This is a genomic window from Pseudomaricurvus hydrocarbonicus (assembly GCF_011602365.1).
In the GTDB taxonomy this organism is placed as follows: Bacteria; Pseudomonadota; Gammaproteobacteria; order Pseudomonadales; family Cellvibrionaceae; genus Pseudomaricurvus; species Pseudomaricurvus hydrocarbonicus.
Window position 1 is genome coordinate 1 of record NZ_JAAONZ010000012.1, and the last position, 57,671, is coordinate 57,671.

Genomic DNA, 57,671 nt, shown 5'->3' on the forward strand with positions numbered 1-57,671 from the left:
CGGCAGCGGAGGTCGCCTTCTGATCGGGCAGTACCTCGGCATAACTCCAGCGACTGTAATCATCGACGCAAACGTGCACATATTCCCAGCCGGCGCGCTTAGACTGTTGCGAGCGATTTCCGGTTACCCTATGGCCCGGCTGGTCAAAGCGAGCCACGCGCTTGATGTCCAGGTGGATTAAACCGCCCACTGCATCGTACTCATAGCGTACCACTGGCTCACGCTTATATAACAAATGCCCACAAACCCGACGGCTAATAACCGATACCGTAGAACGAGGCAGATTTAAGGTTTCTGCGACACGCCGCTGTTCCCAGCCCCCTAAAACTAAGGCCTTGACCGCATTCTCTTGCCAGCGCGGAGTCTGCCTGGGTGAGGTCTTGGGGCGGCTATTTCCCATTTTTAAGGCCGCCTCGCCACCCGCTTTGTAACGTCGAAGCCATCTGTAAATCAGCGAAGCCGATACCTGGTGACATTCAGACAATTGGGCGACGGAAATGCCGCGTTCTAGGTGTCCTTTAACAATTACCGCTCGACTATGAGGGCAAGATTTAGCATTCTTGTGCAAGGTTGTTCACTCACTCTTGATGGAACTTGGATTCGACACCCAACAGCTTCCTATACAAGCGGTGTGTGAACAACCTCTCTGAACTCTACAACTAGAACCTAGAACGTTAAATATAAGACCCTTTAAATCGTCTCAGGATGTGTATCGATGCTGAACGCTATTATTATGGATTACACCGAAATTCCCGAGGATGCCAGCTGGTTGCGGCAACAACCTTATCCGGTGATTGCCTATGGCAAGCAGGCCATCACAGCCAATGCGGATGTCATTGTGCCGGACCTGGCGGCGGCACAGAAACTGGAGAAGAACATACAGTCAGCGCCTGTTGCCGCCATGACTTTGGTGCAGGTACTGCGCAGTACCGAATTGCTGCCGCCGGAACTGGGGCTGGATGTGGAGTCTCTGGCCTATTCAACCTTGCAGTCGGGCGAGGAGTTTGCGGCCTGGCTGAAAACGCGCGGTGATGAGATATTGTTGCCGGAACCAGAGGGACCCGCGCTGTTGCTCAGTCGCACAGGCGGCAAAGTCGACGCGGTGATGAACCGTCCGCAATTGCGCAATTCGGTGACGGTTGAAATGCGGGATGCCTGGGTGGAAGCGCTGGAATTGCTCGATGCGGATGACAGCATTACGGAATTTACCCTGCGTGGGCTGGGTCCTTGTTTTAGCACTGGGGGTGAGCTGGCTGAATTTGGCACGGCTCCCGACCCTGCGACGGCTCACTGGGTGCGCTCAGTGCGAAGCCCGGCAAGGTTAATGGCAAAATTGAGTGCCAGGATCACTTGCCATGTTCACGGTGCCTGCATTGGTTCGGGCATCGAGCTGCCCGCCTTTGCGTCACAAGTTGTGGCCCACCATAAAACCTATTTTCAGTTGCCGGAATTAAAGCTGGGCCTCATTCCGGGGGCGGGCGGAACGGTCAGTATTGCCCGGCGCATTGGTCGGCAGAGAACCGCCTTGCTGGTGTTGAGTGGCCGACGTATTAATGCCAGGACGGCTTTGGAGTGGGGGTTGATTGATGCCCTTGAGGACTGATGGCGAGACCGCTGAGTCATTGTGTGGGCTTTACCCGCCGCAGGCTATGGCAAAGTTTTGACTCTATTCAACAGTGGTGTACAATAGATGCTCATTCAGTGAGTGGTATAGGGAGCCTTGGGCAATGTCCACCAAAGATTTAGAAAAAGCCTATCTAAGCATTATTGCCAAAGTTGATGAACCCGATCGCCCCGGCTTGTTGGATACCCCCAAGCGGGCGGCCAAGGCGTTTGAGTTTTTAACCAATGGATACCAGAAGACCCCCGAAGAAGTGGTAAACGGGGCGTTATTCCCTTCCGACAACAGTGAAATGGTGGTGGTTCGCGATGTTGAACTGTATTCCATGTGTGAACATCATTTGCTGCCTTTTATTGGTAAATGCCATGTCGCCTATCTGCCCTCAGGCAAGGTGATTGGCCTGTCCAAGATTGCCAGAATTGTGGATGTTTTTGCGCGTCGGCTGCAAATTCAGGAAAACCTGACCACCCAGATTGCCAATGCCATTCAGGAATTGACTGACGCCGATGGCGTGGCGGTGATCATTGAGGCAAAACACCTTTGCATGATGATGCGAGGCGTTGAGAAGCAGAATTCGATGATGCAAACCTCGGCGATGCTGGGGGCCTTTCGCAACAACATTGCCACGCGCAATGAATTCTTGTCGCTGTTGTCGGTACGGTCCAGTTAATTACGTCTATGCCTGTAAGGACCGATTCGATCCAGGAAAACACGTTTAGTCGTTGGGCTTGTACCAAAACCAGTTGGGTAACAGCTCTGACACCTGACGGTCGCTGATCATGGACGGTCGGCCCGCCCCCGATCGTGTTTGCCGGCCCATAACTTCCGCAGGCAGGGACACGGAAGGGGGTTTTGAGGAGGGGATGTCTGGGAAAAAAATGGGGTTTTTGGCATAGCAGACTCCTCGTGCAGAGCCCCCGTCGGCATCCAGATAACGGTACTGGCATTTAAGGTGAGTAATGGGTTTGCTGGGTCGATAGGCGACCGGGGTGTCCAGGGGCACGGAGGCCAGGTTATGGCGGACCCGTTCAATGTCGGGGATGCGATACTCGGGTAATTTATCCGCCAGCTTTTCCAGCGCGACCAGGGCATCTCCCAGTTTTTTTCGGCGGCTGTTGGCGGTGGTGTTGTAATGCCAGCTCAGGCGGGTAGGTGGGCCGGAGAGCCAGATATTGGCGCGCTCCGCCATTTGCAGGTTGAGCAGAGGTTCTTTGGCTCTTTTCAGGACAGCGCGGTTTAATTGAGCCGCAGCATAAGCATTTGACTGTTTTCTGGCCAGGGCTTCATGCCATTGCTGGAGCGCCTTTTTGGCACGGTTGACGGATTCCAGCAGGGGGAGCACTTCCATCGGTATGGCCAGAAACATAAACCGTGGACGTGGGTCTTTGCCGATATCTTCCAGGCCTCGATAACGCATCTCACCAATATGCTGACTGATTGCTTGTCTGGCCTGATCTCCGGTTAATGCCGTATCGTTGCCCTCCTGGTAAAAAACATCGCCTGTGGTGTGTTCTACGGAGGTCCTGAGCTGGTCGGTAAGAGGCAACAGTTGATTGAGTAATTGAAGACATTCTGCAGAGAGGTGATCGATCATGGCGGCAGCTTTGGATTAACGGGTCTATTTGGAATTTACTATGCCTTTCTGCTTGGAGCAATCAGATTGATAGAATATTTAAAAATACTTGACCCGTTAATCGTCGATCTTTACACAATATTTGTCTGGGAATGAAGTCAAAATGTGCGCACAGGGCTTGTCTTAATCAACACTGTTGTTTATATTTGATAGCAGAGAGATAAAAAGCCAAGAGTTGCTTGGACACATTTAATAAGAACGTATTGTGGGAGTGTAGAAGTGCAAAGCACAGCAGTCACATTAGATACAGAAAATGTAAAGCAGAAGCATGCTATCCAAAGCCAGGATATTGAAACCAGTTTTCTTGGGGAGTGCTCTATTGCCGATGGCACAAGAGGTGATGTCACAGTTGATGCTAAGGCTATCGGCCCTTGTTCAATAATACGCGTCAAATCCAAAAAGCTACTGTCTTTTAATCGATCCTGGCACCATATCCGCAATGATGCAACCGATGTGGTGGTTTTATGGTTCATCAAGAGGGGCAGTTTGCGGATTTATCATGGCGGTAAAGTCAGCACGCCCAGGGCTGGGGAATTTGCCATCACGAAATCCATGACCCCATACTCAATTGAGCGACGGGTGGATAGTCAATCGGTCCATGAAGCATTGAATGTGATGATCCCATCGCATATTTTCAGACAATTTATACCCGCAGATGTGTCAACAGGTTTTACGGCTTCGACCGACAGCAGGGCGTTCTCAATTATCGAAAATATACTTTCCGGCCTTTTTGCGGACAGTGACGGGTTTTCAGAGAAGACAGAGAGTCTGTTGTTGGAAAGCGCCTTGTCGGCGTTGTCTGATACCATTCAGGAACAAAAAGGGTTGTCACCGGAAAAAGAAAGTGTGTCAGAAAAAAGAATCAAGACCGCGTTGCACTTCATCGATTTACACCTGTCTGATCCAAAATTAAGCAATGTGCGTGTCGCAGAAGCGTGTGGGATTTCTCCCCGGTATTTGTCCTTTCTATTAAACAAGCAAGGTTTATCGTTCGCGGATTATGTGAAAGCGAAAAGGCTGGAAGTGGCCAGTAAGTGGCTGGCGACCAGTCACCCCAATGAAATCACGATTGCTGAAATTGCGTTCCGGGTAGGGTTTAAAAGTCCCGCACATTTTAGTCGTATCTTTAAGCAAACCTTTGAAAAAGGGCCGCGTGAATTTCGATCAGAATCGCAGGCAATTAAACTGTATTCATCCAGCAAAGAGTATGCGGCGTCTTCCCCAGCAATGGGTGTGTAAAAAAAATTAAGACTGCTGTCAGGATAAATACATAACAGCAGTTAAGGTATGACATCAGATAAGTACCAAACAAAAAAACCGGTCATCAGCATGACCGGTTTTTTTGAGTGGATGTTTTGTTAGTTAAAAATGGTAACGCACGTTGAGCCCAAACTCGCGGGGCGCAGTCATGCTGATTCGGCGGTATGACGAAACCCCGGTCCCACCGACTGTGGCAAACGTCGAAAAGTCGACAATTGACTGGTAGCCAATGGTGGTGGGGGTGGCTTCTCTGAGCAGTACGCGTTCAGTGTCAGCGATGTTCTTGCCGTACAGCATTACTTCCCATTTGCCTTCCGGATCGCGTAAGCCGGTGTAGAAATTGATGGTGCTGTAGTTGCCGACGTCATCCAGCGGGTTTGATGGATCATTTCTCGAATCGCCGTACATGGTCACCAGGCCGCGAACATAAGCTTCGACATCGCCGATGGCAAAGCTGTATTCCGACTGCAAAGTACCCGTAAACAGCGGTGCGTAATTAGCCCGGTAATTGGTTTGGCAGGCCGCCAGGTTGTCACCGCCGGTGGCGGTCCTGATGTCGGCAATGCTGGGGATGCTACCTCCGGTGTCCGGTGTACCATCGGCGGGGTCATAGTCATTGCAGGGGATAGTGCCATCGTCAATTTTACCCTCTGACCAGCTTAATAGTGCATTGACGTTCCAATGGGACGTGATCTGATAGGTGGTTTCCAGTTCAACGCCTTGCACTTCCACCGGTACGGCCGCAACAAAATTGAATTGGTCCACGTTCTCAGCCATGGTGCGGCCATCGGTGGTCACGTAATAGACCCCATCCCCACCGGCCCGATAGGGGTAGTTATCAAACTCCTGGTAATAAGCGGTGGCATTGACGCGCAGACGGTTGTCCAGCCAGGACGATTTAATGCCAAATTCAATAGAATCGGAGGTCTCCGGCTCCAGCTCTAGAAAACTTCTCTCGCGTGCGGACGGTGCCACATTGAAGTCACCGACGGTATTGATACCAGGCCGCCAGGAACTGCCGTAGCTGACGTAGCCCATGATATCTTCACTGAAATTATGTTTGAGCGATATGGCATAGATCGTATCATCCCAATCGCTGTCCACATCCGATATCGTGTTGCCGCTCACGACAACTGAAGAGGTATTTTCAAATTCGATATAGCGTGCGCCAGCTGAGAGTTCGGTGGCTTCACCCAGCTGGAAAGTCAGGTTACCAAAGATGGACTTTTCGGTAGACTCCCCGTCTGAGACGATGTCCGTATCAGCAATAGTGGCAAAAGTCGCCGGGTTGGCAAAAAATGCAAAGACAGGCGTTTGGTTGATGAGATCAGTAATCGATTCATTCTCTTGGTAGAACGCGCCTACGATGTAGTCCATGGTGCCAAACAGAGACTCGGTGGAAGACAGACGAATTTCGTGACTGCTGCCTTTGGTGTTGGTCTCAATCTCTTGACCCAGTGTGTCCAGATCATCCGGGTAGCTGCTGTCGAAAAAATTACCGGTATCATCGGGCTGTTTGCGGTTGATTTTCTGATCCGTCCAGGAGCCGGCATAATTGAACTGTTGATTGGCGAATTCCCACTGAAATTCAAGCCCCGCCCGTTCCAGCTCCTGACGGGAGAATTCGGCAATGTCCGTTACCGCTTTGCGATCACTGGAGTCCAGTGGCGTAGGACTGGCCGGCAGGGCGGGGTTTTCAAGGTTGGCAGATTCCATCTGCAATAAGGTTGTGCGTTCCGGTACGATTTTCTGGTACATGGCATTGATCGAGATTGAATCTGTGGGCTCGAAACGCAGTGACCCGCGCCAGCCATCACCCTGGTTTTCGGAAGAGTCATTGCTGTTGATGCTTTCCAGGTCGGCACCGTCGTTTTTCTCGTAAAAACCGGCAAAGCGTATGGCCAGCATGTCTTTAATAATAGGGATGTTGACCGCTCCGCGTGCATTTTGACCATCGATGTCAGTAGCGGTTAAATCAATGTAACCACCAAATTCATTCAGGTCAGGCCGCTGAGCCGTGATGGTGATGGAGCCGGAAGGGGAAGCTCGTCCGCGCAACGTTCCCTGTGGGCCTCGCAAAACTTCAATCTGGCCCACATCAAATAGCGCCTGCATGGCCGATAGCGAAACTATCGGTGCATCGTTTAAATAAAACTCCACCGTCGGATTAAAACCACTGGCAAACGTATCAAAACGTACCCCGCGCACGGATGCGTTAGGGGCAATGGAGTCTTCCTGCAGGGTCAATCCCGCGACGACGGAAGAGAGATCTTCAAATTTTCGTATATTTAATTCATCCAGGGCTTCAGCGGTGACCACGTTGACGGTTAATGGGACATCCTGAATGCTCTCATCGCGACGCCGGGCCGTTACCACAATTTCTTCCAGTACCAGCGACTCTTCTTGCGAAGTGGATGACTGGGCGTTGACATCGATAGCACCTAATAACACAGCGGGTGTGATGGCGACCACGCCAACCCAGTTTAAGCGAGCCTTATTTGCCAGAGCGATAGCCTGGCTGATGAAGGTTTTTTGTGTCTTATACTGCATCTGCTAATCCTCATTATAATATTTATTTTTGGTTAGAATGCATGGCTCAATGCCACGGTTGAACGGCTGGTAAGGCCTCCTTAGTATTAAGAAATGTTATTTATCGAGTTCAGTTTAGACAGAATACGGGAACTCAACAAGACATAACCACAGATTTTACTTGCCATTTTTGCTCAACAATGCTGTTTAATTTTATGTGTGCAATAAGTCGGTCCAGATGCCTTTTTTAAGAGCTTGCTCGATACCTTGGGGAATCCTTTAATGTCGTCAGGCCACGGCAATATCCCCTGATTTAATAGGTTAATGGGTATGTAAGTGCATGCTATTCGAAGGCGGTGGTCTTTCTGCTCCTGGCTCAGTGGGCGAGGCCACGTTGAAGGCGGGAGGTGGCAGTCATTGATGACTCTTAAAGTACACCGTGGCTACGCAGACATGGCTAGTCCGGGTCAGGGGCTGGCAGACACTAAGCCGAGTTCTTCCATAATCTGGGGCAACACACCAACTGCGGGAGCTTAACAGACCTCGCCCCATGCCAGCCCCATGATGTTCACGCCAGATTTTTTATGACGTATTGAACCGGTTGCCCCAGAAGAGTAATCCGCTTTTGTGGATTCAGCCCTATGGACTGGATATTTTCAACGGGTGAGGCAGTGCCGGTATCCTTTAACCCGCTCCACCCAGGATTCCGAATGAATGGGTGCGCAGCAAGTGAATTGAGTTCAGTCAACAACGACTTGGAATGCAGGTAAATTGCCTGATTCAATCCGCGTTGTTCGGGCAAGGCCTGTGGGCATTTTGAACGCAGGTGTTGCAGTTCAATTTGTTGGGGAGGACCAAAGTTGCTGTGATGTATCCGGCCTTCCATGACAGAGTTCATGCTCTACCATAAAGTTGCTCAAGTACATGCGAAGGCTAGGCGCAATTTCTCCCAATCCACATAGCTTCTATATACCGCTCGAGCGTCTATGCTAATAAGACGCTCATCGTTTAGGTGTGACTTTCCTGTTGGGGCTTCAGCGGTTCCGATATTTCCTAAGCGAACATAATTCCCATCGTCAGAGGTGAATTAATGTCGATATCAGGCCATCGCCGTAAATGTTTGTTAAAGGGTTTGAAACAACACATTTGTTCAAGCAATGTAGTTGGTTTACATTGCGCACGGAATAATAACAAAATGAGAAAGCCATCATGAAAAATCAATACCGCTACCTTGGGCGGACACAACTGAAGACATGGAGCGTGATGCTAATGTTGCTATTGGGGCTTCAGCAGTCTGTGTTCGCGGCCCCATCGCAAGAGACTGTGAAATCTGATCAGGAGGACCCTTTGTTTCAGCACCCCTACATTGATTTGGATGAGTGGCGGGACTCTCCTGTTCGCCATCGTTATGTACATGGTGGTTTTAAAGGGACGGACACCCGTTTCTCTTTTTACCTGCCCCCGAAAGAGCAATACGAAGGTCGTTTTTTCCATTACATCACGCCGGTACCCGACAGTGAAACCTTGTCACAAGGCGCGACTGGCGAAGAGGATAAAATCGGTTTTTCCATAGACAGCGGGGCGTACTTTGTTGAGACCAACGGTGGCGGCGCGGCGGCCACTGCAGGACCCGGCCGGCAGGCGGATCCTACTATCGGTGCCTACCGGGCCAACGCCGCAGCCGCGCAGTTTTCGCGCGAAGTAGCATTAAAAATGTACGGTGGTAAAAGGCCGTACGGGTATGCTTTTGGGGGCAGTGGTGGCGCCTACCGTACCATCGGTGGTATGGAGAATACCGAGGGTGTTTGGGATGGTGCCGTACCTTTTGTACTCGGTTCACCCATGGCTTTGCCGAATGTGTTTACAGCCCGTGCATACGCGATGCGTGTTCTCGGGGACAAGTTGGCTGACGTCGCCGATGCGGTCGATGCTGGTGGTAGCCAAAACCCTTATGCGACCCTAAATGAAGAACAGAAAGCGGCGCTGGAAGAAACCACCCGAATGGGATTCCCACTGCAAGCCTGGTACGGCTATGACACGCTGGGGCTACATGCCTTTGCCGTCATCTTTCCGGCAGTGGTGGCGATGGACCCGGGCTATTTTACAGATTTCTGGACCAAGCCGGGTTACGAAGGTTATGAGCCTACAGAGTCACTTAAGAGTGCCCGTATTCAGTACCCGACCAGCATCAAAAAGCTCATTATGGCGGACCAGGCACAAGCGATGGGCTTGGAAATTTCCCGTTTTGCAGGGCAGCCCAAGGGCCGTGCCGATGATGCCTGGAAAGCCATGCAAGGCAACACCGAGGGACAGTTGCCGGTGGCCATTCAGTTGACCAGTTTTCCTAAGCAAAATACGTTGGCCGCTGATCTGCTGATTCAATCCGGCGCGGCCAAGGGTGGCAAACTGCCCATGACCCGACGTCAGGGAGACGTAATCATCCTTGGACCGGAAAGTGCTGCTGTTGTGGCCAAGCTGGCGGAAGGCGACAAAGTACAAGTGGATAATTCCAATTTCCTGGCGGTACAAACTTACCACCGTCATCAGGTGCCGGGAACAGAGTATCAGGTTTGGGATCAGTTCCGTGGCGAAGATGGCAAGCCCTTGTACCCCCAGCGTCCTTTTTTACTGGGGCCCATATTTGCTAAAGGCGCGTCCGGTACTGTCCAAACCGGGGCGTTCAACGGCAAAATGATTTTGCTGGAGAACCTGTACGATACTGAAGCTTTTCCCTGGCAGGGTGCCTGGTATTACGATCGGGTAAAAGAGCATCTGGGTGAGCAAACGGATGAGAATTTCCGTCTCTGGTTTACCGATCACACTAATCATGGGGATTTTACTCGTCAAACTCACCCAACACATACCGTCAGTTATCTGGGCGCATTACAGCAAGCCTTACGGGATGTGAGCGCCTGGGTAGAAAAGGGAATCGCACCAGCACCTACCAGCTCTTACAGCATTATCGATGGTCAGGTGGTTTTGCCGGAGACGGCAGTTGATCGTAATGGTATTCAGCCGGTTGTCCATGTAAGGGCCAACGACCAGACCCGGGCAGAGGTGTCCGTGAACGAAGTCGTAACCCTGAGTGGCACGATAGAGGTTTCCCCGACTACTGGTCGCATTGTGACTGCCGAATGGGATTTTGACGGTGCGGGAACCTACCCGTTGAAAATGGATCTGTCCGATGCGAAACACGGCAACAATCAGGTGATTGTGACCACCACCTATCGTTTCGATAAGCAAGGCACCTATTTTCCGGTACTGCGAATAGCGTCTCAGCGTCAGGGGGATGCCGCAACGCCGTTTGCTCGGGTTCAAAATTTAGGCAGGGTGCGAGTGGTGGTGAAGTGAAACCTTGCTGTGGTGGTGAAGTGAAACCTTGCTGGGGGTTATCGTCAACCTGGCAGTCGCAGTCGCCAATTTTGGCGGCTGTCAATGCAAGGCTAATTTTTAAAAAAGTCTATAAATATTAATAGGTTAACGATTTTTTAGACCGCCGGCACTGGGTTGACAGAAGGCTCACAATGGACTTGCGAAAACATTGTAGCAATATGCTACAATGTGATCAGGTTCAACACGATGAGGTCATTCACATGGCTAAAGCCGCTTCTCCCGTCAGACTCGAAAGTACCCTCATGGATGCCGCCAAGGTAGCGGGTAAGGCACTCCATCGCAGCGCTTCAGAACAAGTTGAGTATTGGGCCGATCTTGGCCGAAAAGTCTCAAAAGTCATTGATCCCGAAACCCTGTTGGAAATCAACGCCGGCCTGGTGAAGATTTCTCTGGAAAAAGTTGTGCCGATTGGCCTGGACCCCGATGCGGTGTTTTCCTCATTAGATCAGGCCCGGGCATCCGGAGCCTTGGGGGCTGCCATTGCCAGCAACTCGATCCAGTATCAGGCGTCTGCCACCCATCCGGGATTGTTAGAGCAAGTACACCCGGATGGCCATATCCTGCTAGGACAATTTCAGCAGGGGCGGTTTGTGCCGCAGGATATCGTTTGAAACACTGTGAGGCAGGTGCCCTGAGAGAGTCGCGGTCCTGTGACGTTCGGTGTTAAATGAAACAACTGTGGATGCTCGTCGGCGGTAACGGCGCAGGCAAAAGTACTTTCTACCAACAAGTGCTAAAGCCTCTCGGTATGCCGTTTATCAATGCAGACCTGATCGCCAAAGAGCTGTATCCGGACAATCCGGAAGCGAACAGTTACCAGGCGGCCAAACTGGCAGAGCAACTGCGCTATGCACAGCTGGAAGAGGGTAACAGCTTTTGTTTTGAAACTGTCTTCTCTCACCCATCCAAAATTGATTTCGTGGCTCACGCCAAGGCGCTCGCTTACCAGATCATCCTGGTGGTTATTCATGTCCAAACGGTTAACCTGAACCAGGCACGGGTGGCGCAACGGGTCGTTGAGGGCGGGCACCACGTACCGGACGACAAGGTGGCGTCTCGAATACCCCGAATGCTGGAGAATGTGAAGGCGGCCATCCCTTTGTGTGACCAGGTCCGGGTGCTCGATAACTCGCGTATTGACTCGCCTTTCCAGCCCGTGTTGACCATTAAAATGGGGTTAAGAACCGAACACCTGACCCCCTTGCCGGACTGGGCTCAAGCTCTTTGATCCTGATTTGCAGTCATCGGCTGCGCTTGTGTGTGCAGAAACCTTCTTTGCCAAGAGCCCTTATTACCCGGGACTGAAGCCCCCCCGAAACGCCTCTCCAGAGCGAAAGCCCCGCTGCGTATTGTGTGACTATTGACTATGCTTATACTCGACATCCTATCACGTGGTGTCGTCCTCACTGCTTTGAGGGAAAGCTTTGCCATGATTCATGCTCTCAGCCCCCACCGACTATATCGCCGCTGTGATCCACAGGCCTTGTCGTTTACCTCCACCGCAGAACTGGAGCCTTTAACGACGCCCCTCGGGCAGGCCCGGGCACTGGAGGCAATGGAGTTCGGTGTCGAAATCAACCGAGAGGGCTTTAACCTGTTTGTATTGGGTACCCCCGGCCTCGGCAAGCTGCAGCTGGTGAAACAGATTTTGGCCAAGCAAGGCCAGTCACGTACCCCCCTTCATGATTGGTGTTATGTCTATAATTTTGACGATCCCCAGCGACCGCGTTTACTGCAGTTACCCGTGTCCATGGGACAGACACTCTGCTCAGACATGAAACAGCTGGTGGAAGATCTGCTGACTGCCATTCCGGCCGCTTTTCAGAGTGATGAGTATCAGCGGCGGCGGGAAGAGATTACCGCTAAGTTTCAGCAGCACCTGGAAGAAACGCTGCACGATCTTGGTGAAGAGGCGCGACAAAACAGGATTGCCATGATGCGTACCCCGACGGGTTATACGTTGGCGCCGATGGTTGACGACAAAGTGATCTCCGCTGAGGAATTTGAGCAGCTGCCCAAAGATGAGCAGAAAAAAATCGAGGGCAATATCGAGGCCATTCAAAAGAAACTACAGGCGAATATACGCGCCGCCCCCTTGGCTCGGCGCGATATGAGCCGGGCGGTAAAAAAACTGAATCAGGAAATCACTCAGTTTACCGTGGAACAGTTCATCGCGGGTATGGAGCAGCAGTATCAGGACCAGACCAATGTGATGGAATATCTGTCAGCGGTTAAAAAAGATGCCATCGAAAACGCCGAGGAATTTTTGCCCAACGGTGAACCCGATGAACTGGAAGATGTCGATTCTGCCGAAGGGCGGGCACTGGGCTTCCACCGTTATCGGGTGAATGTGATCGTGGATAATACCGGCAAAGATCGTGCGCCGGTGATTTTCGAGGATAATCCCAGCTACCAGAATCTGGTCGGTCGCATTGAGCACGTCTCTCACATGGGCACGCTGGTCACCGATTTCACCCTCATCAAGGCGGGGGCATTGCACCGTGCTAACGGTGGTTATCTGATTCTCGATGCGAGTAAAACCCTGACTCACATGTACGCCTGGGAGGGGCTCAAGCGCTCACTGCAATCGCATCAGGTGAATATATCTTCACTGGAAGAAGTTCTCAGCCTTGTCAGTTCGCTGTCACTGGAGCCGGAACCCATGCCGGTTGATGTGAAAGTGATTTTGACCGGCGAACCGATGCTGTATTACTTGCTAAAACGCTATGACAACGAGTTCGATCAGTTGTTTAAAGTGGCTGCCGACTTCGCTCACAGAACGGACCGCTCCGATGAAAACAGCCTGTTGTACGCACGGCTGATCGCGGCCTTACAACAGCGAAAGCAACTGCGTCCGCTCAATCGGGACGCGGTCGCGAGGGTCATAGAAGCGGCTTCGCGGCATGCCGATGACAGCAACAAGTTAAGCCTGCATGTAGACTATATTGACGATCTTCTGAATGAAGCCGATTATCGCGCCAGCAAAGCCGATTGCGAACAGATTACTCTGGAGCATATTGAGCAAACTCTGGAGAAACGAAACTTTCGACTTGATCGCATGCGAGAGGCGTACCACGAGCAGATCATACGTGGTATCAGTATGATTGAAACCACGGGCAAGGTGGAGGCTCAGGTCAATGGGCTGACGGTGATGGCTGTGGCGGATCAGGCGTTTGGCAGCCCTTCGCGCATCACGGCGACAGCACGTTTGGGGCATGGGCGCGTGATGGACATTGAGCGTGAAGTGAAGCTTGGGGGGGAGATACATTCCAAGGGCGTGATGATACTCAGTGCGTATATGGCCAACCGGTTCGCTCAGGACAAGCCGCTACCGCTGTCGGCGACGCTGGTGTTTGAGCAGTCTTACGGTGGCGTGGAAGGCGACAGTGCCACTGCCGCCGAGTTGTGCACCTTACTGTCCGCAATTGCCCACATCCCTTTAAAGCAGTCTCTGGCGGTGACCGGTTCCATGAATCAGCACGGCCAAATACAGGCCATTGGCGGTGTTAATGAGAAAATTGAGGGCTTCTATGATATCTGCGAGGCTCGTGGGTTGACCGGTGATCAGGGGGTAATCATTCCCGCCAGTAATCAAGTACACCTGATGCTGCGAAAAGATATTCGTGAGGCGGTGGCCGCCGAACGGTTCCACATCTACACCGCCGATCATGTGGACGACGTGATGAGTGCGCTGGCCGACTTGCCAATGGGTGAAGCTAATGAGCAGGGCGATTACCCGGCCGATAGTGTGAATGGTAAAATTTTGGCACGCATCGACGAGTTGCAATCACTGCATGCACGCTATCGTAAATCCGGTGCTGGGGAGCGTGACAATGACGGAGCAAAAGCTGATGACTGAATCGCTGGATCGCCCCGTCAGTAGCAGGATCATAATCACGGTTAACAGTGACAGCTTATCGGAGGCCACCATTGAATACGCTGTGACGATCGCCGCCCGCTTGAATCGTCCTCTGCTGGGGGTTTTCGTTGAAGATACCGATTTACTGAACAGCGCCGCTCTGCCTTTTACGCGGGAAATTTGCCTGTTTACCGGGCAGTGTCGCGAGCTCGATACCAGCAGTGTGTTGCTGGCGTTTCAGCAAAACCTGATCAGGTTCCGACAGCGCCTGTCAACCATGGCCGAACGTTTGTCGGTCCCCTGGAGTGTGAGTTCAATGCGCGGCCGTCGCAGGGATTTTCATTTCGAAAGTCTGTCAGCATCTGATTACTGTATTTATGACAGTGGCAAACGCTTCCGTTGGCCTGCGCGTTCGGCTGCGGCGATGAAGCGCTGGTTGATCATTGATAGCGGCGACGACACTTTTTACCAAGCCCTTAAAAATCTGTTACTGCCCCTGGAAGGACAAACACTGCATATGATACTGGTGGATAACGGGGAGTCACAGCTCCGTCCCGATCTCAAAAGCCTGTGTCCAGTCGGCTCCCAGATTTCCCATATACCCTATGCCCAGTTGACCAGCACCCTGCAGCATGCGGGAGACTCATTGGATTTTGTGGTTGTATCACGAGGGCACTGGCGTTCGGAATTGGTGCCCTTGTTGTCCCAACTGAAGTGCCCTTTGATTGTTTTGGGGTAACTCTTTCCCCGATGCACTGGATGAAGTGTTATCAGTTGGTCTTTGTCGGGAATGTCGCTCTTGAACCGTCTGACATTCGACACATAATGACCTGATACCTGACGGTGTATCTAGAGGGTTAAAACGACTCAATGAAGTTTTCATTGTGCAGGTGTAATGACCAGCGGCTTCTGATATTCTGGTGTCGATAGGTTAGAGCCGCTGAGTTCAAGGACATCTATCTAATCGTATCGGGATGGTGGCCAGATATCCGGTTAACCAAGGTACACATTGACCTCAATCCATAACAGAATCCAAAGCTCCCATTAACATGAATGTTCAACGTCCCATCATCGCCATCTGCGGTGTGCCTGGCTCAGGTAAAAGTACCGTTACTCGATCACTCAGTCTCAAGTTACAGGCTGTGGTTGTAGATATGGATGACTACCAAACCTTTACCGAACAGAATGTGCACGAGTTGGCTCTGCAATCGGATCATGAACGATTTTATGATCAGTTTTCGGTACCTGAGTTGGGCGATACGCTGGCCGCATTAAAACGCGGTGAGACAGTAGCTTTGCCGGGACGATCTGAGCCCTGTAAAGCTGACGGTCCGATCCTGTTTGAAACGCATTTTGGTCGTGCCCACCGCGAAACCGGTCGTCACATTGATGTTATGGTGTGGCTGGATTGTTCGCTGGATTTGGCTTTGGCCCGAAAGCTTCACGATTTCTTTAATGACTTCTTAAAAGGTGACCCGGCACATCATCGTCAACAGTTGCAATGGGTCAATGGTTATTTGCAGAATTACCAGAATGATGTCAAAAGTTTATTGGAAGTCCAGCAACATAGGGTTGCCCGGGATGCTGATATAAGATTGAACAGTGATCGACCGTTAGAGGAATTGGTCGGAAGTCTCACCGACATGCTCCAAACTCAATATCTCCGTCAACCATCCCATGCCTGATACTCACGCTATTTCCGATTCCACCGTTACTCTGGGGGCAGAGGCCGACTATGAGTGTGTCGACCTATTTTTACGTGATTTTATACTGGTACAGGCTATTAAAGGCGGAATGGAGACCGGTTTACTGCAAAAGTTGAATCGAACCCCGGCAACCTGTTCTTCATTATTATCGGATAGCGGGTTTGATGCGAAGGGGCTGGAATTCCTGCTGTTGACCCTCAGTCATTACAACGTGGTGGTAAAAAACCGAGCTGAGCAATATGAACTCAGTCCCGAATTTTCAAAAGCGTTTTACTTTAAGGAATACCTGCAAGCAAAAATTGAATTTTCCAATTTCCTCGCACCAGATCTCATGCAAAACACCACAGATTTTCTGCACAGTGAAGCGCAGTTTATGCAGAGCTCACGTCTGTTTGAATTGTTTGATTATCACCGGGCCCTGAAAGTCACGCCGGAAAATGTGCAATTCACCCGACGCTGGGTACGACTTACCACAGCACTGACCCGGCATGAAGCCGGGGTATGTCTGGCGCATCACGATTTTTCCGAATGCTTGAGAATCATGGATATTGGTGGTAACAGCGGTGAATTCGCCAGGCAGATAGCAGAGCAATACCCGCAGTTATTCGCAACGGTCGTGGATTTGCCGGTCGTATGTGACATTGGCCGTGAACACACGGCCAAAACCGCCGTGGCGCAACGGCTCGAATTTTATTCGGCGAATGCTTTGCAGGACCCTCTACCAGGTCAGCAATGCCTGATCAGCTTTAAATCTGTCTTGCACGACTGGCCGACTGAGGCCTGTGAGCGATTTTTGCAACAAGCGTATAAATCGTTGAAGAACACCGGTGAGCTATTGATTTTCGAACGTAGTGCAATCGATCTGACGCAAACGCCAGTGACATTTGGCTTGTTACCAACCGCTCTTTTTTATCGCTCCTACCGCACACCGGAGGAATACATTCCCATGTTGCAGCAATGCGGCTTTCGCCAGATTACGATCAAGCGCCTCCCATTGGAGACGGGGTTTCATATGATCACCGCTCGCAAGTCATGAACGATTAACCCTGAAAATGCCATGAACCCTCTTGACCGGAGTTAGACGTAATGCGCCCAGAGCCTTTAATAAAAGCCGTGATCCCGACTCTCTTAGCTTTACTTTTGACCGGGTGCCTTGGCATGCCAAAAACGGTTGTACCTGTAGAAAACTTCGAGTTAGATCGCTACTTGGGTAAATGGTACGAAATAGCGAGATTGGATCATTCTTTTGAGCGTGGTCTGGAAAAGGTCACCGCCGAGTATTCGCTGCGCGATGATGGCGGCGTTGCCGTGATCAATCGAGGGTATTCAGTTAAGGATAAGGAGTGGCAACAGGCTGAAGGTAGGGCTTACTTTGTCGACGATACCAACCTGGGGTATTTAAAAGTTTCTTTCTTTGGCCCCTTTTATGGCTCATACGTGGTGTTTGAGCTTGACCGGGAAAACTACCAATATGCGTTTGTCTCTGGTCCCAATACCTCGTATTTGTGGCTGCTGGCCAGAGCCCCACAGCCCGACCCGGGTACCATACAAAAATTTAGACGTTTAGCAGGCAAACATGGGTTTGATATCGAAAAACTGATTTATGTGAATCATGATATCAGTCAATGATCCGCCGACTAAACATGGCCAGACAGGAACTGCACTGTTTGGCCATGATTGGCAAGCGAGAGCTTTAGCGGTGGGTCGCGAGGCGCTTGAGATCAAAAATATGCGACTCGTTGATCTCCGAGATGTTCTTCACGCCAAGCAGTGCCATGGAACGTTCCAGCTCGGTTTTTAAGATGGTCAGGCTGCGCTCGACACCCGCTTGTCCTCCGGCGGCCAAACCAAACAGATAACCGCGGCCAATGGAGCAGGCATCCGCGCCTTGAGCCAGGGCTTTAAGAATATGATTACCGCGACGAATCCCCCCGTCGACGATCAATTCCAGCTGGTCGCCAATGGCGTCGCGCATAGGGGCGACACAGTCCACCGGCGCCGGTGAGCTTTCCAGCTGGCGGCCGCCGTGATTGGAAATCATAATGGCGGTAGCGCCGATCTCCAGGGCACGCTTTGCGTCCTGCGGCGATTGAATGCCTTTAATCACCAGCGGGCCATCCCACTGTTCTGCCAGCCAGGCGGCATCTTCCCAGGTGACACTGCGGTCAAACTGGCTGTTGATGTAATCGATCAAGCCCATAGACCCACCGCCCAGAGCATCCACGCGGTGTGCGACATTGGCCAGTTTAAAATCCGGATCCAGCATCATGTTGAACCACCACTCCACACTGCTGGCGTAGCTGAAAAAGTTACTGACGGTGGTGATTTTGGGCGGCATGGTCATACCATTGACTAGATCGCGTTCGCGATTGCCGGCCACCATGGTGTCGACGGTCAAACACAATGCATGGTACTTGCTGTCTTTACAGCGCTGTACAAATTCTTTGGTGAGTTCCCGGTCTTTGAGAATGTAGATCTGAAACATGCGCGACCCCTCAGAGGTGTTCGCGATATCTTCCAGGCTGGTGGTTGCCAGTGTCGAGAGGCTGTACAGGGTGCCGAACTTGTGTGCAGCGCGACAGGCGGCGGGCTCTTTTTCATGGTTAAAAAGCCGTGACATACCCGTGGGCGATAAAAAAAACGGCAGGTCCATATCGCAACCCAACACGCGATTGCTCAGGTCAATGGAGGACACATCTTTCAGGTATTGCGGCATCAGTTGATAGTCATCGAATGCGGCGGTATTACGTTTCAGTGTCCATTCGTCATCGGAGCCGCCATCAATGTAGTGGAACATGGGGGCGGGTAATTTATATTTAGCCAAACGACGAATGTCGTAGAGGTTATTGCATTTACTGAGTTTCGACATGGAGAAATAAGCTTTTAGTTTGTTAAGAGTATGAGGGGAGGTCGAGACCATCGCGTATTGAGTAAAATTAACCGATCATCGAGCGCCATTGCGCTTTGTAGGCCGGCAATCCTGGAATGGAGATGGCTTTGATGTGGGTCAGCGCGATGTTGGCGTTATCGGTGTCAGGCATCGTCAGCATATACGTGCCAGCGACAGTACCGGCGCTGTCGGTGGAGGTATACACAACCTGTTCGGGGCGCAAGCTCGCTAACAGGGCGCACAGGTGTGGATTTTTCACGTATGAACCTTCCAGCACGATACTGCCCTGTGCTTGCACCAGTTCCAGTTGCACATCGATCATCAGGGCGAGGTACAGGCTCGCCAACGCCGAAGCCGGTGAATGCGGTGGTTGAATACCCTGAATACGGCCCTGGGCCTCGGGAAACGGACCGGTTCCGGCCACCCAGGACGGTGTGCAATAGCAGCCACTGGCCACCAGCGTCTGGACGTTTTCCAGGGTATAAGGCTGTGCGATATCACCCTCCAGAGCGTCGCACAGGTTTTCCATTTCACGCCCCGCCATAAAGCGCGAGCAAATGACGGGCGCACCGGTAGCGTCCACGTTAATCAACATATCCCTCGCGTCCTCGAGCGTGGGAAGCGCGGTCTCATTGACCGTTCGATGCTGGTTTTTCATGGCAATGCACCAGGTCCCGGTGGACAACACGGTAAACGGCTGACTTTTTAACAGGGTTTTGTAACGGTAATAGCTGGCGTTGCTGTCATGGATACCCACGAACACCTGACAGAGTTCCGACAGGCCGGTCTGGGCCTGAATATCCGGATGTATTTGACCGATAACGTCGTAGGCATTTTTGAGCGGCGGGAATAAATCTTGCCACGCCAACGTCTCAACCAAACTGGAAAAACATTTTTGTCGGGGGTTCCAGAGATCGGTATGGCAACCCAGTGACGTCACTTCCGAGCAGCGTTGTTGTGTAAAGCGCCAGGCCCAATACTGAGGGTAGGTGAGAATGTCGGTGGCTTTGGCAAAAGCCTCGGGGTAACGCTGCTGTTGCCAGAACAGCTGTTTACCCAGGTTCAGGCCTGCAGGGAGGAGAGGTGAACCGGTTTCGTCAAAGGCGGGACGTACCTTGTCATACGCTGGTGCGCTGCCATCCAGGCCGTCAAATTCATAGTCGAGTACGGGCAGCACCAGACCGTTGCCCTCGCTGTGGCGATCGATCAGGGCCGCCGTGGCGCCGTGGGTGGTGATCGCCAGTGCGGTAATTTGGAGACCCCGATGTTCGGTGGTCCACTCTCGCAGGGTGGTGACTAACCAATCCCAGATGGCATCCACGTCGAAATGTGGGTAAAGGCCTGAAGTGGTCACCTGATTGGATTTCACCCTGGATTGCAGGGTGTTTTCCAAATCGTTTTTCAGGTAGAGCTTGATATGGGTTTTACCGATATCAAGTATGACGGTGTGTTTCATGGTGTCAGCTTTTCTTTGTCTTCAGGTAAGTATCACTTAGATTTGTCTGCTCGCCGGGATTACTCTCGCGCTGGATCACCCACAGAGTGGCGCTGATGAAATAGATTACCGTGGGGATCAGTAACCAGTTCTTAAATTGTTCCAGATCACCTTCACGAAAAACGTAGATCATGATCCCAACACAAGCCAGCAACGAGACAACCGCGGCCGAGCTGGCCATGGAAATCGATGACGTTGACTTTGCTGCTGCACGCTCAAGAGCGGCAGAGGCGAGAAAACGAGCCTCTGCTTCCCGGCGTTGAACTTCTGCCGATTCCAGTTGTTCGGAAGCCGCGCCATAGTCTCTACCGGCACCAAAAGCGATGGCCAGTGAAATGTACAGACCGGTGGCGATGAACCAGCTGGGGATCAGTAAGAAGTACAAATGAACACCGGCGTACTGATTCAGCAACCAGGCGCACGCCAGGCTGCCGACCCAGGCGAGCAGTGCGGGTACATTCAGGCTTTGCTGTTGGTAGAACGACCAATAACGGGTGAGGTTGAGGGGTTTAAACAGCCAGTGTTCAGTGACAATAATGGCACCGACTGGTGCTAAGATCAGACCCATCAAGCCGACAAAGTCCATCAGCCGGGAGAAGACAAACGGGAAGCAGGCAATGATGGTGGTAATGATACCGGCCAACGCTGTGACGGTAACGCGACTCCATTTCGGGTTCAGCGATTGAAAGGCCAGGCCGGCACGATAAATCGTCGGGTTGGAAGTGGTCCAGCCGGCAATGATGACGGCGATAATGCCGCTTATGCCCAGAGCCTGATAGGCCACGGCTCCGGCATCCAGTTGGGTAATGGAGGTTTGCATCATCAATGCAGCCCCCGCCCCCATGATGCCGGCACACACCCAGGCCAGATAATGACCAATGAACATGCCCAGGCCTGAAAAGAAACCGTAACTGGTTTTGCGAGCAAAGCGCAGCACAGTCATATCCGAAAGTCCGCCGTGCATGGCCAGGTTGCAGATCCAGGCAAATGCGGCAACGTGCCAGAAACCAATCTCACTGTCCGACTCGATCCAGATGAAATTATTGGCAATGTCCATGAACGAGGTGGCGCCTGAGCTGGCCCCGGCCTGTTGCAGTTGCGGGTACATCGCCAGCGCGCCGGCCACAAACATCAGAATCATCCAGGGCGCGCAGACTTCGGCAAACTGGGCCACCCGTTTAAAGCCCTTGGTGGCAATGGTGACCACGACAGCACCGACGACTAACGCCACGATGACAAACCCAACAGACGTCGGATACCAGTGCACCTGCGCCGGAATATTAAAGAGGATACGAACCGCCGACGCTGATACGGTGATCATGGCACCGGCTAGAATACAGAACAGAACACCGTTGGCGAGACTGTAGAGTTTGACGAGGTTGCCGCCACAGATTCGATTCAAATAGGCATAAAGCGTGAGGCGGGTATTGGTGGCAATGGGTGCACAAATAAGCCCCCAGGACAGCACCGCGAGCAGGTTGCCCAGCAACAGTCCCCACAAAATATCACTGGTGCCAACACCCCAGGCCACGAACATGGCACCAATGACAAACTCGGTGCCGGCCACGTGCTCACCGGCGTAGCTGGCGGCAAAGTGTCTGGCGGGTTGCAGGCGGGAAGGCGCGACAGGCGCCATTTCAAATTCATTGGTATCAGACATACCATCTCCTCCAAGCAGGCTGCAATACTTCGGGAAACCAGCGATGAAGCGCCTGTCGCCACCTGTCTACAGCTTAATTAGGTTTTTATTTATTCCGTAAAGATTATCGCTATGTGATTGGAAATGCAAAATATATATTGATCATGAGCGATATTTTCTGTTTATAATGATCAAAACCGATCATAATAAGTCATAAAGTGGCGTTATTATCTTTGTTTATGTGACGGACCTGAAGTCTGTCATTTCATCTTAGTGAGAGAGACTACCATGACCTCAAAGCTGGAAAACCTCTGGTGTGATTCCACCGCCAAAGGGCTGACAGAGCCCGAGCTGCTACAATATCGATCCAATTTATTAGGCTCAGACTTACGCATCACCAACTATGGCGGTGGCAACACGTCTGCCAAGTTAACCATGCCGGATCCCCTGACCGGGGCTGATGTGCCGGTGTTGTGGGTGAAAGGTTCCGGCGGTGACCTCGGTTCCATTGATTTGTCCGGTTTCTCGACACTCTATCAAGACAAACTGGATCAATTGAAATCTTTGTATCGTGGCCTGGAACACGAAGACGAGATGGTGGCCTACCTGCCTCACTGCACCTTTAACCTCAACAGTCGCGCCGCCAGCATTGATACCCCACTGCACGCGTACATCCCGCAACAGCATGTGGATCACATGCACCCGGATGCCGTGATTGCGATTGCCTGCACCAAAGACAGTCGCGCCCTGACGGAAGAAATTTTTGCCGGTGATCTGGGCTGGTTGCCGTGGCAGCGCCCCGGTTACGATCTGGGCCTGAAACTCGAAAATCTGTGTAAAGAACGCCCGGACATTAAAGGCATTATTCTCGAAGGCCACGGTCTGTTTACCTGGGGCAGCACTTCCAAAGAGTGTTACCTCAATACCATTGACGTCATCCAAACCGCCGCCGACTGGCTGGCTGCGAAAAATACCTCCGTGCCTTTTGGTGGCCCGGCGTTTGAACAGCCCCTGAGCGCTGCCGAGCAAACAGCCGTTGCCGCCAAATTGATGCCGTTGATCCGCGGTAAAATTACCCAGGACCAACCCAAGCTCGGTCATTTTAATCAGTCGCCCGAAGTGCTGGAGTTCGTTAATTCCAAAGACCTGAAGCCACTCGCTGCGCTGGGTACCTCCTGCCCCGATCACTTTCTGCGCACCAAGATTTGTCCTTTAGTTGTGGACTTTGATCCCGCCGTTGCCGATGTCAATGCCGAACTGGAGCGCTGTGTCGCCGGACTGGATGACCAGCTCTCTGCCTATCGTGCCGCGTATGGCGAATATTACGACCGTTGCAAGCGAGACAACAGCCCGGCCATGCGCGACGCCAATGCCATTGTGTATCTGGTGCCTGGGGTGGGGATGATGACCTTTGCCAAAGATAAGGCGACGGCGCGCATTGCCGGTGAATTCTATGTCAACGCCATCAATGTGATGCGCGAAGCGAACGGCGTCAGTGAGTACATCGGTCTCGATGAGCAGGAAGCCTTCGACATTGAATATTGGTTACTGGAAGAAGCCAAACTGCAGCGCATGCCAAAACCAAAGTCTTTGGCGGGTAAAGTTGCCTTTATTACCGGTGGTGCTGGTGGTATAGGTAAGGCCACCGCCCGACGCTTGCTGGGCGAGGGAGCCTGCGTGATGCTGGCTGATATTGATGCTGAGTCCCTGGGCGGCGCCAGCGAAGAATTGTCGACAGCGTTCGGCAAGGACGCGGTGCGTACGGTGATGTGTGACGTGACCGACGAGCAGAGTGTCATGGATTCCATGAGTGCCTCGGCGGTGGCGTTCGGTGGTATCGACATTGTGGTCTCGAATGCCGGTATTGCCAGTTCTGCACCACTGGATGAAACCTCGCTGGAACTGTGGAACAAGAACATGAGCATTCTGTCGACGGGTTATTTCCTGGTCAGCCGCGAAGCCTTTAAAGTCCTGAAAGCTCAAAATACCGGTGGCTCCTTGGTCTTTATCGCCAGTAAAAACGGGCTGGTGGCCTCGCCCAATGCTTCCGCTTATTGCACCGCCAAAGCGGCTGAAATTCAACTGGCGCGCGCTGTGGCTCTGGAAGGCGCACCACTGGGTATTCGCTGCAACGTGGTCAACCCGGATGCAGTGTTGCGCGGTTCGAAAATCTGGAGCGGAAAATGGCGCGAAGAGCGCGCTGCTGCCTACAATATGGATCAACAGGAGCTGGAAGAGCACTACCGCAATCGCAGCATGTTGAAGCGCAACGTCTTTCCGGAAGATATTGCCGAAGGGGTCTATTTCTTTGCCTCGGAAGAAACGTCCGCAAAATCTACCGGTAATATTCTTAATGTCGATGCTGGCCATGCGCCGTCGTTCACACGTTAAAGGTTAAATATAATGAAAAATCAACGTATCAGCTCAGAGTTAATCAGCGAAAACAACGAAGCCGCGCTCAAGCATTTGCAGGAAGACTACGATCACCTGTCGACAGTATTGAGCCGCCAAAATATTGATATCGAAGCGGTTACCACCCAGGCGCAGGCATTTGAGATTGCCGTGCCTTCCTGGGGCGTGGGTACCGGCGGCACCCGTTTTGCCCGTTTCCCGGGCATCGGCGAGCCGAGAAATGTGTTTGAAAAACTGGAAGATTGTGCGGTCATCAATCAGTTGTCGCAGTGTACCGGCAGTGTCTCGCCGCATTTTCCCTGGGACAAAGTGGACGATTTCACAGAGTTGAAAGCCTTTTCCGACAGCTATGGTCTGCAGTGGGACTCCATCAATTCCAACACCTTTCAGGATCAGGCCGATCAAGCCCTGTCGTACAAGTACGGCAGTCTCACCAACACCGATGCCGCGACGCGTGAGCAGGCCATTGCCCACAATCTGGAATGCATCGAATGGGGCAAACAACTCGGCTCCAACCGCCTGACAGTGTGGGTAGGTGACGGCTCCAACCATCCTGGCCAGCAGCATTTTCAGCACTCTTTCGAGCGTTACCTGGACAGCATGAAAACCATCTACAGTGCGATTCCTGACGATTGGGAGCTGCACATTGAGCACAAGATGTTTGAGCCGGCGTTCTACTCCACCGTGGTGCAGGACTGGGGCAGCAACATTCTCGCAGCCATGGAGCTGGGTGACAAAGCCAAATCCCTGGTAGATCTGGGGCATCATGCGCCTAATGTGAACATTGAAATGATTGTTTCCCGCTTGATTCAGTTCAAAAAGCTGGGTGGATTTCATTTTAACGACAGTAAATACGGGGACGACGATCTGGACAGTGGTTCGATCCACCCCTACCAGCAGTTCCTGATTTTCAATGAACTGGTGGATGCCGAGGCTCGCGGGCAGGAGGGCTTTAACCCTTCCTACATGCTCGATCAGTCACACAATGTCACTGACCCGATTGAAAGCCTGATCAACTCCGCCATTGAAGTGCAGCGCTCTTATATCAAGGCGTTGATTGTTGACCGGGCCGCCTTGAGCGATTGCCAGGAGCGCAACGATGCCCTCATGGCCAGCAACACGCTAAAGCAGGCGTTTAATCTGGACGTATCTCCTATCCTGGCCATGGCGCGTTATCGTCAGGGTGGGGCGATCAACCCGCTGCAGACCTACCGTCAGTCCCAGTATCGGGCGCAGGTGGCCGAAGTCCGTCCGTCCGTGGCCGGATCCGGTTCAGGCATTGTCTAAGCCTGGGGCAACCGCTTATTGATTACCGGCGGCAGCCGTAAACACGCTAGCTGGCCCATGCCCGTATTGTTCTTGTCTCTGCATCTGGCAGATTTGTGCGCCGTTTTACGGCGCTTTTTTTATTCTTTCAGTTTCGATCAATTTCAATCATAATAGGCTTGTCATGATCGTAACAGATCACCAAAGAATAAAACCGGATATGAACTGGACATTAGAGAGGCGAAGGTGCTCGAGAAAGAAAGGCAACAATTGATTTTGGACATGTTAACTGAGCAAAACTTTGCCAGTGTGCGCACGCTGTCGGATCAGTTAAACAGCTCCGAAGCCACCATTCGCCGGGATTTAGCCAAGTTGGAAGACGTTGGCCGCTTGAAGCGGATTCGCGGTGGCGCCCAGGTGTTGGAAATGGAGAAACAAACCCGAAGACCATCACTGCAAGGCACCGCTTTTTTGGCGGCGAAAGAGAAACAGGCCTCAGTGAAACGCAGGATTGCGGAAAAGGCCGTCGAATTATGTGTGGACGGCGAGTCGATCATTGTCAATGGGGGTTCCTCTACCTACATGATGGGTGAATTTTTAGCACAGCGTCGAGTCAGTGTGTTGACCAATTCATACTACCTTGCCCGGGACCTGATCGATAACAGCGATATTCAGGTCACCCTGCCAGGTGGAGAGGTTTACCGCAAGCAGGGCATCATTCTCAGTGCCTTTGATAACGACACCATTCAGAACTACCACGGCAGCAAAATGTTCATGGGCACACCGGGCATCGGTGATTATGGTGTGATGGAGTCGGACCCTTTACTGATTCGGGCTGAGCAAAAGCTCATGAAACAAGCCGATCAATTAATCATTCTGGCGGACAGCTCCAAAATTGGTGTTCGCAGTAATTTTATTTTTGAACCTCTGGAAAACGTCGACATTCTGATTACCGATACTCATGCCGAAGATCGTTATATTCAACTGTTTGAGCAGCACGGGATTAACGTCATTATGGTCGAACGTGAAAACAGCCTCGACAAACACTAATTGACTGACAATACCATCGTTAAAAATTTACTGGGATAACGTATTAGCTATATGCCCAGAAAATAATAAAAATGAGAAAAACAAACTTAATACGATTCGCAAGACTACTTTAACTGTGCCAACACGGCTCGCATCAAAGCAGCATCAACGTCTGATTGGATGTTGGTGAGGTTGGGCACTTTTTAAAAACATCGTCTAAGAAAAAACCATAGGGTCAGGTTATAGAGTAAGAAAAATATACTATTTTAATTACCCTTCCCCGACCTATAGCATGACACTTATTTTGGCAGGACTTGACTGTCCTCAGTTCAGCGACGAACAATTTTATATTTGGACACTGTCGTGACAGTGCTGCCAGAAAGGACAACAGACTCAGAGTAAGTTATTGCATAGTGATCCGGCTGCATCAACCAAACGGCGATTTAGCGTTCACTGAAAAAACTTAATTGTGCGACCATTAATAAATACAAGGTTGAAATTATTTATGTCAAACAGTAAAAAAATAACATTTCCCTTCCAACTGTCCAGGTTGGCAAAAAGCATGGCTTTGGCTTCGGTTTCAAGCGTTTTGCTGGTGACCATGGGGTGTGTCAACGCTGAGTCACAGTCGAATAACGAATTACAAAGTGGTTTTACGACCCCGCCCAATGCTTCCAAACCGCTGGTTTGGTGGCACTGGATGAATGGCAATGTCACAAAAACAGGTATCAAACAGGATTTGCAGTGGATGGATGCCGTTGGTATTGGCGGCGTCCAGAATTTTGACGCTCAACTGAACACCCCGCAGATCGTTGATCAACGAATCGAGTATATGACGCCCGCCTGGCAGGAATTATTCAACTTTGCCCTGGACGAAGCCAGTAAGTACAACTTTGAGTTTGGTATTGCCGCTTCACCGGGCTGGAGTGAAACAGGGGGGCCGTGGGTCGAGCCACAAGACGGTATGAAAAAACTGGTCTGGAACGAACTTACCGTTGCGGCCGGTAGCACCTCGTCGATTGTCCTGCCTCCTGCAACCAATACCACAGGACCCTTCCAGGACATGCCATTGCAGCCTGAAGCTTTCGGCGGAGCTCCGAAAGCCCAGGAAGATCACCCTCATTACTATGAGGACATCGCCGTCATTGCCTACCCGATAGTTGAGTCTGATACCATCGACATCGCCAGTGTCTATTCCGCCACGGGCGAGAAAGTGGATGCCCGTCAGTTGTTTGACAACAGCTACAGCGATTCACTTACCTTAACCGCCGAAGGTGAGAGCCCTTACTGGTTGCAGTTTAACTTTGCCGAAGCTAAAACCGTGCGCGCTGTGTCGGTTTCCATGCCGCCGGTCTCAATGTTCATGCCGTCGCAACTGCAACCGGTTTTACAGGCCAGTGAAGACGGTAAAAGCTTTCACACAGTGACAAGCTTTGAACTCAGTTCCAGCCCCCAATACACCTTGTCGTTTCCTGAAGTAAAAGCAAAAGCCTTCCGGTTGGTGTTTGAGAAAGCCGAGAACACCGGTTTTGAACTGCCGTCGTCGGCGGCACCGGGCGCTGTGGATCCTTTCGCAGGCTTGGCCGATATGTTTTCTTCGCAGGCGATGAAGGTAGTGGTGACCGAAATCAAGTTTCACTCCGAGCCCCGGGTGCATCGAGCTGAAGAAAAGGCCGGCTTCGCGCTCAACGAAGACTATTACGCACTGCGTCAGTCCAATGACATTGCGGGTGTCGAACCGACTAACATTATTGACCTGACCGACAAGCTGGCCAGCGATGGTACCTTGAATTGGCAACCGCCACAGGGCAGCTGGCGGATTATCCGTCTGGGTTATTCTCTGACCGGCAAAGAAAATCACCCCGCCACGCCGGAAGCCACAGGGCTGGAGGTGGATAAGTTTGATGCCGATGCAGTCAGACGTTACATCAATACCTATCTGGATAAATACCTGGCTGCCGTGGGCGCGGATAAAATGGGGGCTGAGGGGATTCAGGCGGTACTCAATGACAGTATCGAAGTGGGGCCGTCTAACTGGACCTCGGCCATGGCGGTCGAATTTGAAAAACGTCGGGGCTACGCTCTCGCCCCCTGGCTGCCGGCACTGACCGGTGTGGTGGTTGACAATAGCAAGGCCACCGATGCCTTTCTTTACGACTACCGCAAAACCCTGTCCGAGCTGATGGCCGAAAATCATTATGCGGTGATTACCGAGGAACTGCACAAACGCGGTTTGAAACATTATTCCGAAGCCCTTGAAAATGGTCGGCCAACCCTGGGCGATGGCATCGCCATGCGCAAACATGCGGACATTCCCATGGCGGCCATGTGGTCCTTCGACACGGAAAATAATGTCGGTCCCAAACCCCAGTACTGGTCAGACATTCGTGAGGCCGCCTCGGTGGCGCACATTTACGGACAAAATCTGGTGGCTGCCGAATCATTAACGTCTGCCCAGTCTCCCTGGGCGTTTGCGCCGAAAGATTTGCAACCGATGATGGATATGGAATTCGCCCTGGGCGTGAACCGTCCCATTATCCATACTTCCGTGCATCAACCCCTTACTGAGAAAGCGCCAGGCTTGAGCTTGTTTGTCTTTGGGCAGTACTTCAATCGGTTAGAAACCTGGGCGCCCTACGCGAAACTGTGGGTGACTTATATCGCACGCAATTCCTATATGCTGCGCCAGGGACAGTTCGCTGCCGATGTCGCCTATTTTTACGGTGAAGAAGCTCCGTTAACGGCCTTATACAACGATAAACCGCCTGCGGACGTCCCTACTGAAAATGGTTTCGACTACATCAATGCCGATGTCATTTTGAACGAATTAAAAAATGATGGGAAAGAATTGGTGACATCAGGCGGGGCCCGTTACAAGGTCATTTACCTCGGAGGCAGCTCCAGCTACATGACGCTTGCGGTATTGAAAAGGCTGCAACAGCTGGTTGAAAATGGTGCGCAAGTGATTGGTCAAAAACCTCTGGGCTCCCCCGCCCTGGCGGATGACCCGGCTGAATTCCAGGCCCTGGCTAACCGTTTATGGAATGGTAAGACTGGCAAGGGCAAGGTTATCGATACTGATAATATCCAGATGGGTCTGGACCAGCTGAATATTGCTGCGGACTATTCCTACACCAAACCGGCTGCGGACACTACGGTGATGTTTGTGCATCGACAACTGAGCGAGGGCGATATCTATTTTTACACGAATCGCAAGAATCGTCAGGAACCACTGGAGCTGAGTTTTCGGGTTACTGGTAAACGGCCCATGCGCTGGGACGCCAACACCGGCCTGAGTACGCCAGTAAGTTACCGCGTAGAAGGTGAGCGCACCATCATTCCAAGAACCCTAACCCCCTATGAGTCGGGTTACATTGTGTTTCTGGACGATACTTCCGAACTTACGGCTGATATTGCTCAACCCCGTGCCGAGACCCTGATGACGGTTGATGGCAGTTGGAAAACCACCTTTCAAGCGGATCGGGGTGTTTCCGCCGGTACGTTTATGCTAACGGAAGGCAACTGGGCAGAGAATTCGAACGAGGGGATAAAATACTTCTCGGGAACCGCTCAATACCAAAAATCGCTGGAGGTGAAAGCAGACTGGTTGCAGCAGGATGGGGAGATTGTTCTGGATCTGGGGAGCGTTGGTGACCTGGCGGAGGTGATCGTCAACGGCCAATCTGCCGGAATTGCCTGGAAGGCGCCCTATACAGTGAATGTTAAAACGTTATTGAAAAGCGGCAACAACCAGATTGAGGTTAAGGTTACCAACCTGTGGGTTAATCGCCTGATTGGTGATCAGCAGGAAGGTGTAAAAGACAAAATTACGTATACGAGTATACCGACCTATCACGCAGATGCACCGTTACGAACTTCGGGCTTGATTGGTCCGGTGAAATTGCTGCAAGTGAAGTAGAATATCTCTCTTTTTAATAAGGCACTGTTAGTGCCTTACTTTTTCACACATTTAAAACTGTATATTTTTAATATCTGAAGAGATGGTAGAAAGCTAACATGAGTAACATTGAATTATACGGATCGCCGGGTAGTTGTTCTAAAGTCGCGATGATTCTGTTGGAACAGGCAGGAGCTGACTACACCCTGCATACGGTGCATTTAGGTTCCGGTGCCCACAAAACCAAAGAGTACAAAAGCCTAAACCCCAAAGGCAAAGTGCCGGCTCTGGTGGTGGACGGCATTACCTTGACAGAAAATCCGGTAATCATCAGTTACATTGTGAGCCAGTTTCCCAAGGCAAACTTGATGCCTGCCGTGAAGACTGAGCTTGAAAAACTGCAGCAATGGTCAGACCTGTGCTTTTGCTCATCGAATCTTCACCCGGTAGTGACGCGCATTGCCAAACCGGAGTTCTTTGCAGACCAGGCGTGCCTGGATTCGGTGAAACAAAAAGGCATCGAAGCCATGGATGCGGGTTTTTCCCTGATCGAAGACCGGTTGGGAGAAAATGACTGGTGGTATGGAAACACCTGGAGTGCAATGGATGTCTATATTTACTGGGTTTATACCCGTGTGCAGCGCTGTGATTTTGATTTTAGCCGCTACCCTCAGTATGTGAATCTCGCCCAACGTATGGAAGAAATTCCTGCGGTACAACGGGCAATTGTTAAAGAAGAGAGTATGTTGGGTTGATCGTAGTATAGAAAAAATCCCGTGTGTGGTTGAAATTATCCACACACGGGCTTTTTTGTGTTTAACCTGTAACTTGAATTAAGCTTGGGGTATTACCTAAACAGCGGTCATTCCTGAAGTGTTGCCATTAATGCCAGTGGTGTCACGGCAATAGCGACCAGCGCACTGTAAATGGTTTTCAGGATAACGGTCGCTGTTAAGGATATCGGCCCATTCAGGAAAAAGGACAATACCAAGGTCGCTATACTGCTGCCGATAAACATCGCGCAAAAGGCCAGGGTCAATGCACGAACGATGACGTTTTTAGGCAGTTTGATAGTGCGTGTTTCCAGCGGCTCAATTTTATTGGCTTGCAAGTTTTTACGGGTTATCAGGCTGGGCATTAAAACTCCCATAAAGGCAATCATAAAAGACTGAGGCAGGAAGTCGATCCCCAAGCCTTTCGTGCCCCACAAGCTAATCGCGTCCTGCTGTCCAAACACCAACCAGACAAAAAAGACGCCGATAGCACAGGAAATGATGACACTGATTAAGGTATGTTGAACAAGGTATTGAATTTGAGTTGGAGTCATGGTGAAGGAGTTTTCCGGTTATAGACAGACGTCATGGACGAAAGCAAGAATTTCGTCCGCAAGGCGCGTATCAGACGTGCCCAGATGCATCGCCATGGAGTAATGGTTATGACCAGTCAGCAAGTTCGCGCGAGGCAGTGCCTGATGGCGCTCCAATCGCTCCTGTAACAGTCCGGTAAATTCGGCCTGAAAACGGGGCGGATCGAACTCGGCACAACAGACAAACAGCGGTAGCGTTGTAGCGCTGATCACATCACGGGGTTTACGTTCCTCGTAGTCCGACTGATCACCGTAATACAGGGTATCCCGCTCATCGAGTGGGGTATAACCGTAAAGTCCTGACAGTAATACCAGGCCGCGGACATCACCCGTATTGGGGTGCAGTTTTAAATAGGTGCTGAGATGCACCGCACCGGCTGAAGTGCCCACCAGTACTAACTTGTCTGCATCACCGCCGTAATTCGAAATGTTGTGTTTCAACCAGCTAACCGCTGAGGCCACATCTTCACCGCCGGCTGGCCACGTGTATTCCGGTGCCAGTCGGTAGTTGATCACCACACCAATCACGCCGTTGGCCGCGCACAACCGGCCCACATTACTGTTGTGCCAATGTTGATCAGAGCCTTTGTCGCCCTTTAAAAAACCGCCGCCATGCACGAATAACACGACTGGTAGAAGTTTATCGTCACTATCCTTTGGAGTATAAATATCCAGGGTATGCCGCTCGTGATCACCGTAGGCAATGTTGCTTGCGTGAGCGGGGGTGCTGCGCACCAATGCCTGCTGTTCGTTGTCGAACAGTTGCTGCAGGGTTTCAATCACGCTGGGGCCCAGTGTTGATCCCAAAGCGACAATGTCACGCCGAAGTTCCGGGGATTGCATATGACTGACTCGCTGTTGTTATAGTAATGTTGAAGAAAGAATATTGTAAAAACTGTCGCTGATCAGCGTGGTTAAAGAGAGCAGTTAAAAATGCCACTAAACATAACACCTAAAGATAGTGGCTGAAAGCTGGAATGAGCCACCGGGCAGACAGATATTAACGGAGAGAAACTATCTGGCCCGCCCTGTGGCCTATCCAAAACGTTTGCGAGCGGCCTTAAGCGGGCTCGTCTTCGATAATGTTCGTCAGGGTACCGACCGGGCCGATGTCCACTTCAATTTTATCGCCTGGCTTCATCCACACGGGTGGGGTGCGTTTCGCACCGACACCACCGGGAGTGCCACTGACAATGACATCACCAGGTTGTAACGGCGTGAAGGCCGAGATATACGCAATGATCTGGGCAACCGGAAAGATCATATCCTTGATCGGTTGTTGCTGCATGATTTCACCGTTCAGGCGAGTGGTGACATTCACCTCGCTCAGGTCTCCCGCTTCATCCGGGGTGATCATGTAAGGGCCGAAAGGTCCGGTCGTCGGAAAGTTTTTTCCTGGCGTAAACTGACGAGTGTGCCATTGCCAGTCGCGTACAGAGGCATCGTTAAAACAGGCATAGCCAGCAACATGATCCAAGGCGTCTTGCTGGGAAATTGCACGTCCACCCTGACCGATGATGACGGCCAGTTCACCTTCATAATCCAGGTCAGTGGAAACTTTAGGGCGCAGTATGGGCTGCCCGTCGGCAATCAGCGTGTCGGCAAAACGGGTAAAAATAGACGGGTTATCGACTTTATCGCGTCCAGTTTCCTGGCGATGGCTTTCGTAATTGTGGCCCACGCAGAAGATTTTGGCAGGATTGGGAATCACGGGTAACAAGGTGACATCGCTCAGTGAGTAGCTGTCGCCATCCGATAATTCTCTCAGCGTCTTTGAGGCAATAGCCGATTTGAGATCAGTCGGAGCATTGTCGCCAGCAGACAGGTCATAGACCGTAGCATCCTCTAAACGCCCAAAAGCGGCTTGCCCATCGGGGCGTACAAAACTTACGTATTTCATGATCAGTAAATCCTTAAAAAATTTGATTAAGACAGCGGCTGGGCTTCCCAGTCGCGATAAAATGTAAACTGTTCTTCCGCTTCACGCAGTCCGTCAAAATCTTTGTCTGACATGCCCCATTGATCAATACGGTTTTCAGGCCAGGTCCAATCCTCGGGAGCACCTACCTGATAATCATCGGGGACTTTGTTGACGGCGGTGGAGAATTCAACGACGGCGCCAAAGGGCGCTATAAAATAGGCGTAAACATTGTCACCAGGGCCGTGTCGGCCCGGTCCCCAAGCCGGAACCATACTGTGATCGCGCAGGCGACCAATGCCTCTCATCACCGCATCAAGGTCCTCCATCTCAAAGGCAATGTGGTTGAGTGAGCAAAACCCTGCGCGTGCAAACGCGGTGCTGTGGTGGGATTCATTACAGCGCACGAACACCATGCCTTTGGTGCGGTCTGAAACTTTGAAGTTGAGAACTTCTTCCACCAGGTTACCGGTCACTTCCGCATCTTCGGCATTAAACACAACATGGGTTAATTTAACCGGCAGGTCTTTGCCTTCAATCGGTTCGACTTCTTCGGTGCCAACTAAAAATCGCAAGATTTGGCCTTCCGACAGTTCCACCAAAATCCCTTCGCCGCCACCCAGGTCAGTCGATGTCACCGGGCAGGCCGCCAATCCTTTTGCCGTGATGTTTTCCTTGATGGGCGCCAGCTCGTCTTCGCTGCAGACAAAGGTGACGCTGCGCACATAAGACTTGTCACCTTGTTCCAGGGCGACCAGGTAGGGAAAGCTGCCGGAACCTCGCAGGTAGTAGGTGTTTTTCTGAGTTTCGGCGAGAGCCGCGCCCCAGATATCGGTGAGGAAACTTGCGGCTTGCTGCGCGTGTGGCAGGACCAATTCAATACTGCGTAATTTCATTATTCTACTCCGTGGTTCAGGTCAGCGGCGGTAATACCGGCCAGGGCACAGGCTTCATCCATATCAGCGGTGTCACCACTGATACCAACCGCGCCTAAGATCCGGCCCTCTGTATCTTTAATCAGAACACCACCGGCGGACAATGCCAGGTTAAGTCCATCGATGGTGGTCAGGCTGCCAAAGAAAACCGGGTTGTTACTGGCACGCTGGGCAATGATGCGGGTGTTCATGCCCATACCGACTGCGCCACTGGCCTTGGCCTTGGCAATGTCATAGCGGTAGAGACTGGTGTGGTCTTCACGCTGGAAAGCCACCGGATGGCCTCCGGCGTCCAACACCATGACCGCCATGGGATTGGCATTGTGTTTTCTGGCAGCGGCCAGCGCACCGTCAATGATTTTATTGGCCTGATCCAGGGTCAATATCATGAGAACCTCTTTAAAAACTAATTCAGTTGAAGTGCCAGCGTAGTAATTAACGTCGCGACGTCAGTGTCAGCCGTTCCATAGACATAAAAGTCAGGGCGAATGAATACCGCCTGGGCTTGTTTGTTGGCAAGCCATGACAAAATTTCACCTTTGTCTTCGAGCGTTGAAGCATCAACGACAGTGACGTCGAGCAGCGGTAATGTGTCATTGATGACCTGTTGCGCTTCGACCAACATATTGTGATTTGCAACAAACAGGCGCCATTGCCCTTTCACCTGATCATCCAGTAACGATTGGCCTTCTGACGTGGCCACAAAAGGCTGGATAAAGCGTTCACCAGCGGCGGCTGTCCCGGCGGCGACAATGCCACAACTCACGGGAGGAATCAGGTCGGCTGCCGATTGTGGCATCGTCTGTTTTTTGGCTTTTTCACGAATTTCTGTATCACGTGCGGCCGCGGCGTCTTTATCCAGTACACAGATGTAGCGGCCTGCGTCTACCGCGGCTGAAATGACCGCTCGTACATGAGGGTCACGCTCGGGCTGGTAAGTATCCAGCAGTGCCTCACTGGCGGCGCCCTGGCAGATACTGCTCATCTTCCAGGCGAGGTTGGCGACGTCACGTAAGCCATGGCACATACCCTGTCCGAAAAAGGGCGGGGTTTGGTGTGCAGCATCGCCAGCCAGAAAGACATTGCCGTCTTTCCACTGCTCTGCAATCAAACCGTGGAAGCGGTAGGTGGCCGCCCGCACGATGTCATGGGTGACCCCTTCCAGCCAGGGGCCGATTAACTTGGCCACATTTTCGGGCTTCATCATTTCCTGATCGTCTTCACCCGGCAGCAGCATCAACTCCCAGCGGCGGTGATTACCACGGCCTGGAACAACGGTGGCGGGGCGGTTAGGGTCACACATCATCACCGACAGTTGTTGCAGGTTGGCCTCAGCGGGCACACCGGTTAAGGCCGGGAAGGTCACCTCACCGTCCACTTCGACGTCAACCACCAACCAGGGCTCTTCAAACTGCAGGTCATCCAGGTTAATACCCAGAGATTTACGTACTTTACTGCTGGCCCCATCGCAAGCAATGACCCAACGTGCGGTTTCTTCATAGTCGCCGGATGGACCTGAAAGTGTCAGGGTAACCTGATTGTCAGCTTGCGTCAGAGACAAGAATTCCGTTCCCAATCTCAGATCCACATTGGCGTAAGCCGACAACCCATCGCGCAAATGGTCTTCCAGTTCTGGCTGATAAAAGAAATAATCGTTGGACCAGCCAAACGGACGCGGTTTGCCGACGGTGCCCATATAGCGGATCACACCGTGATCTGCGCCGATGTGTAAATGACCTTCAGTATCGCGCATGTCATCTTTCACCCGATCAATCACATTGGCAGATTGAAACAGGCGCATCATCTCGTGGTCCAAGTGCACGGCCCTCGGCAAGGGGTAGGGGTTGGCTTCTTTTTCCAATACCAGCACCTTGAGTCCGTTTTTACCCAGTAAATTTGCCGCCAGCGCACCCACCGGCCCGCAACCAATAATTGCTACATCAAACATGTGCTGTGCCTCGAATCAGTGGTGGTTTGCGTTGACTAAACCAGCGGAGGCTTTATAGAGATCACCGCCTTTCATAATCATCTTCAGGTTATTTTTATCCTGAAGAATGCGCACATCCCGAGTAGGGTCACCATCAACCAATAGCAGGTCAGCCAGGTAGTTTGTTTTGATTAAGCCCAATTCGTCACTCATGCCCATTAATTGGCCACCGAGTTCGGTGGCCGCGTGCAGAACTTCTTCCGGTGTGTATCCGAAGTGACGTACCCAAAGCTCCAGATCCCAGGCGTTGCGGCCATTGGGATTAAAAGGGAAACCATAGTCGCCGCCGGGCAACAGTCGTAGACCCCGCGCGCGCAGCTTGGGGACCAACGCCTTTTGAGCTTCCAGGACCAGCGCAGCGTCCTCTTTCATGTGGGACATATCCATGTGCGGCGGTGGATTGGCATCCAGCGTGGCCTGGACAATACCAATGGTCGGAGCAATAAAAATATCGTCTTTGCGGGAAGCCAATAAGTCGATGGCTTCATCGTCGGCGTAGGTGCAGTGGTACAGAATACGGAATCCGCTTTTGACACCGATTTTTACGGCTTCAGCGGCGTGGGCGTGGCCCGTCAACCAGACATCGGACTCGCGTGCCTGTTCGCCGGCGGCCATTAATTCTTCATCGCTGTAGAGCAGTTCATGGGAGGCACCGGGTTTCAGGGCGCTTTCCCCTGAAATCAGAAATTTCACCGCCTTTGCGCCCATCTCTGCACATTCTTTTACAAACGCTTTCATACCTTCTGGGCCGTGCTGATGGTCTTCAACCTTGCCCGGATCCAGCTCACTGTCGTTGGGGGGTTCACGCTCGACCGACGAGGGGATCAGCCGCGGGCCGGGCATACCGCCGGAGACAATGTGTTCATTGAGGGAAATTTCGAGCTTTTTGCTCAAGGCACCGGCTGAATACGCGCTGGTAAAGCCGTGGTCCAGAAGAATACGGGCATTGCGAGCGGCTGTGAGTGCCAACTCTTCGGGTGGCAGGTACATGCCGGGCACAAATTTTTCCACGGAGGTTGGCCAGGTCAGGTGGGCGTGTGCTTCGCAAAGTCCTGGCATCAGGGTCATGCCCTGGGCATCAATCACCTGGTCATCGGATTGTGGGGTAATGGGCAGCTCTGAAACCTCGGTAATCCGTTCGCCACTGATGCAGACCGAGCCAGCAAATGAAGCTGCCCCAGTGCCGTCAAAGATCCTGGCGTTGTTGATTATTGTGCGCATTGAAAGTTCTCTCTATTGCGATGAATTATGCCTCTATTCTGACCGCAAGAACCATTAGATCAAATATTATATTTTCTACTATGTATAGTTTTAAGCTATATATTGGATTGCTCTTTGGCGTGCTCAAGAAAGGTCTTGATCAGTTGATTGAGTTCACGCTCTTTCAGCCACAGAAACCCTACTTGCCGCTGAAAGGTCACTTCTCGGATGCGCACTTCCCGTAGCGTGCCGGCCTGCAGTTCTGGCATCACCACTTCACGCGGTAAGATGGTGATGTAATCCGTTTGACGGACGATGGCTTTGGTGGTCAACAGGGAATCCGAGCGGATGACATTGTGGGGAATGGGGGCCTGAGCACTGATGAATAAAGCATCCACCTGACGTCTGAAGCCTCCAATGGCGTCGGGCAAGACCCATTTGGAGTGCTCGACATCCGCCAGTGACAGCTCATTGGGCAGTTGGTCGTTCATTTTACCCACGATGATGGAAAAGGAATCGCTGAAGATCGGCATTTCCTTCATGTCGTTCGGACTTTCTTTCATGCCGGTGGTGACGACCGCCAGGTCAATCTCGTAGTTGCGCAACATCTTGTGCAGCTCGGGTTCAGGGCGCTCCAGCAGCCGTATTTCCAGGGTGGGAAAGTTGTTGGTAAAGGAACTCAGTACCTTGGGCACCAGGCTGGCCAGAGCCCCCGGGGTACCCCCTACCACCAGTGGCCCGGCGATGTCCTGGCCCAACAATTGAATTTCCCGGTAAGCGGTATCCATCAGGTTCTCGATGGCCATGGCCCGACGCTGCAGGGCTTCTCCGGCCGGTGTGAGCTCAATGCCTTTGCGAAAACGTTCAAACAGCTTGGTGCCTAAAGCCCGCTCAAGCTGGCTGATGGCAACGGATACAGAGGGTTGTGACAGGTGCTCGGCATGAGCGGCACCACTGATGGTGCCTTCACGGCAGACGGCCAAGAAAAGCCTCAGGCCTCTGGGATCGATGCGCATGCGGATCTCCTGCTTGTAATAGTGTTTTATAAGTATAGGCAGGAGCTATGCTAACAGAAAAAAATATTATTTTAAATTTATGCATCAGGTTGATAACGTGGGCGCCAGAAATTGTTAAACAACCCACATAATAACAACCAGTAATTCGACAACGGATACTGACAGGAGAGAGAGATGACCCATCACTCCATTTCATGCGATACCCAATTTGCGCCTGCGCGCGTTATTGTCTGTTGTTTGGCTTCGACCATCACCAGGACAACCCTTTAATCACATCCTTCTTCAGGATGGCTCAGTGATAACAACGGTGCGGCTCAGGCAGCGCTATCGTTGCGTAAATTTTTCAGACAATAAAAATGCGTCCCTTGAGGGCGTAAGCAAACTCAAAGGTAGATCTTATGAAAATGAAAAAGCTTGCTCTAATCATTGCTGGTGTTGCCGGCACTCAAATGTCCCCGTTAATGAGTGTAGCCAATGCCCAGGATAGTGCGTCCAGTGCCTATTCGTTGGAAGAGGTGGTGGTGACGGCAACTCGTCGTGCCGAGCGTTTACAGGATGTGCCCTTGGCCGTAAACGCGGTATCAGGCGATCAGCTTAAGAAAACTGCATTTAAAGATATTACGGACATCGCTTACACTTTCAGCGGTGTGCAGTACGGGGAATCGCCCAATGATGATGGTTTCCGGGTGCGGGGTATTGGCACCATGGGTGGATTTAGCAGTGCTTCAGAAGCACCTGTGGGTGTGGTTGTTGATAACGTGGTTGTCGGCTTTGGCAATCCCATGGCCAGTCTCGGTGATATCGAACGTGTCGAAGTCCTCAAGGGCCCCCAGGGCACACAATTTGGTAAGAACGCCTCTTCCGGTGTGGTGAACGTCACCACCAAGCGACCAAACACCGATGCCCTTGCCGGCAGTTTGTACGCTTCCTACGCATCACTGAACGAGCACGATATCAACGGTTTGGTGAATGTCCCTCTGAGCGACACTGTAGCCATGAGCGTCTATGCTTTCAGCCGTGAACACGATGGCTTCATTGATAATGTGGTTCGTGATGAAGAGTGGGGCGGTCGTGAAAACTACGGTACGCGGGTCAAACTGGCGGCCGAACCCACGGATACGCTCAGCCTTTATCTGATAGCCGATTATTCGAAAGAAAAAGTCACCGGCCCGGGCCAGACCTGGACATTGAATAAGCTGACCGATGCGCAAACGGCCCCGTTCGGTCAGTTTGGGTCGCCTTTTGTCGACTTGAGCGGCATTGATGTGGGCAGTGATAACGACAAATCCATTGAAGATGGTGAAGGTGGTGCCGAAACGGAGAACTACGGCCTGTCGTTCCAGGCGGATATGGATCTGGGTGAATACACACTGTCTTCGATTACCGCCTGGCGTGAATACAACGAAGGTGAGTTTCAATACTCCATCGATGGTGCCCCCTACAGTAAATTCAAGGCTCGCGAGACCGGCCAAATCAAAAGACTCTACTCTCAAGAGTTGCGCTTAACGTCGCCGTCCGGAAATGCGTTTGAATATGTCGCGGGTGTGTACCTGAGTCGACAACAGACCGGACTCGGCAATAAGGCATCTGCGACCCTGGCGCCCGCACAGCCATACAGTGGCGCACCGATTATATCCATCACCAATGGCAACAGCGCCACCACCACCACCAGTGACAGTGCCGCGTTATTTATCGACGGTAAGTTTCACCTCAGCGACAATGTCAGCCTGCTGGGTGGTTTGCGTTTAACCCGGGATGACGTGGAAGCTGAAACCTACACCACCGTGGACAATGGTTTTGCCACCGACGTGATGGTGCCTTACAGCCCGCGCCCCTATCAGCAGGCGGAGACCACGGAGACCGATATATCTGGTCGCTTTGGCTTTGAATATCAAGCCGCTGAAGACGTGCTGGTGTACGCCACTTACGCACGAGGCTACCTGGGTCCAACCATTACCTTTTCCGGCCAGACCGGTGCGCAATCCAACGTCGCACCACAAACTGTGGACGATATTACCATCGGTGTGAAAAGTCAGTTTTTGGATCGCCGCCTGACCCTGAACGGCAATATCTTTTACGACGAATTTACCGATCTGCAGACTTCGGTGTTTGATGGCTTTGAGTTTATCACCCAAAACGCTGGCGGTGCGGAGACCAAGGGTATCGAGTTGGAGGCGACGTTTATGGCAACGCCGCACCTGACCTTAAACGCGTCATACACCTATTCAGATGCTGAATTTACCGATTATGTCACTGATTGCCCGAAATCGATTGTGGCGGCCGGCAATGAAGTAACGCAGTGTGCAGCGCCCGGTTCAACCGCCAGCACTCACCTGTATCAAGCGGATGGGGAATCTCTGCCCGGTGCTCCCAAGCACTCGGCGGTGCTGGGTTTTGTGTACGATAACGAGCTGACCAACAGTCTGCTGATCGACCTCGCCGGTAACGCGTCCTACCGCAGCGAGACACAGAACAGCGTCGGTGATGAAAACACCATTCAGGAAGGCTACACCATCGTCAACTTGTCAGCGGGTATCAGCAGCACTGAAGACACCTGGCGGGTGGGGCTGTTTGTCCGCAACCTGTTTGATAAAGATTACAACTCCGCCATTATCGGCTTGCCCTTTGCCGATGCCGGCGCTTACGTCAACTGGCGTGTCCGCAATGCGGAGCGCACTGTGGGAGCTGAAGTCAGCTACAACTTCTGATTGCTCTCCCTTATGGCCCGCATATCTGCGGGCCTTTTTTATGCAGCGTTGAATAATCGCTAAGGATCGCACATGAGTTACCGTCATATTTTGGTCATAGGATTTAGTGTCTTGCTGTCGGTCTCGACTCAAGCACAGCCCAGATTTGAACTCCACAGCATAGATCGCCCCGCCCAACCGGATGCCATTCCTCTTTATCCAGATGCAGACATTCCATCCAGTGAAGATCGTGAACAATGGGGTAATCTGATCGGCCAGATCAATCCTCAGGTTCGGGTGGAAGCCCGCATCGTCCGTAACGTGACAGTGCCGACCATCACGCCGGTGTTGCCCGACCCGGCAACAGCTACGGGCACGGCGGTCGTCGTGGCCCCTGGTGGTGCGTTTCAGTCGCTGTCCATGGACCATGAAGGTTTTGCCATCGCCCAACGTTTGGCCGAACAAGGCGTCACGGCATTTGTGTTGAAGTACCGTTTAAACGTTACGCCGCGTGATGATCACAAATATATGCAGCATATCGGTAAAATCATGTCCGATATTCCCCAGGGCCAGGAAAAGACCCACGTATTCGAGCCCAAAGCGCCACAGGATGCCCTGCAGGCGATTAAGTTGATTCGCCAAAACGCCAGTCAGTGGAACATTGATCCTGAGAAGGTCGGTATCATCGGCTTTTCCGCCGGGGCCATGACCGCCATGCATGCCGTGCTGGACGGACAGAGTGATACCTGGCCGGCGTTTGTGGGTTACATTTATGGTCCAATGCTCAGTGTAGAGGTACCCGCGAAGGCCCCTCCATTATTTGCCGCACTGGCACTGGATGACTTACTGTTTGGTCATCAGGGCTTTGGTCTTGTCAACGCCTGGCAGCAAGCAAAGCGTCCGGTGGAGTTGCACGCCTATGAACGAGGCGATCACGGTTTTGGCGCCGGTATGCCGGGCACCACCACCACCGGTGTGATCGATCAATTCGTGGCATGGCTCAAGATGCATCAATTCTGAGTCACATAGCCGAATCAGTTGAACCGAAAAATGGGGTAAACCACAAATGAAACGTCGAGACTTTTTAGTCGCCGGTGCTGCCTTAACCGGTGCGAGTGCCATGAATGCCGTAGGCATGGTTTCTAAAACCGAAGCGAAATTTCCCAAGGGCTTTTTATGGGGAACTGCCACGTCGGGTCATCAAACCGAGGGTAATAATACCGCCAGTGACCTTTGGTTTCTGGAAAATGTTAAGCCTACGGTATTTGCCGAGCCTTCCGGTGATGCCTGTAACAGTTTTGCACTGTGGGAAACCGATTTACAACTGGTTAAAGATATGGGGCTCAACAGTTATCGTTTCTCGCTGGAATGGGCGCGTATTGAACCGGAGCCCGGTTTGTTTTCCATTGCCATGCTGGATTATTACAAGCAGCGGATTCAGCGCTGTAAGGCGATGGGAATTATCCCGCAGGTCACCTTCTGCCATTTTGTTGCCCCCCGCTGGTTTTCCGAGCAGGCGGGTTGGTTGAATCCTGCGGCACCGGAACTGTTTGCCCGCTATGTGAAGCGTGCAGCGGAACATTTGAGCGAGGACATTGGTTATGCCATCACCCTCAATGAACCAAATCTGACGGCGTTGTTAAACTGGGATGGCGGATTACCCAAATTTGTCCTCGACAAACAGAGAGCGACTCTCAAGGCCGCCGCCGAAAAAGCCGGTGTGAAAACGTTCACCAGCGCCAATGTGATGAATTATGAAGATTACCCTCTGGCTCAGGAACACATGCTGAAGGGGCATCGGTTGGCGTTTAACGCCATTAAAGCGGTGCGTTCCGATTTGCCGGTAGGTGTGAGCCTGGCCATCAATGATGATCAAGTGGTGGGTAATGACAGCCGTCATCGGGACAAGAAACGTGAAACCCTTTATGGTCCGTGGTTGGAGACTGCAAAACAGGATGACTTTCTCGGTGTTCAGAACTATGAGCGCTCGCGTATTGACGCTAACGGAGAGCTGCCGCCACCCAAGGATGCGGTGATGGGGTTAATGGGTAAAGAGGTTTATCCGGCATCCTTGGCCAATGCGGTGGAGTACGCCCATTCTGTCTGTCAAAAGCCGGTACTGGTAACCGAACATGGGGTCTCCGCGGACGACGATGAAATTCGAAGCTGGCTGATCCCGCAAGCGTTAAAAGCTCTGCAAGAGAAAGTCGCCGCAGGCGTTCCTGTTTTGGGCTATACCCACTGGACCTTGCTGGATAATTTCGAATGGGTATTCGGCTACGGCCCTAAGTTTGGTTTGCACAGCGTGGATCGACAAACGTTTAAGCGCACACCCAAACAAAGTGCCCAGGTACTGGGTAACATTGCGCGTCGCAATGCGGTGTAAGGTGGCTATGTTGAAGCTAACAATTCGTGCTGCATTGATCGCAAGTCTGTGTATTACCGGTTTGGTATCTGCGGGAACACAGGCTTCGATAAATTGCCCTCTGGCTAATCAGCCGTTTTCGCTGGACATGCCCCTGAGTGATGCATTCAGGAATGAAACGGCAAAGCAGCTGATTCACCAGTACGCGCCTAATCTCGGACACGGTTTGACGGCCAGCTTTGGGGGAGGGGACCTGCCTGAATCTTTTGCCAATATTATGTCGCCGCGCTTGTTGTTGAGTTTTGAGGGTATATCACTGGAGCCCAAACAGTTGGCCGCCCTTGAACGTCAGCTGCAAGAGATTCCCGTGACGCAAGTGGATCGTACTCAACGCTGTCAACGTTATGATAACGACCGGCCCACGTTGCCGGAAGATCTCAGTGGCACTGCCGTGCTTGTGTTTCAAAAGATTACCGGTTTTCGCGATGAACCTTCGGTGCAGGCGGCAGCCACCGCCTTGCGTACACTGGCCAAAAGGCATGGCTGGAAAATCGTGTTCAGCGAGCAGGGGGGTGTGTTTAATCCGCAAGATCTGGCGCGTTTCGATACCTTGATCTGGAATAACGTCAGTGGTGATGCGCTGACACTGGAACAGCGTCAGGCTTTTAAAGATTACCTCAGTCATGGTGGTGGCTTTGTCGGCATTCACGGTTCCGGGGGCGACCCGGTGTATTTTTGGGACTGGTACGCCGATGATGTGATCGGTGCGCGCTTTATCGGCCACCCCGCGGATCCTCAATTTCAGATGGCTACCGTCAAGGTAGAAAATCACCACCCGGTATTGTCTGCGGGATTGCCTGATAACTGGTCTATGAACGAAGAGTGGTATTCGTTTAGAGCCTCACAGAAAAAGACCGAAACCTCGGTTGTCGCCGATAAATATGTCGTCGCCAGCCTCGACGAATCCACCTATTCCCCCAAAGGGTTCGGCGGACAGGACTTAAGTATGGGTGATCATCCCATTGCCTGGGCTCAGTGTCTGGCAAAAGGGCGAGTGTTTTATACCGCGATTGGTCACCTTGCGGAAAATTACACCGAGCCTAACAGCGCCCGCTTACTGGAAAACGGCATTCTTTGGTCTCTCAATCAGGATCAGACCTCCTGCCAGCAAAGCCTGCAGATCGATCAATAGTATCGGCCCAAACAACAGCGAGACTCACCATGAACAGTACTGACCGCCACAACCGCCGGTTACTGCTTAAACGAACGGCTATGGCACTGGGTGTGGTGGCGTTAAGCCCAGGGGTGTTGGCCGCCGCCACGACAGAATTACCTACTGGCCCGGTAGACACTGTCTTTACGTCCGATCAGGCCGAACTGATTCAGGTGCTGGCGGAGTTGATCATCCCCACCACCGCAACGCCTGGTGCCATAGGTGCAGGTGTGCCGGAGTTTATCGGCCGACTGGTGGCGACAACCTTTAACGACGTTCATCAACAAACGTTTCTGGACGGGTTAACGGCCATGAATCAAGCCACACTCAAAAAATTCAAAACGAACTTAGTGGCTGCTGACGACCGGCAGCGAAGCCATATCATGGATTGGCTTGAAGACAGTACGTTTGCCCAAAGCAGCGAAAGTCCAGAATTTCAAGCTTACAAAGAACTGAAAGAGTTAACGGTATTTGGCTATTACACGTCCGAAATTGGCGCCACCCAGGAGCTGCAATACGCCCCCGTACCGGGTGCTTATCGGGGCAACTTACCGCTCAAAGAGGTCGGTAAAACCTGGGCCACGGCCAATTTATTTTAACCTGTCAGTAACGGGACTTAATGTATGTCAGATGCAGTTTTCGATGTCATTGTGGTCGGCTCGGGTATCTCCGGCGGCTGGGCAGCAAAAGAATTTTGTGAAAAAGGTTTAAAGACTCTGGTCATTGAGCGGGGGCGAAATTACAAACATCGCGAGGATTATAAAAACGACTTCGCGCGTCCCTGGGATCTACCCGGGCGCGGGTATTTGAACGAGGATGTGATTGCCAACGATTACCCGATTCAAGTGAAGTCCCGGGTGCTGGATGAATACAACCACGAACGCTTCGTCAATGATCGTGAACAACCCTATATCCAGCAGCAACCGTTCGACTGGATCCGAGGCAATCAAACCGGCGGTCGTTCATTACTGTGGGGACGCCAAACCTACCGCATGTCTGACTTCAACTTTGAAGAGAATCAGCGCGACGGATTTGGCACGGATTGGCCCATCCGCTACGCCGACCTCGAATCCTGGTACGATTATGTGGAAGAATTTGTTGGCGTCAGCGGCAACCGCGACGGCATTCCTCATTTACCGGATGGCAACTTTTTGCCACCCATGGAAATGAACTGCCTGGAACAGCAGGTATCGGCCAAAATCAGCGAAACCTTTCCGGGACGCAAAATGATTATTGGTCGGGCCGCGCACTTGACCCAGCCGAAAAAAATACACGAGGAATTGGGCCGCGGCAAATGCATGTACCGCAACCAATGCGCTCGGGGCTGCTCGTTTGGGGCCTATTTTAGCAGTCAAAGTGCTACATTGCCGGCGGCTGAACGCACCGGCAACCTGACCTTGTTGAACGATGCGGTTGTTCAACGGTTGGTGTTTGATAAGCAGCAGGGAAGAGTGTCTGGTGTTGAGATTGTGGATCGGGTGACCCTGGAAAAACGCACGTATAAAGCCAAAGTCGTTTTTATGTGCGCCTCCACCCTCGGTACAACGCAGATTCTGCTCAACTCCACCTCAGACACCTTCCCCGATGGTCTGGGGAATAGCAGTGGCACATTGGGTCACTATTTGATGGATCACAATATTGGTGGTGGGGCAATGGGCATCTTTCACGGACTGAAAGACCGTTATTATTCGGGCCGTCGTCCCAGTGGCATTTATGTGCCGCGGTTTCAAAACCTGGATGGTGACAAACGCTCCTATTTACGGGGCTTTGGGTATCAGGGCGGTGCTTCTCGTGATGATTGGAAGGCACAAGCCAATGACGCCGGTTATGGCGCCGAACTGAAGCAGAAGTTGCAGTCACCCGGTGCCTGGAAAATGGTGTTGATGGGATTTGGAGAAATGCTGCCCCGCTATGAGAACGCAGTGTCGCTCGATAAACAGCAAACAGACCGCTGGGGCATGCCGCTGTTAAAAGTCAATACCAGTTGGGGCGACAACGAACACCAGATGACCGAGGATATGATTACGTCAGCCGTGGAAATGCTGTCCGCCAGCGGCCTGGACAATATCGTGCCGATCAAAACCGGTAACACCCCTGGCACGGGCATTCATGAGATGGGGACTGCGCGCATGGGCCGGGACCCTAAAACCTCGGTGCTGAACGCCCACAATCAGATGCACGATGTCCCCAATGTATTTGTCACGGATGGTTCGGCCATGGCGTCCGGTGGGTGTCAGAATCCGTCATTAACCTATATGGCGCTGACGGCAAGAGCGGTAGATTATGCCGTTAAAGAGATGAAAACCAGCCGAATTTGATCATTTGCTGTTGCTCTGTCACGAGTTTGTGACAGAGCGACGCCAGACTGCAGAACACCCTGCGCAGCCAGTATTTAATGGATGGCAGAGGTGTATGTTTTACAACATTTTTCTGTGACGTATGGCTGGGCAAGGGCGTCTTCGACCTATCAAAACACCTCCTCAATTCATACGGCATTAACTGCGCAGACGGCCACGTTTGCCACTAATGTCTACCAGCATGCAGGACTCAACATGAAAACAATCCATGCGTTTAATTGGTCGAGAATCCGGGTATTCCTGATGTTGATCTCAGGTGCCATGCTAGCCACACCTTCATTGGCCGAGCAGAACAGCAGTATTCGCCTGAATCCTTCACAGCCGGGTCATACCATTAATCGTGATATCTTTGGCCAGTTTGCCGAACATATCGGTGAGGGTATTTATGGCGGGATTTGGGTTGGCGAAGACTCCAAAATCCCCAATGTAAAGGGTATCCGTGCCGATGTAGTGAAAGCGCTGCGGGCCATCAAGGTGCCTGTGGTGCGTTGGCCCGGTGGTTGTTACGCCGATCAATATCACTGGCGTGAGGGTGTGGGTCCGCAGAGCTCGCGCGTTGATCGCATCAATCCCTGGGGCAATGTGATTGAACCCAATCACTTTGGTACCGATGAGTTCATGGAATTTGTACAGCAAATCGGCAGTGAAGCGTATATCAACCTCAACCTGGGTTCCGGTACGGTGCAGGAAGCTGCTGACTGGCTGGAATATATGACGACAGACCTGCCCACAACTCTGGCAAAACAACGTGCAGCCAATGGTCATACAGCACCCTACCGTGTGAAATACATCGGCTTTGGCAACGAAGCCTGGGGCTGTGGTGGGGCGATGACCGCGGATGAATATTTTGCACGCCTTAAGGCCTATAGTGTGTTTGCCCTGAACCACAATCCTCAACAGCGTTTTGCGGGTATCGATCTGCTGTTTGATCGCGATGCTCACAATCCGCATGCCATGCAGCGCATCGCTGCTGGCCCCAACGACACTGACACTGCGTTTACCGAGGCTCTGATGAAAAAATGGGCCGCAGCGCCTGGTTACCTGCCGCTGTTTGATGCCATGTCGCTGCATCATTACACCATGACGCGCGGCCCCATGTCAGATGCCTCACAGGATTTTGATGAATCAGACTACGCTACCTTCGCGCAACTAGCTTTGAACATGGACCGTGTCATTACCCTGCATACGGAGATCATGGACACATACGACCCGCAGAAAAAAGTTGCCTTGGTGGTGGACGAGTGGGGTAACTGGCTAAAACCCGATATCGCCGAAAACCCCAAATTTCTGAAACAACAGAATAGCCTGCGCGACGCCATTACCGCGTCGCTGACACTGAATGTTTTCGCCCGTCACGCCGATCGGGTGCGCATGAGCAATATTGCGCAAATGGTCAATGTGATTCAGTCCATGATACTCACCGATGGCGAGAAAATGTTGCTGACACCGACATACCATATTTACCACATGTACGTGCCTTTCCAGGATGCGACGTTGATACCGATCAGTATTGATAGCGGAAGATACCGCATGGACGATATCAACCTGCCTCAGATCGATGCCATTGCTGCCCGGGACGCGAACGGAAAACTCTGGCTGGCGCTGACCAACATCGATCCAGTCGATAGTGCTGACATTACCCTGCAGTTAGAGGGGATGGTGGTCAAGTCTGCTAAGGGCGAAGTGTTGACAGCCCCCCGGGTCGACACGGTCAATCGCTTTGATGAGCCAGCGGCGGTGGTTCCCAAGCCAGTTAAGTTTACCGCCAAAAATTCCAGGTTGTTGTTGTCACTACCGCCGAAATCAGTGACGGTTGTAGAGTTAAAGGGTTAGCGGGCCGTTGATGAAGCGCTGTAACGTGAATGTGTTGAACCGTGTTGAGCCAATGTTACACAGTAGAAACAGGTAGCGCAAAGTTACCTGTTAAGCGGAATAAATTGCATAAGATAATGTTATTGATGCTGTTGGCAGTGTCGTAGCTGATGACTTGCACTAATAAGGAATAGAGTAACAACATAACCAGGAAACATCCTACTAGGCAAAATCCTTTGAGCGGATATTCAGCGCCGCAATACCCGCCAGCACCAACGGCACGGCAAACACTACAAAAGTGGTGGCCAGACCTGCGCCGGACTGCAACAGGTAGCCACCGACCATCGGGCCTAATACCGCACCCGCACGACCGGCACCGACCGCCCAGCCGATGCCGGTGGTACGAATTTCAGTGGGGTAGAGGCGGGCGGCGGTTGGCCAGAAGCCATTAAAGCCGCCGTTGAGGGTGATGCCGATAATGAACGCGGTGAGCAGAATAAAAAATACGCTCATCTGTGTTGTGCCAAAAATGATCAGGGTAATGGCCGCGAGTGTGAAGAACGCAAAAATCATGCGTTGCAAGCCGAAGCGTGCGGAGATCCAGCCCAGAAAAATACTGCCGACGAAGGAGCCCAGGTTGTAGGCGGTTCCGGCGTAGATGCCTTTTTCCAGGGGCAGGCCTGCATCGACGGCAATCTTCGGGATCCAGCTGATGACAAAATAGAGGGTGAAAAACCCCAGGAACACACCGGTCCACAACATGATGGTGGAAAATTGCCGGGTGCCCTGAAAGAGCGCTTTGACACTGGTTTTGTGGTGTGCGTCGTCGGGCTTTTCCGGCAAGCTTTGAAGCACAGGCGCTTTCATGCGGGACAAGGTTTTATTGATGGCGGTGAAGGCACCTTTGGGTTGTCTTTTCGCCAGGAACTCCAGGGACTCGGGCATCAGGAAGTACACCAGCGGCAGCATGATGGCAGTCATCGCAGCTGCGACAATGAACATTGGCTGCCAGCCGTGATCCGGCATGATGGCGGCGGAGGTAAATCCGGTGAGGACCGCTCCGATGGGAAAGCCCGCCTGTACCAGGGACACGCAGAAATTGCGGTGTTTTTCCGAGGAATATTCCGATGCCATTGAGGCCATGCTGGCCAGAATTGCCCCTACCCCCAGACCGGTATAGATGCGGGCTGCTGCCAGCTGAATGACGGACTGAGACAAACCGGATAACAACATGCCACTGGCGATGATAAAAATGGCGATCATGATCATCCTGCGCCGGCCAATAACGTCGGCATAGGGTGCGATTGCCAGGCAGCCAAACGTCATACCCACCAGAGCCGCACTGAAGACGACCCCAAGCGCGGCGGGTTGAATTGACCAGTCCTGGGCCAGCACCGGGGCGGCGTAGGACATCAGCACCACGTCCATACCATCCAGCATGTTCAGTACAAAGCAAATCAATACCACGAGGATTTGCAGGCCGGACATGCGGTTATCGTCCACCAATGTGCGTATGCGTTGAATGCAGTCCTGATAGTTGGAGGTACTGGTACTACAGTTATCACTCTTGGCAGGGAGCAGCGTTTCATCTGGGGCGGTGGCAGAGGCAGTGATGGACATGTTCTATCCTGAGTTCTTAAGTTATTTATTAGTATATAGACAGCCAATTCTTGGAACGTTGACCACTATTTATTCGTATATTGACCTTCGATGCTTGGCAACCATGTTCCGGATGTTGGACTCCCGGGTGTTGGGTCAGACAGATCAACAGCTTCATGGTAACGAGATCGACCACAGACACTCAATTACTCTATCGTGCTCATCCTATAACATTGCATTATGGGCCCATGAGCCTCCAAATCGACCGGCTGGGCTTACCAGCTGGAGATGAATCTCAAGGCCGAGATAGGACTAAGGTGGGCAACAGCAGACGATATGAGTCCTGAGGTTCACGTTACTCTAAAGAGCGAATCTCCGTTTTGGCCAAATCGTAGAATTTACGCACGTTGTTGGACAGGGATATCCCGTTATGACGAATAAAATACAAGCGTTGCTTGCTGTTTTTGATGGGGATGGTCTTAAGGTTGGGAAAACGTTGAGGCATCGCTGTGTATTCGAAGGCCACGGTGACCCCTAACCCCTGTTCGACCATCGCGCAGGCATCATCCGCATAGCGCACCATGACCGAGATGTTGGGTTCGCGCTCAATGTCTTCAAAGGCTTTGTTCAAGTGTGACCCCAGCAGGGTTTCAGCGTAGTAGGTAACCATGTCGTAAGCCACCATATCGGCAATGGTCATGGTTTTCTTTTTGGCCAGCGGGTGATCAAAGGGGACAACCGCCACCATGCCGATGTTGATGGATGGCTCTGCCATGAGCAGAGGATGATCCGGGTTGTACAGAGCCAGCGCAAAATCGACCCTGCGCTGTGTAATGTATTCAGCAATGTCTTCATTGGGCAGGGTTTCCAGTTTGATACTGGAGCCGGGCATTTGAGCCCTGACCCTGGCAATCAGCCAGGGCAGGACATAGCTGGCCAGACTTGGCGGGCAGGCAATTTGAAATTTGAGGTCTTCCGGGCGCGTGATGCGGTTGATGGTGATGTCGAGATCTTCAATGCGCTTGTAAATGGGCTCGAGTTCTTTAAACAGCTCTTCGCCTTCCGGTGTGGGGATTAACCGGCCTTTGTGGCGCTCAAACAGGGCGATACCCAGTTTGTATTCCATGTATTTCAATAAACGGCTAATACCAGGCTGGGAAACGTGCAGTAATTCGGCCGCACCACTGATGGTTTTAGCAATCATGATTGCACGAAAAACTTCCAACTGTCTGAAATTTAACAGCATCTACGAACCTTTTATTGTATTTGGTCACTTTGGGTATGCTATCAGTTATTCAGGTCCTGTCACTTTTTTTCCAAAATCAGTCGTCATTGAGCTCAGTGATAACCCGGTGTTATAGGTGATGGCACAGAAGATATTGTACAAGCAGATGGTGGTTGGAATTAAATGGCGTCAAGACTTCGTGTTCACAGACGTTAAGTCAATAGCGTAGCCGCTATTCACAATATCGATAAATTCAAGCGTTTAGGGTAGTTCAATGTCTCTAAAAATGGCTCTCATGGGGTCTGGAATCGCACGCTCACGTATGCCGCGTCTGCAACATTATCTAAGTGCATTGTCGGGCATTGCCATCGATTACGGCTTGCTGGATGGAGAAAACGTGACAGGTTTTGATCCGGTGAAAAGAGTTCAGCAGGCGAAATCGGAAGGGTTTTACGGTCTCAATGTGACCCATCCGTACAAACAGAAAATAGTTGATCTTGTCAGCGGCCCGATTGTCCACGGGCATGAGGCCATTGGCTCCTACAATACTCTCAAGTTCGAGAACGATGAGATTCTGGGTGCAAACACCGACTTCAGTGGCTTCATTTCCGGTTATACATTTCGCCGGGGCGACCGTGCTCCCGGACAGGTATTGATTTGTGGTGCCGGCGGAGTTGGACGAGCGATCGCGTTTGCACTGTCTGAATTGGGGGCAAGTCATATCGCCATATTCGATGTCGTTCCCGGTCAAGCCGAATCACTGCGTGAGGCCTTACGTGAACGCGGTACCGAGTCTGAGGTGGTGTTATCAGACCAGTTAGAAGCGGTCATGCAACAAGTTGATGGTTTAGTCAACTGTACGGCGCTGGGCATGTACAGCCATCCCGGTTCAGCGTTTCCACTGTCAGCGATAGGCGCACAGCGCTGGGCGTTTGATGCTGTCTACACGCCATTGGAAACCGAATTTATGAAGCGCTGTAAAGCCGCTGGTATGCAGTGTCTTTCGGGGTTTGACCTGTGGATTTTCCAGGGTATCGATGCTTTTCAGCTGTTTACGGGGATTGAGGTCGAAGCCAATAACGAACTGATTTCCACCGCCTTAACGTGGCTGGATTAAGCGGACAGATCCTTGTGTTGGCGCTGATTTTATTCGGATTTTTTTCAAGCCGGCTGGACTGGAAATGGCCAGGGTTGAGATAGGACGCTAAAGGTGTTTATGCCATGAAATATTTAAACTGGACCTGTTCTGACCCGGAGAGTGAGACCTGATGAAGAGATCCATTGCATCTGTATGCTTGTCTGGGGACTTGCGTCAAAAACTGGAAGCGGCTGCCTATGCGGGTTTTGATGGCATTGAAATCTTTGAAAATGATTTGATGTTGTTTGATGAGTCGCCGGCGGTGGTGAGACGCATGTCGGAAGATTTGGGTTTGAGGATCATTGCGCTGCAACCGTTTCGCGACTTTGAGTGCATGCCTTCGGACAAGATGCAGAAGAACTTTGATCGGGCCGAACGAAAGTTCGATTTGATGGAAGAACTGCATACGGACACCCTGTTGATTTGCAGTAACGTGTCACCGCAGTGTATCGACAGTCTCGATCGGGCGGTGGAAGAGTTCTCAGAACTGGCCGAGCGTGCTCAAAAACGCCACTACAAACTGGGTTATGAGGCATTGGCGTGGGGCCGCAATATCAAGGATTATGAAGACGCCTGGCAGTTGGTGAACCGAGTTGATCACAAGAATTTAGGCATTATCCTCGACAGCTTCCATATCTATGCCCGCAGTAAGAATTTGAGTGTGATTCGCGATATTCCCGGTGATCGTATTGCTCTGGTGCAGGTTGCCGATGCACCGTGGCTCGATATGGACGTGCTGCAATGGAGCCGCCATTTCCGCTGCTTCCCGGGTCAGGGTGATCTGCCCATGGTCGACTTCATGACTGAAGTCACCAATACCGGCTATGAAGGCTATTTTTCCCATGAAATATTCAATGATGAATTTCGATCCTCTCCGTGTCGCCCTACGGCAATAGACGGCATGCGATCGATGCTGTGGCTGGAAGAAGAGGTCGCCAGAGCGGTGCCGGATCTCAGTTCAAAGACGCCGAAAGCTTTAGATTATTTGCCACCTGAACCCAGCGTGAAAAGCGTTGAGTTTATCGAATTTGCTGCCGAAGGCCAGTCCAGAGAGGAACTGCTGGATCTGTTGACCAAATTGGGGTTCACCAACACCCACCGTCATCGCAGCAAGGATGTCAGCCTTTTCCGCCAGGGCGATGTCAGTATTGTGGTCAATGAAGAACCCGACAGCTTTGCTCAGAACTACTATTTAATGCATGGAGTCTCGGTGTGTGCGGTTGCCTATCTGGCGGATGATGCTGAGGGTATGGCTGAACGTTCAGAGCACTTTGGCTACCGAAAATTTGAAGGGGATATTGAACACGGAGAGATGAACATTCCCGGCGCCAAAGGTGTCGGTGGCGAATTGGTTTACTTTGTCCAGCGAGACGCGGATGGCAGTCGTTTCTTTGATGTCGATTTTGTGGCAGTTCAGCCCTCTGACGCTGCTGTATCACTGAGCCCAAAAAGTGATCCAAGCCTGTTGGTGGATCATATTACCAGCGGTGTGTCTGAGTCGGAGTTTCTGTCCACCTCGCTGTTCTACAAAGTGCTGTTCGGGTTGTCCATTGATCAACCACAGGATCTTATTGATCCTTATGGCATTGTGGTGAGTCGGACCGCAACCAACCGGAATAAAACCATCCGTTTGCCATTTAACATGTCCCGGAGTTGGGGCGCTTCAACTGAGCGTTTTCGTGAGGTGCAAAAGGGTTCCGGGGTTCAGCACATTGCCTTCGCGTGTGATGACATTTTGACGTTTGCAGAGGGTATAGATTTAAACATTGTGTTGCCTGTTCCAGATAACTATTACGATGATCTGATCGCCCGCTTTGACTTTGACGACGGATTTGTCGAACAGTTACGAGCATACAATATTCTGTACGATAAAAGTGAAACGGGCTATTTTCTGCATTTTTACACCCGTACCGTAAATGGCATGTTTTTTGAGGTTGTTCAGCGTCAAAAGTACAGCAACTATGGTGAAGTCAACGCGCAGGTGCGCATGGCGGCGCAGGCAAGAATGCGCAGGGCTCTGTAACTATGGTGGCTGGAAAAGGTTTTCAGTGAGTACAAAAGAGGCATAATAACTTAGATTACAATTTGGATTTGTTGTCGAATCAGAGAAACTAAACCAAACATCGCCAGTTTCAATTTGGCACTGATGGTGTTTGTTTGAGATAATAGTATGCTTCACATACTATGTGCTGGTTCTGAAGTGATAGAAAGCTAAGCGGCAATTTGGTTGGAGCCTGCCATTGAGTCTGAAAATAATTTATCTATTTATCCGGTCAGTGTTTATGCACTGACCGGATAAATCAACAATAAAAAACACTACATAACGAAAGAAAGAAGGAGAGGCATCGTGAATAACACTGTACCCAAAGATTTGAATTTTCGTCGGATATTGTTGTCGTCCGCCATCAGTATGGCCGTCTGTGCGCCCATCGTGTCAGCTGAGATGTTGGAAGAGGTCGTGGTAACCGCGGAGCGACGGGCGGCCAATGTACAGGATATTCCCATTGCGATGACGGCGATGACGTCAGATCAATTGGAGAAAAAAGCCGTGACTCAGTTGGAAGATCTTCAATACGCCGCACCGAGTCTGTCAATAACGGATGCCGCGATCACTCAATCGGTCAATATCCGTGGTATCGGACTGGCCAGTGGTGATCCGAACGCCAGCAACGGTGTTGGGACTTATATCGACGGCCTGTTTCAGCCGCCGATTGTAGGGTCCATGAGCTTCTACGATTTAAACGATGTGCAGGTCCTCAGGGGGCCGCAGGGTACCTTCTCGGGCGCCAATTCAACCGGCGGCGCGATTATGATTAACTCCAAGCGCCCAGAGCTCGGTGAAGCTCTTAATGGCTATATCCAAGCGGGTGTCGGCAATTTCTCAGCGGTCAATGCCGAAGGTGCCATTGGTGTGCCCTTAACGGAGACACTGGCTCTGCGCGCTGCGTTTAAAATGGTTGATCGGGACAGCTATTACGATGATATCGGTTCAGCCGATACCGATGCTGGCAGCCTGGACGAAAGCCGTGCGCGTTTGGGGTTGTTGTGGCAGCCGAGTGATCAATTTGATTTGTACGTGAAGTACGAAACCTCAGATAAAGATACCGGTGGCTATGCCAGTCGCCCCATTGAAGGTACCGATTTTGCCTTTGGGCGTACCGATGATATCCGCGATATCAGTTACAACACCGACACCCAGCATGAAGAGAGTGACGATACCTTTTTGATCGATACCCAATATGTACTGGCCAACGGTGTGGCCTTTAAACTGTTGGCAGGCAAACAGGAAAAGGCCATCGACGTGGTCTGGGATTTTGATTCAACCGATATTCTGAGCCTGGTACAGACACAAAACATTGAAGAAGATCAGGACAGTTACGAATTCAATATCATTTCGCCAAGTGATGCTGGTTTGCAGTGGGTTGCCGGCTATTACTATCAGAAAAATGATATTGCGGTGGATATTCAGACCCCCGGCCCTCGCATTTTACTGGGGATTGAAAAAGAAACAAAAGGTCTGTTTGGTCAACTGGGCTACAACGTCACCGAAGATCTCCAGGTAGAATTCGGACTGCGAAAAGCCTGGTACGAAGCCTCGGGCCTGGAGGGCAGCGGCGGCTATTTTGGCCCCGTAGAAAATGGGCCGGCCTTTCCCATTGGTGGCGATTATAAAGACGACGACGTGTTGGGTAAACTGTCGGTCAACTGGACGTTTGATGAGGACAATCTGGTTTATGCCTCCATGGCCAAGGGCTATAAGCCCGGCGGTTATAACAACACCAATGCCGAAGACAACTTTGAGCCTGAGAATGTCTGGGCGTATGAGTTAGGTTGGAAGTCGACCATGATGGACGGCGCGGTCCGAACCACCATGGCGTTATTTTACAACGACTACGAAGAGTTCCAGTTCGACAATATTGATACCACCTCTGGAAATTCCGGTATTCTCAACGTCGGTGAGGCGACCATCAAAGGCGCAGAGTTCTCCATTGAGGGACAATTCGGGGGGCTGCGTCTGGATGCCAGCTTGTCCTATGTCGACTCTGAATTGACCCCGGTGGGTGGCATTGTCAATGAGCGGATCTTGCCACCGGATGCCACCGGTCTGCCGCAGTGTGCGGGCGGTTCGACACCTCCGGCCTGTTTTGATTACTCCCCGTATCTGGTGAGTTCCTCCGGCGGGGATAATCTTTATTCTCCCGGTTTGAGCTATACCCTGGGCA

Annotated in this window: 41 protein-coding genes and 2 pseudogenes (1 of these 43 running past the window's edge); 26 read left to right on the top strand and 17 right to left on the bottom strand. The window is 51.8% G+C overall.

Going from position 1 to position 57,671, the window contains the following annotated elements; genetic code table 11:
• Both G8770_RS24215 and G8770_RS24685 read right to left on the bottom strand, forming a co-directional pair.
• Window positions 1–235, bottom strand: a pseudogene (locus tag G8770_RS24215) (IS481 family transposase); the annotation flags it as partial.
• Window positions 236–259: 24 nt separating this feature from the next.
• Window positions 260–568 (bottom strand): annotated as a pseudogene (locus G8770_RS24685) (helix-turn-helix domain-containing protein); the annotation flags it as partial.
• Window positions 569–715: 147 nt separating this feature from the next.
• On the opposite strand from G8770_RS24685, the gene G8770_RS14540 reads away from it, so the two are divergent.
• Both G8770_RS14540 and folE read left to right on the top strand, forming a co-directional pair.
• The gene (locus G8770_RS14540) at window positions 716–1,603 is read left to right on the top strand and encodes an enoyl-CoA hydratase/isomerase family protein (protein WP_167188190.1); all 888 of its coding nucleotides are present in this window, start codon (window positions 716–718) and stop codon (window positions 1,601–1,603) included.
• 124 nt (window positions 1,604–1,727) lie between these two features.
• Window positions 1,728–2,291, top strand: coding sequence for a GTP cyclohydrolase I FolE (folE, locus tag G8770_RS14545; RefSeq protein WP_167188193.1), 564 nt, complete (start codon window positions 1,728–1,730; stop codon window positions 2,289–2,291).
• Between the two features lie 45 nt (window positions 2,292–2,336).
• Here the strand turns inward: folE and G8770_RS14550 are convergent, their stop codons facing one another.
• Complete coding sequence (locus tag G8770_RS14550) at window positions 2,337–3,215, bottom strand: hypothetical protein (RefSeq protein WP_167188196.1); 879 nt, start codon at window positions 3,213–3,215, stop codon at window positions 2,337–2,339.
• A gap of 258 nt (window positions 3,216–3,473) precedes the next feature.
• On the opposite strand from G8770_RS14550, the gene G8770_RS24565 reads away from it, so the two are divergent.
• Window positions 3,474–4,493: a helix-turn-helix domain-containing protein gene (locus G8770_RS24565; protein WP_167188199.1), complete on the top strand. Its 1,020-nt coding sequence runs from the start codon at window positions 3,474–3,476 to the stop codon at window positions 4,491–4,493.
• Between the two features lie 123 nt (window positions 4,494–4,616).
• Here the strand turns inward: G8770_RS24565 and G8770_RS14560 are convergent, their stop codons facing one another.
• On the bottom strand, window positions 4,617–7,064 hold the full coding sequence (locus G8770_RS14560; RefSeq protein WP_167188202.1) for a TonB-dependent receptor: 2,448 nt from the start codon (window positions 7,062–7,064) through the stop codon (window positions 4,617–4,619).
• Between the two features lie 1,188 nt (window positions 7,065–8,252).
• On the opposite strand from G8770_RS14560, the gene G8770_RS14565 reads away from it, so the two are divergent.
• From G8770_RS14565 to G8770_RS14600, 8 genes are all read left to right on the top strand, one after another.
• The gene (locus G8770_RS14565) at window positions 8,253–10,394 is read left to right on the top strand and encodes a hypothetical protein (protein WP_208022279.1); all 2,142 of its coding nucleotides are present in this window, start codon (window positions 8,253–8,255) and stop codon (window positions 10,392–10,394) included.
• A gap of 242 nt (window positions 10,395–10,636) precedes the next feature.
• Window positions 10,637–11,047 (top strand): TA system antitoxin ParD family protein, encoded by a 411-nt coding sequence (locus tag G8770_RS14570; RefSeq protein ID WP_167188205.1) that lies wholly within the window; start codon window positions 10,637–10,639, stop codon window positions 11,045–11,047.
• A gap of 56 nt (window positions 11,048–11,103) precedes the next feature.
• The gene (locus G8770_RS14575) at window positions 11,104–11,664 is read left to right on the top strand and encodes an ATPase (protein WP_167188208.1); all 561 of its coding nucleotides are present in this window, start codon (window positions 11,104–11,106) and stop codon (window positions 11,662–11,664) included.
• Window positions 11,665–11,865: 201 nt separating this feature from the next.
• Window positions 11,866–14,295, top strand: coding sequence for a Lon protease family protein (locus G8770_RS14580; protein ID WP_167188211.1), 2,430 nt, complete (start codon window positions 11,866–11,868; stop codon window positions 14,293–14,295).
• A complete protein-coding gene (locus G8770_RS14585; RefSeq protein WP_167188214.1) occupies window positions 14,270–15,034 on the top strand; it encodes a hypothetical protein in 765 nt (254 codons plus the stop codon). The genes G8770_RS14580 and G8770_RS14585 overlap by 26 nt, the downstream gene beginning before the upstream one ends.
• Window positions 15,035–15,344: 310 nt before the next feature.
• A complete protein-coding gene (locus tag G8770_RS14590) occupies window positions 15,345–15,980 on the top strand; it encodes a uridine kinase family protein (RefSeq protein ID WP_167188217.1) in 636 nt (211 codons plus the stop codon).
• Window positions 15,973–17,037 carry a methyltransferase gene (locus tag G8770_RS14595; RefSeq protein WP_167188220.1) on the top strand — a complete coding sequence of 355 codons (1,065 nt, stop codon included), beginning with the start codon at window positions 15,973–15,975 and terminating at the stop codon, window positions 17,035–17,037. Before G8770_RS14590 ends, G8770_RS14595 begins: the two co-directional genes overlap by 8 nt.
• Window positions 17,038–17,087: 50 nt before the next feature.
• Window positions 17,088–17,630, top strand: a complete 543-nt coding sequence (locus tag G8770_RS14600; protein WP_208022280.1) for a lipocalin family protein — start codon at window positions 17,088–17,090, stop codon at window positions 17,628–17,630.
• A gap of 64 nt (window positions 17,631–17,694) precedes the next feature.
• Here G8770_RS14600 and G8770_RS14605 read toward each other — a convergent pair whose 3' ends face one another.
• From G8770_RS14605 to G8770_RS14615, 3 genes are all read right to left on the bottom strand, one after another.
• On the bottom strand, window positions 17,695–18,870 hold the full coding sequence (locus G8770_RS14605) for an alpha-hydroxy acid oxidase (protein WP_167188223.1): 1,176 nt from the start codon (window positions 18,868–18,870) through the stop codon (window positions 17,695–17,697).
• Window positions 18,871–18,937: 67 nt separating this feature from the next.
• Window positions 18,938–20,347, bottom strand: a complete 1,410-nt coding sequence (locus G8770_RS14610; protein ID WP_167188226.1) for an FGGY-family carbohydrate kinase — start codon at window positions 20,345–20,347, stop codon at window positions 18,938–18,940.
• Between the two features lie 4 nt (window positions 20,348–20,351).
• Entirely contained in the window at window positions 20,352–22,046 is a 1,695-nt protein-coding gene (locus tag G8770_RS14615) for a purine-cytosine permease family protein (RefSeq protein WP_167188229.1), read from the bottom strand.
• Between the two features lie 267 nt (window positions 22,047–22,313).
• Here G8770_RS14615 and G8770_RS14620 point away from each other — a divergent pair, with 267 nt between their 5' ends.
• The 5 genes from G8770_RS14620 (at window position 22,314) to G8770_RS14640 (ending at window position 31,385) form a co-directional block, all read left to right on the top strand.
• The gene (locus tag G8770_RS14620) at window positions 22,314–24,416 is read left to right on the top strand and encodes a bifunctional rhamnulose-1-phosphate aldolase/short-chain dehydrogenase (RefSeq protein WP_167188232.1); all 2,103 of its coding nucleotides are present in this window, start codon (window positions 22,314–22,316) and stop codon (window positions 24,414–24,416) included.
• A 12-nt stretch (window positions 24,417–24,428) separates the two neighbouring features.
• A complete protein-coding gene (gene rhaI / locus G8770_RS14625; RefSeq protein ID WP_167188234.1) occupies window positions 24,429–25,724 on the top strand; it encodes an L-rhamnose catabolism isomerase in 1,296 nt (431 codons plus the stop codon).
• Between the two features lie 225 nt (window positions 25,725–25,949).
• A complete protein-coding gene (locus G8770_RS14630) occupies window positions 25,950–26,753 on the top strand; it encodes a DeoR family transcriptional regulator (protein WP_167188237.1) in 804 nt (267 codons plus the stop codon).
• A 484-nt stretch (window positions 26,754–27,237) separates the two neighbouring features.
• The gene (locus tag G8770_RS14635) at window positions 27,238–30,651 is read left to right on the top strand and encodes a glycosyl hydrolase (RefSeq protein ID WP_167188240.1); all 3,414 of its coding nucleotides are present in this window, start codon (window positions 27,238–27,240) and stop codon (window positions 30,649–30,651) included.
• 98 nt (window positions 30,652–30,749) lie between these two features.
• Window positions 30,750–31,385, top strand: a complete 636-nt coding sequence (locus tag G8770_RS14640) for a glutathione S-transferase family protein (protein WP_167188243.1) — start codon at window positions 30,750–30,752, stop codon at window positions 31,383–31,385.
• A 107-nt stretch (window positions 31,386–31,492) separates the two neighbouring features.
• Here the strand turns inward: G8770_RS14640 and G8770_RS14645 are convergent, their stop codons facing one another.
• The 8 genes from G8770_RS14645 to G8770_RS14680 form a co-directional block, all read right to left on the bottom strand.
• Window positions 31,493–31,957, bottom strand: a complete 465-nt coding sequence (locus G8770_RS14645; RefSeq protein ID WP_167188246.1) for a hypothetical protein — start codon at window positions 31,955–31,957, stop codon at window positions 31,493–31,495.
• 18 nt (window positions 31,958–31,975) lie between these two features.
• Window positions 31,976–32,839 carry an alpha/beta hydrolase gene (locus G8770_RS14650; protein WP_167188249.1) on the bottom strand — a complete coding sequence of 288 codons (864 nt, stop codon included), beginning with the start codon at window positions 32,837–32,839 and terminating at the stop codon, window positions 31,976–31,978.
• Window positions 32,840–33,056: 217 nt separating this feature from the next.
• Window positions 33,057–33,896 carry a fumarylacetoacetate hydrolase family protein gene (locus tag G8770_RS14655; RefSeq protein ID WP_167188252.1) on the bottom strand — a complete coding sequence of 280 codons (840 nt, stop codon included), beginning with the start codon at window positions 33,894–33,896 and terminating at the stop codon, window positions 33,057–33,059.
• 26 nt (window positions 33,897–33,922) lie between these two features.
• Entirely contained in the window at window positions 33,923–34,810 is an 888-nt protein-coding gene (locus tag G8770_RS14660; protein WP_167188254.1) for a VOC family protein, read from the bottom strand.
• Entirely contained in the window at window positions 34,810–35,238 is a 429-nt protein-coding gene (locus G8770_RS14665; protein ID WP_167188257.1) for a GlcG/HbpS family heme-binding protein, read from the bottom strand. The genes G8770_RS14660 and G8770_RS14665 overlap by 1 nt, the downstream gene beginning before the upstream one ends.
• 17 nt (window positions 35,239–35,255) lie before the next feature.
• Window positions 35,256–36,797, bottom strand: a complete 1,542-nt coding sequence (locus G8770_RS14670) for a bifunctional 3-(3-hydroxy-phenyl)propionate/3-hydroxycinnamic acid hydroxylase (RefSeq protein WP_167188260.1) — start codon at window positions 36,795–36,797, stop codon at window positions 35,256–35,258.
• Window positions 36,798–36,812: 15 nt separating this feature from the next.
• Window positions 36,813–38,057, bottom strand: a complete 1,245-nt coding sequence (locus tag G8770_RS14675; protein WP_167188265.1) for an amidohydrolase family protein — start codon at window positions 38,055–38,057, stop codon at window positions 36,813–36,815.
• A 95-nt stretch (window positions 38,058–38,152) separates the two neighbouring features.
• Window positions 38,153–39,052 (bottom strand): LysR family transcriptional regulator, encoded by a 900-nt coding sequence (locus G8770_RS14680; protein WP_167188268.1) that lies wholly within the window; start codon window positions 39,050–39,052, stop codon window positions 38,153–38,155.
• Window positions 39,053–39,450: 398 nt separating this feature from the next.
• Here G8770_RS14680 and G8770_RS14685 point away from each other — a divergent pair, with 398 nt between their 5' ends.
• From G8770_RS14685 to G8770_RS14715, 7 genes are all read left to right on the top strand, one after another.
• Window positions 39,451–41,760: a TonB-dependent receptor gene (locus G8770_RS14685; protein WP_167188270.1), complete on the top strand. Its 2,310-nt coding sequence runs from the start codon at window positions 39,451–39,453 to the stop codon at window positions 41,758–41,760.
• 72 nt (window positions 41,761–41,832) lie between these two features.
• Window positions 41,833–42,759: an alpha/beta hydrolase gene (locus tag G8770_RS14690; RefSeq protein ID WP_167188273.1), complete on the top strand. Its 927-nt coding sequence runs from the start codon at window positions 41,833–41,835 to the stop codon at window positions 42,757–42,759.
• 46 nt (window positions 42,760–42,805) lie between these two features.
• A complete protein-coding gene (locus G8770_RS14695; protein WP_167188276.1) occupies window positions 42,806–44,125 on the top strand; it encodes a family 1 glycosylhydrolase in 1,320 nt (439 codons plus the stop codon).
• A gap of 7 nt (window positions 44,126–44,132) precedes the next feature.
• Window positions 44,133–45,296, top strand: coding sequence for a ThuA domain-containing protein (locus tag G8770_RS14700; RefSeq protein ID WP_167188279.1), 1,164 nt, complete (start codon window positions 44,133–44,135; stop codon window positions 45,294–45,296).
• A gap of 29 nt (window positions 45,297–45,325) precedes the next feature.
• Window positions 45,326–45,916, top strand: coding sequence for a gluconate 2-dehydrogenase subunit 3 family protein (locus tag G8770_RS14705; RefSeq protein ID WP_167188282.1), 591 nt, complete (start codon window positions 45,326–45,328; stop codon window positions 45,914–45,916).
• A gap of 24 nt (window positions 45,917–45,940) precedes the next feature.
• Window positions 45,941–47,635, top strand: coding sequence for a GMC oxidoreductase (locus G8770_RS14710; RefSeq protein WP_167188285.1), 1,695 nt, complete (start codon window positions 45,941–45,943; stop codon window positions 47,633–47,635).
• 234 nt (window positions 47,636–47,869) lie between these two features.
• On the top strand, window positions 47,870–49,507 hold the full coding sequence (locus G8770_RS14715; RefSeq protein ID WP_208022281.1) for an alpha-N-arabinofuranosidase: 1,638 nt from the start codon (window positions 47,870–47,872) through the stop codon (window positions 49,505–49,507).
• Window positions 49,508–49,708: 201 nt separating this feature from the next.
• Here the strand turns inward: G8770_RS14715 and G8770_RS14720 are convergent, their stop codons facing one another.
• Both G8770_RS14720 and G8770_RS14725 read right to left on the bottom strand, forming a co-directional pair.
• Window positions 49,709–51,106, bottom strand: coding sequence for an MFS transporter (locus tag G8770_RS14720; RefSeq protein ID WP_167188288.1), 1,398 nt, complete (start codon window positions 51,104–51,106; stop codon window positions 49,709–49,711).
• Window positions 51,107–51,440: 334 nt separating this feature from the next.
• A complete protein-coding gene (locus tag G8770_RS14725; protein ID WP_167188291.1) occupies window positions 51,441–52,331 on the bottom strand; it encodes a LysR family transcriptional regulator in 891 nt (296 codons plus the stop codon).
• Between the two features lie 253 nt (window positions 52,332–52,584).
• Here G8770_RS14725 and G8770_RS14730 point away from each other — a divergent pair, with 253 nt between their 5' ends.
• The 3 genes from G8770_RS14730 to G8770_RS14740 all read left to right on the top strand — a co-directional run.
• Complete coding sequence (locus G8770_RS14730) at window positions 52,585–53,427, top strand: shikimate dehydrogenase family protein (RefSeq protein WP_167188293.1); 843 nt, start codon at window positions 52,585–52,587, stop codon at window positions 53,425–53,427.
• Between the two features lie 151 nt (window positions 53,428–53,578).
• Entirely contained in the window at window positions 53,579–55,471 is a 1,893-nt protein-coding gene (locus G8770_RS14735; protein ID WP_167188297.1) for a bifunctional sugar phosphate isomerase/epimerase/4-hydroxyphenylpyruvate dioxygenase family protein, read from the top strand.
• 324 nt (window positions 55,472–55,795) lie between these two features.
• Window positions 55,796–57,671: the 5' portion of a TonB-dependent receptor domain-containing protein gene (locus G8770_RS14740; RefSeq protein ID WP_167188300.1), read on the top strand. It continues 290 nt past the right edge of the window; 1,876 of the gene's 2,166 nt are visible here — the first part of the coding sequence; its start codon is at window positions 55,796–55,798; its stop codon lies off the right edge, out of view.

Coding starts and splice junctions, on each gene's coding strand:
- G8770_RS14540 (WP_167188190.1), top strand. CDS start 716: ATGCTGAACGCTATTATTATGGATTACACCGAAATTCCCGAGGATGCC.
- folE (WP_167188193.1), top strand. CDS start 1,728: ATGTCCACCAAAGATTTAGAAAAAGCCTATCTAAGCATTATTGCCAAA.
- G8770_RS14550 (WP_167188196.1), bottom strand. CDS start 3,215: ATGATCGATCACCTCTCTGCAGAATGTCTTCAATTACTCAATCAACTG.
- G8770_RS14560 (WP_167188202.1), bottom strand. CDS start 7,064: ATGCAGTATAAGACACAAAAAACCTTCATCAGCCAGGCTATCGCTCTG.
- G8770_RS14565 (WP_208022279.1), top strand. CDS start 8,253: ATGAAAAATCAATACCGCTACCTTGGGCGGACACAACTGAAGACATGG.
- G8770_RS14570 (WP_167188205.1), top strand. CDS start 10,637: ATGGCTAAAGCCGCTTCTCCCGTCAGACTCGAAAGTACCCTCATGGAT.
- G8770_RS14575 (WP_167188208.1), top strand. CDS start 11,104: ATGAAACAACTGTGGATGCTCGTCGGCGGTAACGGCGCAGGCAAAAGT.
- G8770_RS14580 (WP_167188211.1), top strand. CDS start 11,866: ATGATTCATGCTCTCAGCCCCCACCGACTATATCGCCGCTGTGATCCA.
- G8770_RS14585 (WP_167188214.1), top strand. CDS start 14,270: ATGACGGAGCAAAAGCTGATGACTGAATCGCTGGATCGCCCCGTCAGT.
- G8770_RS14590 (WP_167188217.1), top strand. CDS start 15,345: ATGAATGTTCAACGTCCCATCATCGCCATCTGCGGTGTGCCTGGCTCA.
- G8770_RS14595 (WP_167188220.1), top strand. CDS start 15,973: ATGCCTGATACTCACGCTATTTCCGATTCCACCGTTACTCTGGGGGCA.
- G8770_RS14600 (WP_208022280.1), top strand. CDS start 17,088: ATGCGCCCAGAGCCTTTAATAAAAGCCGTGATCCCGACTCTCTTAGCT.
- G8770_RS14605 (WP_167188223.1), bottom strand. CDS start 18,870: ATGTCGAAACTCAGTAAATGCAATAACCTCTACGACATTCGTCGTTTG.
- G8770_RS14610 (WP_167188226.1), bottom strand. CDS start 20,347: ATGAAACACACCGTCATACTTGATATCGGTAAAACCCATATCAAGCTC.
- G8770_RS14615 (WP_167188229.1), bottom strand. CDS start 22,046: ATGTCTGATACCAATGAATTTGAAATGGCGCCTGTCGCGCCTTCCCGC.
- G8770_RS14620 (WP_167188232.1), top strand. CDS start 22,314: ATGACCTCAAAGCTGGAAAACCTCTGGTGTGATTCCACCGCCAAAGGG.
- rhaI (WP_167188234.1), top strand. CDS start 24,429: ATGAAAAATCAACGTATCAGCTCAGAGTTAATCAGCGAAAACAACGAA.
- G8770_RS14635 (WP_167188240.1), top strand. CDS start 27,238: ATGTCAAACAGTAAAAAAATAACATTTCCCTTCCAACTGTCCAGGTTG.
- G8770_RS14640 (WP_167188243.1), top strand. CDS start 30,750: ATGAGTAACATTGAATTATACGGATCGCCGGGTAGTTGTTCTAAAGTC.
- G8770_RS14645 (WP_167188246.1), bottom strand. CDS start 31,957: ATGACTCCAACTCAAATTCAATACCTTGTTCAACATACCTTAATCAGT.
- G8770_RS14650 (WP_167188249.1), bottom strand. CDS start 32,839: ATGCAATCCCCGGAACTTCGGCGTGACATTGTCGCTTTGGGATCAACA.
- G8770_RS14655 (WP_167188252.1), bottom strand. CDS start 33,896: ATGAAATACGTAAGTTTTGTACGCCCCGATGGGCAAGCCGCTTTTGGG.
- G8770_RS14660 (WP_167188254.1), bottom strand. CDS start 34,810: ATGAAATTACGCAGTATTGAATTGGTCCTGCCACACGCGCAGCAAGCC.
- G8770_RS14665 (WP_167188257.1), bottom strand. CDS start 35,238: ATGATATTGACCCTGGATCAGGCCAATAAAATCATTGACGGTGCGCTG.
- G8770_RS14670 (WP_167188260.1), bottom strand. CDS start 36,797: ATGTTTGATGTAGCAATTATTGGTTGCGGGCCGGTGGGTGCGCTGGCG.
- G8770_RS14675 (WP_167188265.1), bottom strand. CDS start 38,057: ATGCGCACAATAATCAACAACGCCAGGATCTTTGACGGCACTGGGGCA.
- G8770_RS14680 (WP_167188268.1), bottom strand. CDS start 39,052: ATGCGCATCGATCCCAGAGGCCTGAGGCTTTTCTTGGCCGTCTGCCGT.
- G8770_RS14685 (WP_167188270.1), top strand. CDS start 39,451: ATGAAAATGAAAAAGCTTGCTCTAATCATTGCTGGTGTTGCCGGCACT.
- G8770_RS14690 (WP_167188273.1), top strand. CDS start 41,833: ATGAGTTACCGTCATATTTTGGTCATAGGATTTAGTGTCTTGCTGTCG.
- G8770_RS14695 (WP_167188276.1), top strand. CDS start 42,806: ATGAAACGTCGAGACTTTTTAGTCGCCGGTGCTGCCTTAACCGGTGCG.
- G8770_RS14700 (WP_167188279.1), top strand. CDS start 44,133: ATGTTGAAGCTAACAATTCGTGCTGCATTGATCGCAAGTCTGTGTATT.
- G8770_RS14705 (WP_167188282.1), top strand. CDS start 45,326: ATGAACAGTACTGACCGCCACAACCGCCGGTTACTGCTTAAACGAACG.
- G8770_RS14710 (WP_167188285.1), top strand. CDS start 45,941: ATGTCAGATGCAGTTTTCGATGTCATTGTGGTCGGCTCGGGTATCTCC.
- G8770_RS14715 (WP_208022281.1), top strand. CDS start 47,870: ATGAAAACAATCCATGCGTTTAATTGGTCGAGAATCCGGGTATTCCTG.
- G8770_RS14720 (WP_167188288.1), bottom strand. CDS start 51,106: ATGTCCATCACTGCCTCTGCCACCGCCCCAGATGAAACGCTGCTCCCT.
- G8770_RS14725 (WP_167188291.1), bottom strand. CDS start 52,331: ATGCTGTTAAATTTCAGACAGTTGGAAGTTTTTCGTGCAATCATGATT.
- G8770_RS14730 (WP_167188293.1), top strand. CDS start 52,585: ATGTCTCTAAAAATGGCTCTCATGGGGTCTGGAATCGCACGCTCACGT.
- G8770_RS14735 (WP_167188297.1), top strand. CDS start 53,579: ATGAAGAGATCCATTGCATCTGTATGCTTGTCTGGGGACTTGCGTCAA.